Below are 57,671 nucleotides of genomic sequence, written 5' to 3'. Positions count from 1 at the left end.
CATGGGCTATACGGGCGAAGGGCTCCGTAACGGATCGGAAGTGACAGTCACTGCGGTTATTGATCAATGGGATTACAAAAACCAGTGGGTTGAGCTCGACCCGGTATCTCTGTCGGATCGGTGAGGTGGAGGACGATATGCCGTTTTGCACTGAATGCGGAGCGAAAGTAAAAGACGGGGCACACTTTTGTTGGAACTGCGGGAACCCGGTCGAAATGGAAGGTGCCGGCGTATCTGCGGACGCGTTGGGAGTTTCCGATGGGGAAGCAACGCTCGGCGAGGGCAGCGATCCTAACGGCATGCAAACATGCTCTTCGGAGGGCTATGATTTCCAGTCAAGCTGTCAGGAGTGTTCACATGAGACTGCTTCTGAGTTCTTTTCGGTAGATGACTTGGATAATCGGCTTAAGGATGTTGAGTCGACAGATATGAAGGTCGAGCTCATTCATCGTCTTGCCGTTCCCGATGATGCCGATGAGGCTTTAGAGAATGCTTTGGCAATCCTGCCTCGCGTCGAGGTCGAGGCATTCAAAAAGGGTTCCGATGATGAAAGGCGCGCCGAATTATCTACGGCATGGCTTGAGAAGGTCCATCAGCTGATCGAGCATGCTTGCCAGGCGATGGATGACGAAGAGCTGATTATTCGAGCGAAGCTGCTGTATCTAAGAAAAAAACGGGACGTTCTTCTCGTTATGACGCGGGAATGAGCCTCGTTGCCAGTATCTACGAATGTAGCGCTTTCAAAAGGTGGCGAATGACCGTACGTCGATTTCCCCTTCCGGTGTTGTAAGCAGTTCGGTGGTAAAGGATAGAAAGCAGGAGTATAGTATGAAAGATATTATTCACTGGATATTAAGGTATATCTTAAAATACTCCTACTATTCAATCCTGGTTGTATTCATAGCGGTGGTTCTTCTAATCGTGGGCCCTATATCGTGCAGGAAGCATGCTGAAAATGGAATGGTCATTTACAGCATGGTGCCTACCGGCGGCATGATTGCGCGGCAGATTGAAAACGGCTGAGGCGATTTATGAGAGACGATATGCATATTTGTTCGGCCTGCGGAAGCGAGATAGATTGCCAGGCAAAGTTCTGCGTGAAGTGCGGGTCTCCTGTTGAGATCACCGGCGCCGGCAGTGATAGTCCTAGGGAAACGTATCAAGGCTCGGTTGTGAAATGTCCTGCATGCGGCGAAATGCTCGGTTCTTTCACAGCATATTGTCCGGCGTGCGGCTATGAATTGAGGGATTCTGAGCGATCGGCATCATTGAGTGACTTTACCAAGGCTCTTGTCGAAGTTGCGCATTCGGATTCCTCCTCTGCCGCCATTGCGATTAGCCAGCAGGTATTGATCAAGAACTTTGTTATTCCAAATAGCAAGGGCGATATATTCGACTTTATGATGCTTGCCCAATCGAATATCAATAGCGCGCTTGAGAACGCGAAAAGCATCGATGATATTCGAACAAATAGGCTCATTGACGCCTGGCTTGCCAAGGGTGAGCAGGCTTATCAAAAAGGACGGTTGCTTCTATCCGATAGTGATAATCAGAAGCTCGAGAGCCTTTATCATTCAATACGGGATGCGATTGACGATCGCGAGAAAAGGTTTCAGTCTGTAGCTGCCAGAAAAGCATTTCTCCGAACAATCGGTCTCTATGTCGCAATTGTTCTCCTTACAATTGCAGCGTATTCTGCTATCGAAGGCAAAAACTCGAGTATCTTGCAGATCATTGCCATTGTGATCTTGTTGGCTGCAATACCCGCATCCGTTAACCGGGGGCGAAGCATATATGGAATCGTATGCTCCGTGGCCCTCGTGCTTACGGCGTTTGCCTTGGGGAAAATGGTGGATTATGCACACGCAAATGCATCGTTTATCTACTTGGGTGCGGTTGTTGCGGCAATAGAGCTGCCCTGGTTTGCGTCTCAGGCAAAACGAGACGAAAAAGAGGCAGAGGAGCTGAGAGAAGAGAGGGACAAAATCGCCAAAGCGATGGCGGAGGGAAAAATCATCATGCCGATTTCCAGTGGTTGGCCAGATGAAAAGGACAGAATAACGGTGAAACATCGCTTCGAGGAAGCAGGGTTTACCAATGTGGAGCTCATCCCCCTCAATGACATCAACATCATAACGGCGCTATACGTTAGGGAAGGAATCGTGGAAGATGTTACGGTCGGAGGTAAAAGAGGGTTTGTCGAAGGAACTTTTTATTACCCGACTGTTCCCATTGCGGTTTACTACCATTCTCGATTCCAAAAGTAGCGCGCTTCGCTTTTCAATAGGGCTTCGCGTCGATATCGATGCGCCGTGAATGGGCAGACACCCATAACAAGGAGCAATAACATGAGCATCTTCAACAAGTCTACAGGCGGATTTATGGACCAAATCCGCTGCGATGAACCGGATTACCTGATCTGGAAATGGCGTCCTGCGGGCTCGCAGGCCAATGCGCTGGGTCGCGAGAATGCGATTCGCTGGGGCTCCTCCCTGCGCGTGCGCGATGGGTCGGTTGCGGTGTTCGTGTACCACCAAAAGGACGGTACGTGCGAGGACTTCATCGAGGGTCCGTACGACGAGATCCTGAAAACCGCGAACCTGCCCGTGCTCGCCAGCGTCGTCGGGCTTGCGTATGAGGGCGGCACGCCGTTCCAGGCGGAGGTTTACTTCATCAACCTCGCCCATGTCATCCAGGCGCGGTTCGGCGTGCCGTTCTTCGATGTTTACGACCCACGCTTCCTCGATTTCGGTGTGCCGGTAGCGGTTCGTGGCACGCTCACGTTCCGCATCAAGGATTACCGCCAGTTCATCAAGCTGCACCGTCTGGATGAATTCGACCTTGATCGGTTCAAGCTTCAGGTTCGCGATGCGATCTGCCGTTACATTAAGGCAGCGGTCGCGAATGCTCCTTCCGACCTCGGTATCCCTGTTGTGCAAATCGAGCGCGGCATCTCGCAGATCCATGACGCGGTGGCGCCGCAAGTCGTCGAGCGCATGAGTGATAACTTCGGTATCGAGGTATCGGGCATCGATATCTCGGCGCTCGAAATCGATAAGACGAGTGAGGGATACCGTCAGCTTATGTCCGTCACGCGTGATGTCGAGCAGCGGACCGTCCAGGCGCAAACCAATGTGAACATCAAGAACCTGCATGATCAGCAGCGAATCAATGCCGAGAACCTCGAGGAAACCCTGCGCATTCAGCGCGAAGAGGCGCAGCGCATGCAGCGCTTGGCCACGGAGAGCACGAACTTCTCCGCGTTCCAGGTGGAGAAGCAGGCTGAAGTTGGCATTGCAGGTGCTCAAGCGCTCGGCCAGATGGGCGCGAACGGTGCAACCGAGATGGGTGGTGCCGGTGGCGCTGGTGGATTCGATCCTGCCGCGATGATGGCCGGCATGGCCGTCGGAGGCGCTGTGGGTCAAAACGTCGCGGGCATGATGAACGGCATGATGGGAGGGCTTGGGCAGGCTGGTACTACATCTGCGCCGGGTGTCGTGCCTCCTCCGGTTCCGCAGGTTGGCTATCACGTTGCGGTGAACGGCGCCGCTACCGGTCCGTTTGCCATTCCGGTGCTGTCTCAGATGCTGTCGGCAGGCACGTTTGGTGCCGATAGTCTTGTATGGAAACCCGGCATGGCCGAATGGCGCCGCGCGGGAGACGTGGATGAGCTCGCTTCCGTTTTCGGTGGCAGCACGCCCGCCGACATGCCGCCTATCCCGCCGACTGCGTAAGGAGAGAGGTATGGACGAGAACAGCTTCTACTCTATCGACCGTCTGGTGGAGTTCGGTTTGAGCATGGCCGTGGCAACCCAGATGGCGAACTCGATGAATATCGGACTCCAGAGCACGGTGACGCCGGGCGCCGATAATGCCATGCTGCCCGGCGAGCAGCCGGTTTGGTATGCGGTTCTTGACGGTTCGGCGACCAGGCCGCTTTCCCTCGCCGGGCTCTCGCGCCTGATTGCTGCAAAGCGCGTGACCAAGGAGACCTACGTCTGGAAACCCGGTATGTCCGACTGGAAGCTCGCCGAGGATGTGCCGGAAGTGCTACGGCTCGTGGCGCTAACTCCGCCGCCCGTGCCGGAGGGGTAGCTCAAAGGAAGAAAAGCTCCGCCCGCGTCGATCGGATGATGCGGGCGGGGTTGCGCGTGGCCGAACGACCTTGATATGCGTTCTCCGCACGGTACTCCTATCTGCACCTGCGGTAGACTTAAGCGGATCGGAAGAATCATCCTTCTACGAGTTTGGAGCGTCGAATGAGCCGTCCCGATACTTCAACGCAAGCGATATCGGTCATCAAGGACGAATCGGGTCTGCTCTTTCTGGGCGAGCCGGGCGAGATCAAACAATGGCTCGATGAACGGGGCATCACATCTCGCGAGTTCACCACGAAGGCTCTGAAAGTCGGTGCCAATGCAGCGCAGGCGGCGGGAGAGCTTGCTCAGGGATCTGGGCGATGGGTCAAGCTGACGAAGGAATCAAGTCAGCTTCTCAAGCAATATGGGAAGGCAGGTGCTCTTCAGAAGGGTGTCGCACAAGGTGCGAACGGTCGAATCGTCAAGTGGCTGGAGTTCACGACTCCAAGCCAGCTCTTTTCTCCTGCCATGGCAACGGGGGTTGCGGGCGTTATGGCGCAGGCTGCGCTCGAGCAGGCGATTCAGGAAATCACCGACTATCTCGCCTCTATCGACAAGAAGGTCGACGAGCTGCTCCAGGACCAAAAGGATCGTTCCGTATCGGATCTTATCGGAGTCGCGCTGGAAATCGACGAGGCCGAAGCGATTTGGAAGAAAACGGGGGTACTCAACGAGACGGCATGGTCGAAGCTGTCCCCTTGCGCGAAGACGACGACACAGGCTTTGGGATATGCATTGCTGAAGCTCAAGGGTTTGTCGGATAAGCTTGTCGCTGCAAAGAGTGCCGAGGAGATCGACGATCTGCTCAAGCCGGCTGGCTCAGAGGTAGACGCCTGGCTGACGGTCATCGCGCGCGCCGTTCAGACGCGCGATAGATTCTCGGTACTCGAACTCGAGCGTGCATATGCTGAGCTTCCGGAGGTGTTGGAGCAGCATCGATTGGGCATCACGGAGGCTCGCAAGCTCAGGTTGCACAAGATCAAGGACGGGATCGTCGTTTTCCGGGAGAGCATCGACGATGCCGCCGCTCGGCTTCGTGAGCAGAAGCTGCTGCATCCGTTCGCGGTTGACAGTGCGCTTAGTTCGGCAACGACTGTCGCCAGCAGGCTCTCTCGGTTCGCGGAGTATCTCGATATCGAAATCGATGAGCATGAAATCGAGCGTGCCCGTAATTGGGGAGCTCTCGCCGGCGAAGCAGCGGCCGATGTAGCGAAGGATATCGCAAAAGGCGCGGGCGATTTGGGCGGAGCTGCCATGGACGGGGCGAACCAGTTGGGCGGTGTCGTTATGGACGGCGCCGGCAAGCTGGGGGATGCGATGGGCGAGGGCTTTGCGGCCGCTGCATCGGGTGCCGTTGCCGGTGGGCAGCAGATTGCCGAAGCCTTGGGAAGCGTCGACCTTGGCAAGATCGCCGAGGCGCTGCCTTGGAAAAGGAAGAAGTAGGCCTTCGGCGAGAGTGAGTTAATCGGCCTGTCGACAGATTCGGAGGGGTCACGGTGGGACGGAAGCCGAGCGATTTTACCGCTGCACAATCGAACTACTCGACCGCGCGGGAGGCAAATGACTACCGCGATGCAGCGCAAGCGGTGATCGACATCGTCGAAGCCGTTGCGAACATGGCGAACAAGGGGAAATTCGCCGCCGTGTTTGAGAAGGCAACAAAGTTCACGCCGCTCGCTCGTCAGATGGTCAACATGATTCCCAATGTCGCTCCGGTTGCCAATCGTGTCGCAGCGGTCGTTCGCGATAAGGCGCCCGATGCCGTCAACGAAGCCGGTGATAGCGTGGTGCGCGCTGCGAAAGGCGCGGGCGACATGGTTGTCCAACGAGGAAAAGCGGTTGGGGACGCCGTGCGCGGTGCCATCGATGAACGCGCTCAGCAAAAAGCCCGAACCGAGGCTCGGCGAGCGTTGCTCGATGGAGCGGGAAACAAGCTCTCTGTCGAGGACTTCATGAAAACATGGAGGATGCAAAGCGGGCTTTCCGTTCAGGACGGCGAGGGGATCTTCGCCTATTATGGCTGCTATGCCATAGTGACCTATCCTTCCGCTGTGAAGAAGGGGAACTACCACAAATTCAAAGGTATCTATGTCGGCAAGTCGGATGATATGTTCAAGAGCATCCATGACGATATCATCGGCAAGGGCAATGTCGATGTGTACGCCGATGTGAAGTACGGACAGCACGTGTATGTGTTCCTGTATCCATGTGCTGCCGGCAAGCTCGAGTCGCTCGAAGCTTCCCTCATCACGGCGCTCGATGCCGACAGTTCGTATAATGCGGAGAAGACGGGCTGGCTTGAAGGCAATGATTGATTTGACATATTGCTGTATCTGGAGGCGTTTTCGTGAAACTGAAAAAGCAATAAAGAAGAATCCGATCAGCGTCTTTACTATCTTGATTTTATGCCTGCTTCTGTCAGTATCAGCGTTTTTATTCTTAAGAACTTGCTGACAGAAGACCATACGGCGATTACTGACGACTCTATTCGCGAAGAAATAGTTCCGGTTGCCCGGCTTGCTGTATATGACTACAACTTTACTCAAGTGCTAGCGTTGACCGAGTCTGGGAATATCCTGAACTGGGAAAACCCTATTACCACTAAGCGCTATGTCGCGACGATAGATGGTTCTGTTCCCATTGAGGTTGATGCGGAGCTTATTTCAGTTGCTACAGATTATCTACCTACCGGTGCAGTTGCTGCCGTTGAGGTGCGCTTGCCTCACTGCAATATAGGGAAAGTGGCGTTGGCCCATGATACGCTATCGGGGCCGCGGCGAAATCAGCCGACGATCTAGCCGCCAGCAGGCACATTTCCTTCAGGACTCCTCAGCGCGATCGTAGCATGGAATGAAGGGCGAATAGCGTGCCGAAATGAAAGAGGAGCTGGAGTATCGTAGCGCTTCCTCGAGCTGTTTCGAGCTCGTTAGCCGAGCATGGCGCCGTTGCGTTCGCGATATACTGCGGCTCGTATGTCACAACGTCCAGCAGGAGGCCGCCATGCACACCCTGATTGTCTACTGCCATCCGTACGAGCAGAGTTTCTGCCACGCCATGCTCGAGGCGCTGTGCGACCGGTATGAGCACGAGGGCGTGCCGTACGAGGTCATCGACCTGCACGCCGACGGTTTTGATCCCGTGCTCTCGCGCGACGAGCTCGCGGTCTACAACGCCGGCACCGCGCTCGACCCACTCGTGACACGCTATCAGCAGATCGTTGCCGGCGCGAACCGTCTGGTGTTCATCTTCCCCATCTGGTGGAACGACATGCCCGCCATGCTCAAAGGCTGGCTCGATAAGGTCATGCTCGCCGGTTTCTCATGGGAGGCCACGGGCGCAGGTCTCAAGGGCACGCTCACCTACATCGAATCTGCCGAGATCTACACGGCGTCCTCGAACCCCACCGCGTTCATCCGCGAGCAGACCGGCGACGCCATCCAGCGCATGTTCATCGACGGCACGCTGTGGCAGCTCGGCATTGGCCATGGCACGTGGGAGAACTTCGGCGGCATGGACCTGTCCACGCCCGAGGAACGGGCAGCGTTTTTGGATAAGCTCGCCGGAAAGTAGCGCGGGGTGCGCGTCGAGCGACGCCGCTTGCGTCGGGTGCGCCGCATGACGCGTCCACTCGCCTTTTACAGCAGCTCAAAGTGGTTCTTGCGAAACGCGATCAGGCCGTCGCGCCGCATGCGCGAGAGCTCCGCCGACAGGGCGCTGCGGTCGACGCCCAGGTAGTTGGCGAGTTCCTGGCGCGAAAAAGGGATCGCAAAGCTGCTGGATCGGTGCTCGATCGCCTGCTCAGACAGGTAGGACATGACGCGCCCGCGGATCGTCTTTGCAGCCGTGTGCATGATGCGGCGCGAGAGGGCGAGGTTCTTGAGCGCCGAGATCCGCACGAGGTTCTGGATGAGGCGATGGTGCTGTGCGCACGAGCGCCCGCAGACGGTGAGGAGCTTTTCCGCGTTGAGGAACAGCACGGTGGTGGGCTGCGCCGCCACGGCATCGACCAGCATTTTCTGCTGCGGGCTGACGGCGTATGCCTCGCCGAAGATCTGCCCCGGAGCCACGTGGACGAAGATGTCGCTGGCGCCCCAGTAGTACGTGGCGACGATATTGACGCTTCCCTCAAGGACAAGCCCCAGATAGCGCACCTCGTCTCCGGCGCGCAGGATGGCCTCCCCCTTGTCGTACGTCCGCGTGTGTGCTTCAAGGCAAGGGAGCATCGCCTCGATTTCGTCGGCGGTGATGCCGTCGAAGATCGCGTGATGTGTAAGGGATGCGCAATTCATCGGTTTCTCCAATCCGTTGTCACAACAACATACCCACGGACCCCTCGGCGATATACCTAGGCGACGTGCGGTCGCAAAAGCTACGCGACCGCCTGCCAAGAGCAAGGAGGGCTCAATGAAGACAAGGGAAACCCCGATGTTCTGCTTTCAGTGCGAGCAGACCGCCGGTTGTAGCGCCTGTGTCGGTCGCGCGGGCGTGTGCGGTAAGACGGCGGACGTCGCTCGCCTGCAAGACGAGCTGACCGGCGCGCTTATCGGCTTGGCGCGCGCTGCGGACGGTGCGCGGGAGCGTCCGGGCAGGGCTCGGCTCGTGCTGGAGAGCCTGTTCGCGACGGTGACGAACGTCAACTTTGACGCGGAGGTGCTGCGCGAGCTGATCGACTGCGTCCACGCCGAGCGCGACGCGGCGGCTGCGGGCGACGTAGGGGCTGCGGGCGCCGACTACGACATGGCCGGGATCTGGACGGCCGACGAGGATATCCGTTCACTGAAGTCGCTCGTCCTGTTCGGCATCCGCGGCATGGCAGCCTATGCCTATCATGCCTGGGTGCTTGGCTACGAGAAGGACGAGCTTGACCGTTTCTTTCTGCGTGCCCTTCGCGCGCTTGGCGAGGATCTGAACGCCGACGAGCTGCTGTCGCTCGCACTCGAGGTGGGCGAGAAGAACCTCGTGTGCATGGAGATGCTCGACCTTGCCAATACGGGCGCCTATGGCACGCCGGTGCCCACCACGGTGCCGCTGCTAGTCGAAAAGGGTCCGTTCATCGTCGTGTCGGGACACGACCTGTTCGTCCTCCACGAGCTGCTCGAGCAGACGGCGGGTACGGGTGTGAACGTGTACACGCACGGCGAGATGCTGCCGGCGCACGGGTATCCCGAGCTCAAGAAGTACCCGCATCTCAAGGGCAACTTTGGCACCGCTTGGCAAAACCAGCAGAAGGAGTTCGTCGATATCCCGGCGCCTGTGCTCTTCACCACCAACTGCCTGATGCCGCCGCGCGCGAGCTATGCCGACCGCGTGTTCACCACCGAGGTCGTTGCCTATCCCGGCTTGGTGCATATCGGCGAGGAGCGCGACTATGCTCCCGTCATCCGCCGCGCGCTCGAGCTGGGAGGATATGCGGAAGATCGGCAGTTCACCGGTATCAACGGCGGAACCACGGTGACGACCGGCTTTGCCCACGGCACCGTGCTGGCGGTGGCCGATCACGTGGTGGATGCCGTCAAGTCGGGCAAGATCGGGCACTTCTACCTGATCGGCGGGTGCGACGGCGCGCGCCCGGGGCGTAACTACTACACGGAGCTGGTGGAGCGGACGCCGGCCGACAGCGTGGTGCTCACGCTGGCGTGTGGAAAGTACCGCTTCAACGATCTGGACCTGGGGACCGTTGCCGGCTTGCCCCGCCTGATGGATATGGGGCAGTGCAACGATGCGTACAGTGCGATCCGCGTCGCCATAGTGCTTGCAGAGGCGCTCGAATGCGAGGTGAACGAGCTTCCGCTCTCCATCATCCTGTCCTGGTACGAGCAGAAGGCCGTCTGCATCCTGCTGACGCTGCTGTACCTGGGGATTCGCGACATCAAGCTCGGTCCCACGCTGCCCGCATTCGTGTCGCCCGGCGTTCTTGACTACCTGGTCAAGCAATTCGGCATTGCGCCGATCTCCACGCCTGAAGAAGATTTGCGGCGGTAGCGGCGCGTCTCGGCTGTGCATTGCGCATCCGGCTCGCTGCGGGGTGAGGCGGTCCATCCGCTTCACCCTACAGCGCGAAGAGACGGGCGGTCTGAGTCCGCGCCCGTTTCGCTCCGTGGTTCGCTCTTGGCATAAGATATACAAGGCAACCTATGAGAGGGGATGCATATGCAGCGCAAGGAGATTCAAACCGCCGACGTGCCCGAAGAGGCGCAGGTGATATACGAAGCCGACGACACCCCCGGTCCGATGGACACGATCATGCGTTTCCGCTTCTTTATCATCGGCCTGCTGGTCGTGCTCGGCCTTGTGTCGGCGTTTCCCCTGCGCGCGATGTTCTCCTCTCCGGATACCTACGCCACATCCATCGCAACGCTTGATGACAAGAAGAACAACGTGCTCGGCATGGTCGCTGCGTCGACCGGCGCCTCGGCAGCCATCACCGCTATCCCTGACGATGTCGGAACGCCTATCGCCGACAAGCTCATGGACCTGAGCACGAACCTCATGCTCGTCCTCGCCGTCATCTATCTCGAGAAATACTTGCTGACCGTCTTCGGCTTCGCAGCCTTTGGCATTTTGATCCCCGCTGCTCTGGCGTGCTTCGTCATCTCGCTCGTGCTGTATTGCCGCTCGACCTTGAGCGGGTCATTTGCCCTGGTGGCGCGCAAGCTTCTGGTGCTGTCGCTCGTGCTGTGGGTGACGGTTCCGGCGGGCGTTGCGGTGACCAACATGATCGATCAGACCTACGAGATCTCCTATGCGACAGAGAGCGTGGAGGGGGTCGAGGCCGAGGCGGAAGCTGAGGAAGGCACCGAAGAGGGCGGCAGCCCGATCGACTTCATCATCAGCATTCCCGAGAAAATCGCCGACGCTGCGACGGGTGTTGCCGACGAGATGCTCTCACAGGTGAATCGCCTGATCGAAGGCGTTGCCGTGATGATCGTCACGTCGTGCATCATCCCGATACTGGTGCTTCTGTTCTTCCTCTGGATGGCGAATCTGCTGCTGGGCATCAACGTCGATGCGCCGCGTCGCATGATCTCGTCGCGTGCCCAGCGTCTGAAGGTGAGCCGCGCCGATATCCAGGCGATGCGCCAGAGTTTGCCCAAGCGTGCGCCGCGCGACGAATAACCGGGGTGATTAACCCCGGCAAGGAGCGATCGCGCCGCCATGTGCCTTCCGTCGGGCGCATGGCGGCGAATCCCCGCTGGCATGGCATGAACTATCCGTTGAGACATGCGGTGCGCATGGCGCCCTAAGCACTCCTATTGTTATCGTTATCAGCGGTTATGTTTCGGGTCGGAGGCTTTGCCCGCAGGGCCCCATGCGATAAGGAGCAACCATGCTGCAAGATAACGCCATCTGGATGGGCGTGGGTGCCGAGCCCGATTGCAACCACGTGAACCTGCTGCTCAACCAGGCCAACCGCCACGGTCTGATCGCCGGCGCGTCCGGTACGGGCAAGACCGTCACGCTCAAGGTCATGGCCGAGGGCTTTTCCAAGGCGGGCGTCCCGGTCTTCATGGCTGACGTCAAGGGCGACATCACCGGTATGTGCGCACCGGGCGAGGACGCCGAGGACATGCAGAAGCGCATCAAGAAGTTCGGCCTCGAGGGCTTCACCTATGAGGGCTGCCCCACGCGCGTGTGAGACATGACGGGCGGCTAGGGCATTCCGGTGCGCATCACCGTCTCGGACATGGGCCCCACGATGCTCGCGCGCCTGCTCGGGCTCAGTGAGGTACAGGAGGGTGTGCTCGATATCGTCTTCCGCATCGCCGATGACAAGCAGCTGCTGCTGATCGACCTCATGGATCTGCGCTCGATGCTCAATTACGTGGCCGAGCACGCGAAGGAGTACGAGACCACCTACGGCAAGGTCTCGAGCCAGTCCGTGGGGGCCATCCTGCGCAAGCTCATCTCGATCGAGGACGAGGGGGCGAGATCTTCTTCGGTGAGCCCGACATCGACCTCGACGACTGGTTCGCGTGCGCGCCGAACGGCCAGGGCTACGTGAACATCCTGAACGCCGCCAAGCTCATCCAGAGCCCGCAGATCTACGCGATGTTCCTGCTGTGGATGCTCTCCGAGCTGTTCGACACCCTGCCGGAGGAGGGCGACCTCGACAAGCCCAAGTTCGTGTTCTTCTTCGACGAGGCGCACCTGCTGTTCAACGACATGCCGAGTGAGCTGCTCGATAAGATCGTGCAGGTGCTCAAGCTCATCCGTTCCAAGGGCGTGGGCGTGTACTTCATCACGCAGTCGCCGAGCGACATCCCTGATGAAGTGTTGGCGCAGCTCTCCAACCGCATCCAGCACGGCCTGCGCGCCTACACGCCGGCCGAGCAGAAGGCCGTGCGCGCCGCCGCTGAGTCCTTCCGCGAGAACCCTGCGTTCAAGAGCGAAGATGTGATCCTGGAGCTCGGCACCGGCGAGGCGCTCGTTTCGTTCTTGAACGAGGACGGCCAGCCCGAGATCGTCGAGCGCGCCAAGATTCTGCCGCCGCAGTGCCTGATGGCCGCAGCGCCCGAGACCGATCTTAAGGCTGCGTTCGACGGTCAGGCCGACCTCATGAAGAAGTACGGCGAGGCCGTGGATCGCGAGAGCGCCTTCGAGCAGCTCGAGGAGGTCGCCGAGGAGGAGGCCGAAGCCGACAAGCTCGCTGCCGAACGCGAGGCGCTCGAAAAGGAAAAGGCCGAGTTCGAGGCCAAGAAGGCCAAAGAGGCCGAGAGGGCTGCCGCCAAGGCGGAGCGAGAGGCCCAGAAGGCAGCCGAGCGTGCGGCTCGCGCTCGCGAGAAGCGGCAGGAGCAGATGATGAAGGGAATCGGCAAGCTGGCCAATTCCATCCTGGGCACCTTCGGCCGCGAGGCGACTCGCCAGATCACCCGCAATCTGTTTGGCGGTCGCCGCCACTAGGCATGTCGAAAAACCCCTGGGGTTATTTTACATGTGTCGAAAAACCCCTGGGGTTATTTTGCGAGAGATGCCGTCAGTCGAGGAGTTTCGCGATGGCGCGCACGACCGCGTCGGCTGCCTTCGCGACGAGCGGGACATCCTCCACCTGTATGATGACCTTGCCCTTGATGCCCAGTTCGGTGATCTCGGAGAAGAAGATGCTCGGTTCGCCGATGACGGGGGAGACGGATCCCGCGGCATCGCACGAGATGCCGATGATCCGGTCGGACAATGCGTCGAGGGAAGTACTGATATCGGTGCCGTCGTCGCGGTAGCGCGGTATGGCGAACGGCACCACGACGCGGTTCGCGGGCAGCAGGTGCACGAGCGCCGTCTTGGAGATCACCGAGTTGGGGATGATGACCGTCTGCCCGAGCGGATCGCGGATGGTCGTGTGGCGCCAGGAGATGTCCTGCACCACGCCGATCTGGCTGTCCACTTGGATGTTGTCGCCGGGCTTGATGATGCCCATGAACGCCATCTGCAGGCCGCCGATAAGGTTGGACAGCGTGTCCTGGAAGCCGAGCGAGACGGCGATACCGCCGACGCCGAGCGCGGTGATGATGGCGTTGGAGTTCTGGTTGTAGACGGTGTCGAGGATGATGCTCGCACCGACCGCCCAGATCGTCGCGCGGACGATGTTCACGATGATGCTCGACGAGGGGAGGGGATTGCGGTCCTTGTTGAGCAGGTGACGTAGAGCGCGCGTCGTCACGCGCGACACCGCGATGGTCGCGGCACCGAGCACGATGGTCCAAAAGATCTGCTGGACGATCTGCATCTTGAGTATCGCGAGTATCGATTCGGGCATGTCCTGTATCCGTTTCGTGCGGTCGTGTCGTTGCGTCTATCATACCCGTCGCGCACGGCCATGGCGAAATGGGACGCACGGCTATATCGAAATGGGGAATATACTTGGTCGTATGTCGTTGGCGCGGCCTGCGGGCGGCGCATGAGGAGGGGAGCGATATGGATCAGGAGCGCTATCTGGGGGCATCGACGCCCAAGCTCGGCTTCGGCTTCATGCGCCTGCCGAAGTTCGAGGACGGTTCGTTTGACATCGAGCAGGTCAAGGCCATGGTCGATCGATTCATGGACGCGGGGATGACGTATTTCGACACCGCGTACGTCTACGACAACGGCGGTTCGGAGCGCGCGCTCAAGGAGGCGCTCGTCGACCGCTACCCCCGCGACCGCTTCACCATCGCCACGAAGGTCAACGCGCGCGTCGCCGAGTCCGCCGCCGATGCACGGCAGCAGCTCACCACGAGTCTGGAGCGCACGGGCGCCGGATACTTCGACTACTACCTGCTCCATGCGGTGCAGGAGAGCAACATCGGCAAGTACGACGAGTTCGGCCTGTGGGATTTCGTGCGCGAGCAAAAGGAGGCCGGCACGATCCGCCACTGGGGCTTTTCGTTCCACGGCACCCCGGCGCTACTCGATGAGCTGCTCACCAAGCATCCGGATGCGGAGTTCGTCCAGCTGCAGATCAATTATGCCGACTGGGAGCACCCCGAGGTCGCGTCGCGCACCGTCTACGAGATCGCCCGCAAACACGGCAAGCCCGTGGTGATCATGGAGCCGGTCAAGGGCGGCATGCTTGCCAATCCGATCCCGCGGGTGCAGGAGCTCCTGCGTGCGGCGAAGCCCGAGGCGTCCTTCGCCTCGTGGGCGATCCGCTACGCCGCCTCACTCGATGGGGTCATCACGGTGCTCTCCGGCATGTCCAACCTCGAGCAGATCGATGACAACCTTTCGTTCATGCGCGCCTTCGAGCCGTTGAGCGCCGAGGAGCAGCAGGTGATCCGCGCCGCGCAGGATGCGTTCGCCGACATGGAGTCCATCCCTTGCACGGCGTGCCGCTACTGCACGGACGGCTGCCCGATGCATATCCCCATCCCGTGCATCTTCGCCGCGCGGAACAAGCAGACCGTCTGGGGTCTCGACGAGCACGCGAAGAAGGACTACGAGGCCGCCGTCGGCGCCGAGGGCGCGGGCGGAGCGGACGCTTGCATCGCGTGCGGTCAGTGCGAGGCGGCGTGCCCGCAGCACATCCACATCATCGATGCGCTGCGCACCTGCGCCGCAGCCTTCGCGTGATATCGCGCTAGGCGCCCCCCGACGTCAAATAACCCCAGGGGTTTTTCTACATAGAGGAGCCGATCTGGCTCCTCTATGTAGAAAAACCCCTGGGGTTATTTGACGTCGGGGGGCGCCCGGGCGCATGTTCTAGCTGAGCAGCATGCGGTCGTTGGCGAGCTCGCCGCCCGAGACCTCCTCGAACTTCTGTAGCAGGTCGGCCACGGTGAGCGCGCGCTTTTCCTCGCCCGCCACGTCGTAGATGATACGACCCTCGTGCATCATGATCAGGCGGTTGCCCAAGCGGATGGCGTCGTTCATGTTGTGGGTGACCATGAGGGTGGTCAGATGGTGCTCGCCGACGATCTGCTCGGTGAGCTCGAGGACCTTGGCGGCCGTCTTGGGATCGAGGGCGGCGGTGTGCTCGTCGAGCAGCAGCAGCTTGGGCTCGGTGAGCGTGGCCATGAGCAGCGTCAGCGCCTGGCGCTGGCCGCCGGACAGCAGGCCCACCTTGCTGGTTAGGCGCTTCTCGAGCCCCAGCCCCAGCTCGCGCAAACGCTCGGCGTACTCGTCCTTCTCGGCCTTCGTGACGCCCCAGGCAAGCGTGCGGGCCTTGCCGCGACGCTTGGCCATGGCGAGGTTCTCCACGATCTGCATGTCGGCGGCCGTACCCATCATGGGATCTTGGAACACGCGGCCCAGGTACTTGGCGCGCGCGGGCTCGGAGAGCAGCGAGATGTCCTTGCCGTCGAGCTCGATCACGCCGGAGTCGATGGGGTACACGCCCGCGACCATGTTCATGAGCGTGGACTTGCCGGCGCCGTTGCCGCCGATGACGGTCACGAAGTCGCCGGGAGCCAGATGCAGGTTCACGTTGACGAGGGCACGCTTCTCGTTGATGGTGCCGGCGTTGAAGGTCTTGCAGACATCGGTGACCTTAAGCATGGTCTATCGACCCCCTTCCGGGCGCGATGCGCGGGTGTAGGAACGCTTGAGCTGGTACTTTTCCCACACGACGGGGATGCACAGGGCAAGAGCCACGATGATCGCCGACAGCAGCTTCATGTCGTTGGCGTCCATGCCTAGCTGGAGCACGATGGCGCGGATGAGGAAGTAGACCACCGAGCCCACGACGGCGGAGGCGAGACGGCCACCGAAGGCATGCAGCTTGGCGCCGGGCAGGATGCGCCACAGCACCTCGCCGATGACGATGGCGGCAAGGCCGATGACGATGGCGCCGGTGCCCATGCCGATATCGGCGTACTTTTGGCTCTCGCAGATGAGGCCGCCCGACAGGCCGACGAGGCCGTTGGACAGGATGAGGGCGATCATCTTGGTGATCTTGGTGTTGACGCCGAGGGCGCGCACCATGGCCTCGTTGTTGCCGGTGGCGCGGCAGGCCGAGCCGATCTCGGTGCCGAAGAACCAGTACAGGGCGACGATGATCAGCACCGCTACGATGAGGCCGACGATGATGGCGCCGCCGTTGGCGGACAGGCCGGTCGCGTCGGTGACCTGGGAGAAGATGGTGTCGTTCTTGAGCAGCGGGGTGTTGGACTTACCCATGATACGCAGGTTGATGGACCAAAGGCCGATCTGCGTGAGGATGCCGGCGAGGATCGCGGGAATCTCGAACACGGTGTGCAAAAAGCCCGTCACGGCGCCGGCGACCATGCCGGCGATCATGGCGAGAAGAATCGCCATCAGCGGATCCATCCCGCCCACGACGAGCACCGCGCACACGCTGCCGCCGAGCGCGAAGCTGCCGTCGACCGTCAGATCGGCGATGTCGAGCAGTTTATACGTGATGAACACGCCGAGGACCATGATGCCCCAGAGGATACCCTGAGATACGGCGCCAAGCAGAGCGAGCCCCATAACGCTTCCTCCCCTATGTGAGCCAAATGAACCCCGGCGAGCACGCCCGTCGGGGTTCATCGCATAAACGATGCAGATACATCGCGGAAGTGTACCACTTTATGCAGAGATGGGTTGGGGCACGTGGCCCGTGTAACCCTCCTGAAACGACGGGGGGAGGCGGCAGGGTGGTCGTGCCGGCCGGTGGGGCGTTTGCCGACGGTTGGGGGTTCGCGCTGATAGCGGGGTTGAGTGTTGGCAGCAGGAACCCGCGCTGGTAGCAGGAACTCTGTACTGACAGTGAAAACTCTCAATTGACACGAACAGGGCATTTCGGCCGATTTCTGTCAGTAGTGAGTTTTGGCTGTCAGTACAGAGTTCGAGTTGTCAGTACAGAGTCCCTGCTGTCAGTAGAGAGCCTCCGCTGTCAGTACAGAGTCCCGGCTGTCAGCACAGAGCCCCTGCCGACAAGTTTGTACCTGGCACCATCTTGTCGGGCGACAAGATGGTGCCAGGTACAAACTTGTCGCTTTGAAAAAGCGGCCGGGACGCGATGGTCCCGGCCGCCTCATCGGTTGCGTGTGCTGGCGTGCGCCTTACGCGCTCACGTCGGTGCCGCCCTCCTCGGCGAGCATCGAGACGTCCACGCCGACCTCGTCGGCGGTCGCCTGGTTGTAGACGAGGTCGCACTCGTCGGCGGTCATCGTGCCGATCGCCATCTCGGCGGGATCGGCACCTTCGGTCAGGATCTCGATGGCCATCTCGCCCGCGCGGTAGCCGAGCTCCTCGTAGTTGATCGAGACGCTCGCCAGGCCGCCGTTCTCCACCATGCCGACCTCACCGCAGATGGTGGGCACGCCAGCCTCGTTGGCCACCATGGCGACGGTGGTCATACCGGCGGCGATGGTGTTGTCCGTCGGGGTGTAGATCGCGTCGACCGAGCCGACCATGGACTCGACGACCTGCTGGATCTCGTTGGAGGAGGACACGGTGTAACGCTCGTGCGCGATGCCCAGCGCGTCGAGTTCCTCCTCGGCCATGGCGATCTGGATGTCGGAGTTGGACTCGGCGGTGCAGTAGAGCAGACCGACGGTCTTGGCGTCGGGGAGCAGCTGCTGCAGCAGGTCCATCTGATCGGCGACCGGGTTCATGTCCGAGGTGCCGGTGAGGTTGCCACCGGGTGCGTCGTTGTCCTCGACGAGGCCGGAGGCGGCGAAGTCGGTGATGGCGGTGCCCACGATGGGGATGTCGCTCGTGGCGCCCGCGACGGCCTGCGCCGCCGGGGTCGCGATCGCCAAGATCAGGTCGCAGCCGTCGTTGACCAGGGTCTGCGCGATGGTCTGGCAGGCGGACTGGTCGTTCTGCGCGTTCTGCTGCTCGATCTCGTAGGAGATGCCCGAATCGTCGAGCGCCTTGACGAAGCCGGCGTTGGCTGCGTCGAGTGCGGTGTGCTCGGTCAGCTGCAGCACGCCGATCTTGTAGGTGGTGCCGTCACCGGAAGGCGCGGCCGAACCGTTGCCGGCGGAGTCGCCGCCGCAGCCGGACAGGCCGAGCGCGCCGGTGAGCGCGATGGCGCCCATGCCGGCGAAGCCCTTGGCGAACGAGCGGCGGGAAAACGTGGTGGGATTCATGGTGGTTCCTCCTCGGTCCATGCGGTCGAGCATGGGTTGGTCGCGCCGGTCCGTGTGTCGGCGCGTGGGGTACTAGACGGTCTCGGCGTCCTCGAGGCCGGAGATATCGATACCGACCTCGTCGGCGGTCGCCTGGTTGACGATGAGCTGGCAGTCCTCGGCCGCAAGGTACGCGATGGGCATCTCGGCGGGGTCGGCGCCCTCGGTCAGGATCTCGACGGCCATCTCGCCTGCCTTGTAGCCCAGGTCGTAGTAGTTGATGGAATAGGAGGCCAGACCGCCGTCCTCGACCATGGTGTCGCAGCCCACGATGACGGGCAGGTCGTTCTCGTTGGCGACCATGGACACGGTCGCCATGCCGGCGGCGATGGTGTTGTCGGTCGGGGTGTAGATCGCGTCGACCTTGCCGACCATGGACTCGATCACCTGCTGGATCTCGTTGGAGCTCGAGACAGTGTAGCGCTCGTGGGCGATGCCCGCCGCGTCAAGCGCCTCCTCGGCCATGGAGATCTGGACCTCGGAGTTGGACTCGGCGGTGCAGTAGAGCAGGCCGACCGTCTTGGCGTCGGGCACGAGTTGCTCGAGCAGCTCGATCTGGTCGGAGACGGGCGTGAGGTCGGAGCTGCCGGTCACGTTGCCGCCGGGCTCCTCGTTAGAGGCGACGAGACCCGACTCGGCGAAGTCGGTGATGGCGGTGCCGATGATGGGGATGTCGCTCGTCGCGCTCGAGACGGCCTGGGCCGCCGGCGTGCCGATGGCGAGGATGAGGTCGTCGCCATCGTTCACGAGCTTGCTCGCGATGGTCTGGCAGGCGGACTGGTCGTTCTGCGCGTTTTGCTGGTCGATCTCGTAGGAGATGCCGGCGTCGTCGAGCGCCGCCACGAAGCCCTCGTTGGAGGCGTCGAGTGCGGCGTGCTCGGTCAGCTGCAGGACGCCGATCTTATACGTGGTGCCGTCGGCGGACTCGGTCGTCGAGCCGGCCTCGGAAGCGTCGCCACCTCCGCACGCGGCGAGCGCCAGCGCAAGCGTCCCCGTGACGACGGCGGAAGCGATGGTTGTGAGCCGTTTCATGGGCGCAACCTCCCTTTCCTTCGGACCTGTTCCGAATGTGATGCAGCAGAGCGCCCCGTCATGCGCGGCGCTCCATCCCAATAGAGTACAGATAGCTTTTCATGATAAAAGTGCATGCACCGTCGGCCCTGACCTCCGCGCGCGTGATACCAATTGTTAATCTTCGTGCCGGCGGTCGGTCGAAACGACGCGCTTGCCGATGCACGATGTAATTCCATCTTTCGGGTTTGCGATGTCGGGGATGTGATTTCACCCCAGGGGTTTTTCTACATGGGGCAGGACGAGTCCTGCCCCATGTAGAAAAACCCCTGGGGTGAAATCACATCCCCGACAAAGGAAACGACCCGCTGCAGTGCGGTGCGCTGCAGCGGGTCGCTCAGGTTGAGAAGACCCTAGAACTCGGCGTTGCCGACGGTCCGCGGATGCGGGATGACGTCGCGGATGTTGCCCACGCCGGTGAGGTACATCACGAGTCGCTCGAAGCCCAGGCCGAAGCCGGCGTGCTTGCAGGTGCCGTAACGGCGCAGGTCGAGGTAGTACTTGTACTGGCTGGCGTCCATGCCGAGCTCGGTGATACGGCGCTCGAGGACGTCCAGACGCTCCTCGCGCTGGGAGCCACCGATGATCTCGCCGATGCCGGGCACCAGACAGTCCGCGGCGGCGACGGTCTTGCCGTCGTCGTTCATGCGCATGTAGAACGCCTTGATCTCGGCGGGGTAGTCGGTCACGAACGTCGGGCACTTGAAGTGCTCCTCGGTGAGGAAGCGCTCGTGCTCGGTCTGCAGATCGATGCCCCAGCTCACGGGATACTCAAACGCGTGGCCGGCGGCGACTGCGGCTTCGAGGATCTCGATGGCCTCGGTGTAGGTCACGCGCGCGAAGTCGGAGGTCGCCACGTGCGTCAGGCGGGCGATGAGACCCTTGTCCACGAACTTGTTGAGCATGTTGAGCTCATCGGGGCATGTTGCCATGACGTCGTTGATGACGTACTTGAGCATATCCTCGGCGAGGTCCATGTCGTCGGCGAGGTCGGCGAAGGCGATCTCGGGCTCGATCATCCAAAACTCGGCGGCATGGCGCGTGGTGTTGGAGTTCTCGGCGCGGAAGGTGGGGCCGAAGGTGTACACGTCGCCGAAGGCCATGGCAAAGTTCTCGGCGTTGAGCTGGCCGGACACGGTGAGCGAGGCGGCCTTGCCGAAGAAGTCCCGGCTCCAGTCGGTCTCGCCGGCGTCGGTTGTGGGCGTGTGCGCGGGGTCGAAGGTCGTCACATGGAACATCTCGCCGGCGCCCTCGCAGTCGGAGGTGGTGATGATCGGGGTGTTCACGTAGACGAAGCCGCGGTCCTGGAAGAAGCGGTGGATGGCCGCCGCCGCCGCGGAGCGGATGCGGAACACGGCGCGGAACAGGTTCGTGCGCGGGCGCAGATGCTGCTGCGTGCGCAGGAACTCGACGGTGGCGCGCTTCTTCTGCAGCGGGTAGTCGGGCGCGGAGGGACCGGCGACCTCGATGGTCTCGGCGGTGAGCTCGAAGGGCTGCGGCGCGTCGGGCGTGAGCTTGACGATGCCGGTCGCGATGACGGCGGCCGACACGTTTTGATGGGAGATCTCGTCGTAGTTGGCGAGATCGTCGCGGTTCATGACGATCTGCAGGTCGCGGAAGCAGCTGCCGTCGTTGACGGTGACGAAGCCGAAGTTCTTCATGTCGCGGACGGACTTGACCCATCCGGCGACCGTGACGCGGCTGCCGCCGAGCGCCTCGGCGTCGGCGTAGAGCTGGGCGATCTTGGTGCGATCCATAAAGACCTCTGTTCTTAGATATGAGCGGATAGACTGGCCGCCCACCATCATACCAGCCCGCGATGTTTCGGGGCTGCATGGGTTCGTTGGGGACGTGTCCCTTCCAACCCATTGTGGGTTGGAAGGGACACGTCCCCAACGAACCCATGTCGCGGCATGAAGTTAGAACGTGACGGTCTTGGGCTCGGCGGTGAACGAGCAGAAGGTCGCGGTCACGTTTTCGAGGGCGAAGACCTCGCAGTTGCCGTCATCGGCGGCGTACATGCTCTGGAGTTCGGGGTACTCGCCTAAAACCGCCTGACGCGCCTCGAGGCGATCGTCGAGCACGGCGTCGGCGGTGAGACGCAGCCAACCGCCCTCGGCATCGACCGCGCTGATGGCGATGCGCGGATGCGCAAGCATCTGGTCGGACACCGGCTTGACCTTGCCGGTCTGGATGTACAGCTTGTCCTCGAACTTCGCGATCGTGCCGAAGGGCCGCACCTGCGGGTTTCCGTCGGCGTCGACTGTCGCCAAGAAGTACGTCGGGTTCTTCTTCAGATACTCCAGGACCTCATCCATTGCTCTTCCTTTCTCGCGTTGGCCGGATACCGTCTATGTACCCATCCTGCGAACATGGGACGAGGCAACCTGTCCGTTCCGTCCCATGGGGTCGGAATGGTATACCCTAGACGGACGGCACACCCGACGAACGCGAGGAATCGATGATCATAGAACAGCACGCCCTGTGGGGCGAGGAACCGACCGCGGAGTATCCGGCAACCTATACCGCCTACCTGGCAGAACCTGTGCCGGCCCGCGCCGACGAGCCGCGTCCGGCCGTCGTCATCTGCGGTGGGGGAAGTTTTACCGCCATCAGCGCGCATGAGCAGGAGCCCGTGGCGTTCGAGTTTTTGAATCGCGGCTTCCAAGCGTTCGTGCTCGACTACGTGACGAGTTCCACCGGCAACGTGTCCTTTCCGAATCCCGAGGCCGACCTCGCCAAGATGGTCGCCACCGTGCGCGCGAACGCCAAGGCGTGGCATGTCGATCCCGACAAGGTGACGGTCGTCGGCTTTTCCGCCGGCGGCTTTGTTTGCGCCTCGCTCGCAGCGCAATGGAAAAGCGGCCCGTTCGCCGCGATCACAGGTGAGCGACCCGACCGGCTCCGTCCCGATGCGGCGATCCTGGCGTATCCCGTGCTCGACATGCGCGTCATCCGCGACGAGCAGACGCGCGACCCGCGCATCGACCTTCGCGTGCCCAAGACCGGCGGCAAGACCGGCCGCGACCTGCTCAACGACTACATCGCCATGGTCATCGGCGGCGAGGCGACCGACGAGCGCATGGCGGAGGTCTGTCCGACCACGCACGTCTCGCGTGACATGCCGCCGACGTTCGTATGGGGGACGGCAGACGATAAGACCTGCCCCATCTGCCAGGTGTACGATCTGGCGCAGGCGATGGCACGCGAGGGCGTCGTCCACGAGCTGCACGTGTTCGACCAAGGAGGGCACGGTCTGTCCGTGGCGAACATCAACACGCGCTGCGATAATGAGGACCGCGCCCACGCCGTTCGCGCGTGGGTCGAGCTCGCGTTCGACTTCCTGGAGCGCCAGGGCTTGGCGTAGTGCGCTCGGTAAGATGCCGAATGGATTGGTGACGATATGATGATCGACATCACGGGGGACATGATGATGGGGGTCTTGGCGCTCGTCTGCCTGGTAGCGCTCATCGTGGCGTTTCGAATGGGCGCGCGCGTGTTCTATCGGGCGGCGGTGCCGTTTACCCTTGCGCTGTTTCTGTCCCTTGCGGGCCTGACGTGTTGGGGCGAGAACGGTTTTTCGATCCCCGCGTACTCGCTCATGCTCATCTTCCCGTTGCTCGCCGTCGAGCTGCTCGCGCTCAACGGCGTCATGGTGCTCATCCGCGATGGACGCGTGAGTGCCGCCTCCGGCGCGCCGATCGCGGGCGCGTTCGCGATCGCGGTGCTGTACACGTTGGTCCCGCAGGCGATGGAGGCCGCGGACAACGCCGTCGTCGACGCGGTGGTCAACCTGTTCGCATTCGAGGCCCTGTGGCTCTCGTTCGCGCTCGTCGCGTTGAGCCTGTGTTCCTTCGCGTACCGCATCGCCGGGCGCGAGATGGTGCCCGACCGCAAGCAACCCTACCGGTTCATCCTCGTGCATGGGGCGGCGCTTTCGGGCACGCGTCCCTCGCCGCTGCTCATGGGGCGCCTCGATAGCGCGTACACGATGTGGGAGCGTCAGGGCAGGCGCGGCACGATCGTCGTGTCGGGCGGTCAAGGCGCCGACGAGGTCGTGTCCGAGGCGAGCGTCATGTGCGATTACCTGCGAGATCGCGGCGTACCTAAGAAGTCGCTCGCCATCGAGGACGCCTCGCGCACCACGCGGGAGAACCTGGAGCTGTCGCGTTCCGTCATGGACCGGCTCGCCGGCGGCCAGCCGTATCGCGTGCTGTTGGTGACGAGCGATTTCCATGCGCTGCGCTGCGTGAACCTTGCGCGCACGATGGGTATCGACGCCGACGTCATGGGGTCCGCCACGCAGCGCGACACGTGGCTGCGCTCCATCATCCGCGAGTTCGGCGCGATGGTCGTCCGCTTCCCGTGGACGTTCGCGTTCGTGGCTGTTTGCTGGGCGTTGCTGCTCATCCTGTAGCGCAATAGGTTGGTTGGGGACGTGTTCGTTCCAACCCATGCGGACGTGCGATGCTGGCCCCGCGCGCCGCGACGCTAGTATTGGATGGTTTGCCGAACGAGAGGATGGGCGAAACATGTCGTTCGATGTCGCGAAAGCATATCTGGATAGCATCGGTTTGGGCGATCGCGTGATCGCGACCGAGGCGCCGAGTTCGACGGTCGAGGAGGCCGCGGAGGCGCTCGGATGCAAGCCGGAGCATATCGCCAAGACGATGGCGTTCCTGGTGGACGAGGTGCCGGTGCTCGTGCTATGCGCCGGTGACGCGCGCGTGAACAACAGCATGTTCAAGCAGGTGTTCCATACCAAGGCCAAGATGATTCCCGGCGACGTGGTCGAGGGACTCGTGGGCCATGCGCCGGGCGGCGTGTGCCCCTTCGGTGCCAAGCCGGGCGCTCGCGTGTTTTTGGATGAGTCGCTGCGCCGTTTCGAGGTGGTGTACCCCGCGTGCGGCAACGACCACAGCGGCGTGCGCCTGACGATTCCCGAGCTCGAGCAGGCGACGCGCGCCGAGGGCTGGGTCGACGTCTGCCGCGGCTGGCGCGAGGAAGCGTAAGTCCCGGCGCGGATGTAATTTCACCCCAGGGGTTTTGTTGCACCGGGCCGCCCAATGGGCGGCCCGGTGCAACAAAACCCCTGGGGTGAAATTACATCCGCGCCATGCCGCGGCGGCATAGATGCATGCATGCTTTCAATTGGATTGGCCGCCTGGGCCGTAGCACCATATACTCAGGGCCGGATTCGGTCCCGAGTAAACATGCGAACGGCAGGGAGGACGCCATGAACGCAGCAGATCAGGAGGCCATCGAGCGTGCGACCAAGCGCTTCGGCGAGTTGATCGCCGGAGAGCTCGAGCGCATCGAGCGCGTGCGCCAGGACGGCGCGCCCAAGGATTACACGAAGCTCGACCACATCACCATCGGCATCCTGCCCGGTGACGGCATCGGCCCCACCATCGTGGCCCAGGCGGTCCGCGTGCTCGAGTGCCTGCTCGCCGACCAGATCGAGTCTGGTCGCGTCGAGCTTCGTCACATCGAGGGCCTGACCATCGAGCGCCGCGCCGCGCTCGGCGAGTCGCTGCCGCAGGATGTCCTGGACGCCGCCCTCGAGTGCGACGTGCTGCTCAAGGGCCCCCTCACCACGCCGCGCCCCGGCGATCCGTACCCCAACCTCGTGAGCGCCAACAGCCTGCTGCGTCGCGGCCTCGACCTGTTCGTGGGCATGCGTCCCATCCGCATGGCCGACAAGGGCATCGACTGGACGTTCTTCCGCGAGAACCTCGAGGGCGAGTACATCTGGGGTGACAAGGGTATCCAGGTCACCGACGACCTCGCCGTCGACTTCAAGGTCTGCACGCTGCCCGGTACCGAGCGCCTCGCCCGCATGGCGCTCAACTACGCCCGCGCCAACGGCAAGACGACCGTCACGGTGATCACCAAGGCCAACATCGTCAAGCACGCCGACGGCAACTTCCAGCAGATCATCTGCGACGTCGCCGAGCGCGAGTACCCCGACATCACCGTCCAGACCCGTCTGGTCGACGCGACGGCCGCCAAGCTCATGGATCCCGATTTCAACAAGGATTTCCAGGTCATCGTGCTGCCCAACCTCTACGGCGACATCGTGACCGACATCGCCGCCGAGCACCAGGGCGGTCTGGGCTCCGCCGCGTCGGCGAACCTCGGCAGCCAGCACGCACTGTTCGAGGCCATCCACGGCACGGCGCCCACGCTGGCCGAGCAGGGTCTGTCGCCGTGGGCGAACCCCTGCAGCGTCATCCGCGCCGCCGGCCTGCTCGTGGGCCACATCGGCTTCCCCGAGCGCCGCGCGAAGCTCGAGCAGGCGCTCGACATCTGCTGCGACACCGAGCGTCGTGTCGTCATGGGCTTCGGCGACGGCCCGACCTCGACCGATTTCACCGATTACCTGATCGAGACCATCCAGAAGCTCGGATAACGAGAAAACAGCCCTCCAGGTGTGCCCTCGCGCAGGCGGGGGCACATCCCGTTTGCGAGCACGTATGAGGAGCGCGTTATGAGGAAATTCAAGACCGTATACATGCGCGGCGGCACCAGCAAGGGCTGCATGTTCCTGCGCGAGGACCTGCCGGCGGACCGCGCCGAATGGGACGAGATCTTCCTGCAGGTGATGGGCAACCCCGATCCCAAGCAGATCGACGGCATGGGCGGCACCGTTTCGTCCAACAACAAGATCGTCATCGTCTGGAAGAGCGACGAGCCGGGTATCGACGTCGAGTACGAGGTCGGGCAGGTGATCGTGGGCAAGGCCCAGGTCGACTTCAAGTCCAACTGCGGCAACATGACCTCCGCGGTCGGTCCCTTCGCCGTGGAGGAGGGCCTGGTCGAGGTCGTGGAGCCCATCACGACGGTGCACATGCTCAACCGCAATACCGACAAGTACATCGACGTGACCGTGCCCATCGATCCCGATACGCATACATTCGCCCAGGACGGCGACTGCGCGATCGCGGGCGTCGACGGCACCGCCGCCGAGCTGCTCGTCAAGTTCCTCGACCCGGCGGGTGCCAAGACCGGCGTCCTGCTTCCGACGGGCCAGGTCCGCGAGACGCTCGAGGTTCCCGGTCACGGGACGATCGAGGCGACGATTCTCGACGTGTCCAATCCCTTGGTCGTCGTGCGCGCATCCGATATCGGCCTTTCGGGCACCGAGCTGCCGGCCGACGTCGATGCCGACGCACGGGCAGCCGAGCTGCTCGAGGCGATCCGCGGGGCGGCTGCCGTCGAGATGGGCTTCGCAACCGATCTTGCCGACGCGACCGCGAACAGCCCGGCGGTTCCCAAAGTCGGGTTCGTGACCGCGCCGGTGAGCTATACCGACATCGCCGGCAAGGAGGTCTCGGCGTCCGATATGGATGTGTGCGCCCGCGTCATCTCGGTGTTCAAGTGCCATAAGGCATGTCCGCTCACGGCGGCGAGCGCGATTTCGGTCGCTGCGATGCTCGAGGGTTCCATCGCGCACGAGGTATGCGGGGGAGTGCTCGCCAAGCCCGGTACGGTGCGTATCGGCCATCCGAGCGGCGTGATGACCATGGTGCCCGATCTGGTCGAGGGCTCCGACGGATCGTACGAGCTGCCCAGCGTCGCTGTTCAGCGCACCGCGCGCCGTATCATGGACGGTACGGTATACGTGCGCAAATAGGAGCGCGTCACGTTTACGGCTTACGTTGCGGGCGCGCCCGAGGCAGCTTGTTCCTCGGGTGCGCCCGCGTCGCATGAAATGAGGCCCCACATAGTCGCATATCGAAGGTACGTGAAATCGGGTCTGCCGTTTTTCACGTTGGACGGGCCATACCGGCCCATCGAGTGCGCGCAGACGTTCGTTTGCGCCGGCGGTTACAAAAATGGGCACTTTCTAGTTGGAAAAACAGGCTTTGACAGATATATGCAAAAATCGGTCTAGAATATACGGCCGTTTTGTCAGTAATACCGTCCTTCAGAGAGCGAACGTGTCGCCAATCGCGGGCGCGGCATGGTTTGGTGGGGCATATCGGGTCGCATCGGCGCTTCCGGGCGCTCCATTCAACTAGAAAGTGTTCATTTTTGTAACGCGCGCGAGAAACGAACGATGTAGGCCCCTCTTTTGACCACGCGACCCGTGCATAAAACTTCGCCCATGCGTGAAGCGAGGTTGGCCGCCTATTCCATGGTGTTGGCGATGACGTCCTCGAAGAACTGGATCAGCTCGATGTCGGCGCGCGACAGTGTGGTGTTCCCAAACGTGGCGATGCACAGGGCCCATGCCGCGTTATGGCGCTCATCCAGCGACAGGAAGCTCACGTCGGTACCCTCGAGGTCCGCGAGCTGCGTGTAGCTCTGCGGGCCGATGGTGTAGCCCATCCCGCGGGCGGCGAGGCTCTGCGCGGTCGTGTAGTCGCGAACCTCCAAGATGATGTTCGGCCGGACGTTCGCCCGCATGAACGACGTGTCGATCACCTGGCGGATGCGCTGTCCGTACGGCACGGTGATCAGCGGCTCGTCGGCAAGTTCGCGGATGTCGATGACGGGGTGGGGGTACGAATCGCGCGGGGTCGCCTTGGCGACCAGCGGGCTGTCGCTCGGCACGGTGACCACGAAAGGATCCTTCCAGAACACGTCGTAGTCGATGTGCCGGCTGCCCTCGCCCATAAGGCGGTGCATGACGGCGAAGTTGATCTCGCACGCCGTGAGCGCGCGGTCGAGCTGTTTGGAGTTGCCCTCGACGATGCTCAGTTTGATATTCGGATAGCGCTTGTGGAACTCGGGCAGCACGTGGGGCAGCAGGATCTTGCCGAGCAAGCGCGTGGTGCCGAACGTGACGCTACCGGCCGCCAGCTGCTCCATGTCGGAGAGTTCGGTTTGCAGGTCCTCGTACAGCTTGAGGACGCGGTTCGCCATCGTCAGGTACTTTTTGCCCGCCTGCGTGAGCCGAAGACCGGACGGCGTGCGGTCGAACAGCTTGGTACCGAGCCCATCCTCGATGCGCTGGAGCGATTGCGAGAGCGACGGCTGGGCGATATAGAGCTTGCGCGCGGCAGCCGAGACGCTGCCTTCTTCCGCGATGGTTTTGACGTAGGTGAGCTCTCGGTCGTTCACGCGGTCCCCCTTGTTCACCATGCCGTGCCGTCGGTCATACCGGCCAAATAGGTAGAAACATTCAAATGGCTATACCCGATACGGAAAGTCGGAATCTGCCGATTTTGCCCGTTACAAGCAACAGTAGCCAATAAACGACCGTTCGGCGGGAGAACTTTGCTGGTATCAAAAAGTAGTAACCAGCTAACATGTATGATGAGCTGCTACTATAGGTTAACCACTATGGACTCCATCGAAACATAGTATTTGATGTGGACAGTCTGTGTAGGGATACTGGCACCATCGAACGTCCACACATTCGACGTAGGGGAGTGCACATGGATGCTGTGAAGCTGTACGAAGGAGGCGTCTACCTCGTTGACGGCGAGACCGTCGTCCCGGCAAACGAGGTCGATGCCATCAAGGGCATGACCGGCGAGGAGGTGAACGCCGATTCCGCGCGCAAGGGCACGATCGCCTATCGCATCATGCAGGATCACAACACCTCCGGCGATGAGGCCAACCTCAAGATCAAGTTCGATGCGTTGACGAGCCACGACATCACCTATGTCGGCATCGTCCAGACCGCCAAGGCCTCCGGCCTGACCAAATTCCCGATCCCGTACGTGCTCACCTGCTGCCATAACTCGCTGTGCGCGGTGGGCGGCACCATCAACGAGGACGATCACCTCTTCGGCCTGTCCGCTGCCAAGCACTACGGCGGCATCTACGTTCCGCCCCACATCGCCGTCATCCACCAGTACATGCGCGAGATGATGGCCGGCGGCGGCAAGATGATCCTCGGCTCCGACTCCCACACCCGCTACGGCGCCCTGGGCACCATGGCCATCGGCGAGGGTGGCGGCGAGCTCGTCAAGCAGCTCCTCGGTCAGACCTACGATGTCGCCACGCCCGAGGTCATCGCCATCTACCTCGAGGGCGAGCCCGCGCCCTTCGTCGGCCCGCAGGATATCGCGCTCGCGATCATCGGCGCCGTCTACGAGTGCGGTTACGTCAAGAACAAGGTCATGGAGTTCGTCGGCCCCGGCGTCGCGAGCATGACCACCGACTACCGCAACGGCGTCGACGTCATGACGACCGAGACCACCTGCCTGTCCTCCATCTGGCGCACCGATGCCGACACGCAGAAGTACCTGGCCGACCACGGTCGCGGTGACGAGTTCCGTCAGCTCGACCCCGAGAAGGTCGCCTACTACGACGGCTGCGTGCGCGTCGACCTCTCCAAGATCCGTCCGATGATCGCCCTGCCGTTCCACCCGAGCAACGTCTTCACCATCGACGAGCTCAACGGCAACCTGGACGAGATCCTGGCCTCCGTCGAGGCCCACGCCGACGAGATCGCCGGTCGCGCCGGTTCGCTCGACCTGCGCGGCAAGGTTGACGCCGCCGGTCTGCACGTGCAGCAGGGCACCATCGCCGGCTGCGCGGGCGGCAACTACACCAACGTCATCGAGGCCGCCAACGCCCTGCGCGGCAAGAGCTGCGGCGACGGCGCGTTCAATCTCTCCGTGTACCCCTCCTCCCAGCCGGTCTTCGCCGACCTGGTCAAGAAGGGCGCGATCTTCGATCTCATGCAGGCCGGAGCCATCATCCGCACGGCGTTCTGCGGCCCCTGCTTCGGCGCGGGCGACACGCCGGCCAACAACACGCTGTCCATCCGCCACACCACCCGCAACTTCCCCAACCGCGAGGGCTCCAAGCCCGGCCAGGGGCAGATGGCTGCCGTGGCGCTCATGGACGCCCGCTCCATCGCCGCGACCGCTGCCAACGGCGGCGTGCTGACCTCCGCCGAGACGCTCGACTGCTGGGGCAACGTGCCCGAGCACGAGTTCGACGCCTCGTCCTACGATCACCGCGTCTTCCAGGGCTTCTCCGAGGCCAAGGAAGAGGAGCCGCTGTGCTACGGCCCCAACATCAAGGACTGGCCCGAGATGGAGGCGCTCGGTGAGAACGCCCTGCTCCAGGTCTGCTCCAAGATCCTCGACCCGGTGACCACCACCGACGAGCTCATCCCGTCCGGCGAGACCTCGTCCTACCGCTCCAACCCGCTGGGTCTTGCCGAGTTCGCCCTGTCCCGCCGCGATCCGGCCTACGTCGGCCGCGCCAAGGACACCGCCGTGCTCGAGGCCGAGCGCAAGGAGGGCAACGTGCCCGCCGCCATCGCCGACGTCTACGAGGCGGCCCGCACCGTGGTGCCCGAGGTCGATGCCTCCAACACCGAGATCGGCTCCATGGTCTACGCCATCAAGCCCGGCGACGGCTCTGCCCGCGAGCAGGCGGCGAGCTGCCAGCGCGTGCTCGGCGGCCTGGCCAACATCTGCGAGCAGTATGCCACCAAGCGCTACCGCTCCAACGTCATCAACTGGGGCATGCTGCCCTTCCAGTCCGATGACGAGCCCGCCTTCGAGCCGGGCGACTGGATCTTCGTGCCCGGTGTGCGCGAGGCCATCGCCACCGGCAAGAGCGAGTTTGTCGGTCACATCATCCGCGACGGCAAGGTGGCGGGCACCATGGCCCTCTACACCGCCCCGCTCACGGACGACGAGCGCCAGATCATCCTCGATGGTTGCCTGATCAACTACAACCGTCACAACTAAGGTGACGCGCGAGCGCGCGGGTCAGCCTATCAGCTGCCATGCTGGCCTGCGCGCTTGGCTTCATATATGCAATGGAACATGGACTGATTTCCCCGGTGGGAATCGTCCGCAACGGTAAAGGAGGGAATTCATGACTCTTGCTGCAGCTGTCGGCCTTATCATGATTCTCATCTTCATTATCGGTGTCATGAAGCGCTGGCTCAGCCCGTATGTCGGCCTTGCCGTCGTGCCCCTGGCCGCCGGTATCATCTTCTGCCTCATCACCGGTCAGAACGTCCTCGACGTCTTCGAGTGGGTCTACAGCGGTGTGTTCTACGCCGTTGAGGATGGCGAGGTTTCCGCAGGTACCGTGCGCTCCGCTATGATGGTCCTGTTCGCCTGCACCTACTTCACCCTCATGATGCAGGTCGGTCTGTTCGATCCGCTGGTCATTGCCATGATCAAGCTGGTCAAGGGCGACCCCATGAAGATCATGGTCGCCTCCACGTTGGTCGCTGCCGGCGTCTCCCTTGACGGCGACGGCACCTCCACGGTCCTGATCACCACGGCCGCCTTCGTGTCGCTGTACAAGCAGTTCGGCATCCGCACGCCCTACCTGGCGCTGCTCATCTGCCTGCCCACGTCGGTCTTCAACATGTCCCCGTGGGGCGGCCCGCTTGCCCGCGTCCTTTCCGCGTTGAACCTCGACGTGACCGAGCTCTTCCCGCTGCTCATCCCGGGCATGGCTGTTGCGCTCGTGTACTGCGTCTTCGTCGCGTGGTTCCTCGGTAAGAAGGAGCGCGCTCGCCTCGGCTTCGACCCGGCTAAGACCGCTGAGATCAGCGATGCCGAGCTCGAGAAGATGTGCGACATCGTGCGCAACAACGATCCCGAGTACAAGCGTCCTAAGCTCGTGTGGTTCAACCTGATCCTCTCCGTGATCATCATGGTCCTGCTCATCGGTGGCTATGCCAACTCCGCGGTGCTGTTCGGCGGCGGCCTCGCCCTCGCCCTGCTCGTGAACTTCGGCTTCGACTTCCACCTGCAGAAGGATCGTCTGGCTGCTGCCCTCGAGGACGGCATGCCCGCCGCCGCCATGATCGTCGCCTCCGGCTTCCTCATGGGCATCCTCACCAACTCCGGTATGGGTGACGACATCGCCCTGTTCCTGGCGAGCCTGGTGCCTGCCGGCATGGAGAACCTGCTGCCGCTGTTCGTCGCCGTCCTCGGTATCCCGGGCATGATCTTCCTGTCCTCCGACGGTTACTACTTCGGCATCCTGCCGGTTCTCGCCGGCCTGGCTGCTCAGTACGGCATCTCCTCCACCGCCATGGGCGTTGGCGCCATGATCCCGCTGGCCACCTACTACGCGACCCCGCTCATCGCTTGGATCTGGATCCTGATCGAGCGCTGCGAGGTCGACTTCGGCGAGCACCAGAAGCAGATCATCGTCTGGGGCATCCCGATGTTCATCATCTACTGCGTCGTCGCGGTGCTCACCGGTGCCATTCCGCTGATCTAAGCAACGCGCCTCTCTTTCAGGCCCGGACGCCCGTAGGGCAGCGACGGGGTCCGGGCCCCTGCACACCTCGTGTGCTCAGAACAATCGCCTTTTCCCTTTTCCCTTTTCCAACCCGGTGCGCTCCGCTCAAGCGCACCGGGACTTTTTTGTTTTGGTCGGCCTGATGGCGAGCATGTGCCGCTACGACGAAGGGCGGCGTTTTCGTACCTATAGAATCTGTCTATGGGATACATTGCGAAGTTATATTTGAGCTATGGGCAAAAGTGTAGAACAATCGAATATGACAAGATGCCGTACGGCAAAGTCGGACGGGTAGCGGCAGCTCTACCTGTTTCGCCTCGCTGTCCGGCATCTTTTCATGTGGAAAACGTCGGACGTGCTTTCACGCCGTTCGTGCCCATGGGGTTGTTTCACGTACAGGCTTCTACATGAGACAAATCCATGGGGAAAAGAGCTATATGTGAATACGTCTGACGTGTTATCACGGATGCGTTCCGCGGGGTCGTGGTTACGCGAGGCAGCGGCGGATGAAGCGCTCGTAGATGTCGATCATGCGGTCGGTGTAGAACTCGGCGATGCCGTGGTCGGCGCCCTGCACTAGGTAGAGCTCGGTGTCCTTGCCGCATGTGCGGAGCTTTTCGAACAACTCGACGGACATCCGTGTATTGACCTTGCGGTCCTTGGTGCCGTGGGCGATGAGCACGGGCGGAATGTCGAGCTCGGGCGTGATGTAGGTCGCGACAGATCCCTTCTCGCGCAGCTCGGGATGCTCGAACAGGTCGATGTTTCCCATGAGCAGGCACTCGGGACTACCGGGTGTATGATGTTCGGGCGTGATGGGAAAAGAGTCGTCGGCGATCAGGCTCACGGCTCCGTATAGATCGATGACACCGCGGACCTCGGCAGATACGTTGGGATAGACGTTGCCGCCCGCATCCAAAAACGACGCGAACACCGCGGTATGCCCGCCAGAGGAGTTGCCCGCGAGGATCAGTTTATCGGGATCGATATCGAATTGCCCGGCGTTTGCACGAAGGAATCGGACGGCGTTCTGCGCGTCGATGATCTGCGCGGGGAACGCCGCGTCGGCGGCGGGGCGGTACTCGACTTCCGCGACGACGAAGCCGCGCGCGGCGATGCGTGCGAGTTGGGGAATCAAAGCGTACAACTTCTGCGGGCGCCATGCCGAGCCCTTGACGAACGCGACGCAGGGCAGAGGCCCCTCGATACCGTTGCGCGTGCGGGGTTTAAGCACTTGCAAGCGCAGCTCGACACCATCAGCGGAAGCGTACGGTACGTCGTGGAAATACTCGACCTCGACTTCGTCGCCTGTCGTCTCGATGAGCGTCGCGCCGTCGACCTCATCGCAAAACTCGGGAAACTCCTCGTAACTCCATGCTTTGACTTCCACGGTTACCTCCTCAAACATAGCTGATTCACGCCTGCATTATAGGGTAGCGGCAGGATGGCGATATCCATATCGTCATACGAGTTCGGCATAACGATATGGCGCCTTTCAATTGGATTGCGCCGCACCGGCCTTCCATAATGAGGGGGGGGGAACTACGAATCCTTTCCCATGTTGAGGGGGTCTTGACGATGGATGCTGTGAAGCTCTACGACGGCGGCGTGTACCTGATCGACGGTGGGCTGATCGTGCCCGAGGCGGATCCGGATGCCGTCGAGCGCATGACGGGCAGCAAGGCGGATCCTGTCGCTGCGCGTATGGGCACGATGGCCGCCCGCATCCTGCGCGCGCACGACACGTCGCGAGACGACGGCTCCCTGCGTCTTCGCTTCGACGCGCTTACCTCGCCGGACAACGCGTTCGTGAACATCATCCAGACCGCCCGCGCCTCGGGGCTCACGGAGTTCCCCGTGCCCTATACGCTCACCTGCTGTCACAACACGCTGTGCGCCGTGGGCGGCACCATCAACGAGGACGACCACCGCTTCGGGCTGTCCGCCGCCAAGCGCTACGGCGGCATCTTCGTGCCGCCGCACCTGGGCGTGCTGCACCAGGTGATGTGCGAGACGCAGGCGGGCTGCGGCAAGATGATCTTGGGCTCCGACTCTCACACGCGCTACGGCGCTCTGGGTACGCTCGCCATCGGCGAGGGCGGCGGCGAGCTCGTCAAACAGCTGCTCGGCAAGACCTACGATATCCCCGCACCCGAGGTCATCGCCGTGTACCTCGAGGGCAAGCCGGCGCCGTACGTGGGTCCGCAGGATATCGCTCTCGCGATCATCCGCACGGTCTTCGAGTGCGGCTATGTCAAGAACAAGGTGATGGAGTTCGTCGGTCCCGGTATCGCCAACATGACGTGCGATTACCGCAACGGCGTGGACGTCATGACGACCGAGACGGCGGCGCTGTCCTCCATCTGGGTGACCGATGACGGCACGTGGCGCTTCCTTGCCGCCCATGGGCGCGAGGACGAGTTCGCCGAGCTCAAGCCGGCGCCGGTGGCGTACTACGACGGTTGTGTGCGCGTCGACCTGTCGCAGGTGCGCCCCATGATCGCGCTGCCGTTCCACCCGAGCAGCGTCTACGCCATCGACGAGTTGTACGACGACCTGGATGGGATCCTGGCTTCCGTCGAGGCCCGCGCCGACGAGATCGCCGGGCGCGCGGGCTCGCTCGACCTGCGCGGCAAGGTGGACGCCGCCGGCTTGCACGTGCAACAGGGGAGCATCTCGGGCTGCGCGGGCGGTACGTACACGAACATCATGCAGGCGGCGCGCGCCCTGCGCGGTCACAGCTGCGGCGACGGCGAGTTCAGCCTCTCGGTGTACCCGGCGTCGATGCCGATCATGTCGGCGCTGGTCAAGCAGGGCGCCATCATGGATCTGATCCAGGCGGGCGCCGTCGTGCGCACGGCGATGTGCGGTCCGTGCTTCGGTGCGGGCGACACGCCGGCAAACAATGCGCTGTCCATCCGCCACAACACGCGCAACTTCCCCAACCGCGAGGGCTCCAAGGCGGGGCAGGGGCAGATGGCCGCGGCTGCCCTCATGGATGCCCGCTCCATCGCCGCGACGGCGGCCAACGGCGGCGTGTTGACGAGTGCCGCTGCGCTCGACTGCTGGGGCGACGTGCCCGAATACGAATACGATCCCGCGCCCTACGCGCATCGCGTGTACAACGGGTTCGGCAATCCGCTGCCCGACGAGCCGCTCGCCTACGGCCCCAACATCAAGGATTGGCCCGAGATGGAGCCGCTGGGTGAGCATGTGCTCGTGCAGGTATGCACCAAGATCCTGGACCCGGTGACCAACACCGACGAGTTCGTGCCCTCCGGCGAGGCGTCGTGCTATCGTTCCGACCCGTTCAAGCTCGCCGAGTTCACGCTTTCGGGCCGTGACCCCGAGTACGTGGAGCGCGCGAAGACGGCGCGCGGCTACGAGGAGAGGCGTCTTGCGGGACACCTCGATAAGGGATGCGCGGCGGCGTTCGCTGCGGCGAAGCGCATCACGCCCGATGCCAACGCGGTGGATATCGAGATCGGCGGCATGCTGTACGCGACCAAGCCGGGTGACGGTTCGGCCCGTGAGCAGGCGGCGAGCTGCCAGCGCGTGCTCGGCGGCCTGGTCAACGTGTGTCGCCAGTACGCGACCAAGCGCTACCGGACGAACCTCATCAACTGGGGTCTGCTGCCGTTCCGCACCGACGACGAGCTGTTGTTCGAGGTGGGGGACTGGCTGTACATCCCCGGCGTGCGCGCGGCGATCGAGGCCGGCGCGGGCGAGCTGGAGGCTCATGTGATTCGCGGCGGCGAGGTGTGCGGCACCATGACGCTGCTGCTCGATTCGATGACGAACGACGAGCGCCAGATCATCCTCGACGGCTGCCTGATCAACTACAACCGCAAAGGCTAACTGCCGGGACGGGCCTTCTGGCGGCAGGATGTGATTTCACCCCAGGGGTTTTGTTGCACCGGGTGAAATCACATCCCGTCCCCATCTGGGAAAATAGGGACAGTCCCCATTTTCCCGCGGTGTAACAAAAACCCCTGGGGTGAAAAATACATCCCGTCCCCAACTGACCCATACGTCGGCGCCTATGGCTTTTATCGGATGCTCGTATTGGAAAGGCGCCATCGCCCCTCGCATACTTGAGATGAGCGGCGTTCGCGCCGATCTTGCTAGACGGATGCGTGATCGTGAGGTGCATGATGGGCGATGAGCTGATGAAGCTGGCGGCGTTCGTGTCGCAGCTCGGTGTCGATGACGTCCCGGCCGAGGTACGCACGGCGGCTGTTCGTCGGGTGCTGGACTCCGTCGGATCGATTATCGGAGGCTCGCAGGAGGGTCAGGTCCGTGCCGTGCGTGAGCGTTGGCTCGAGGTGAACCCTGCCGGTTCGATTTCGCTTCTGGGTACCGATCGTGCGCTAGGGATCGGCCCCGCGGTGTTCCTCAACGCCCTTGCCGCCCATACACTCGAGATGGACGACGTGCATATCGGCAGCAAGACGCACATCGGCGCGGTGGTGGTGCCTGCCGCGTGGGGGACCGCTCAGCTGGTTGGTGCGTCAGGCGAGGACCTTGTGCTGGCGGTCATATGCGGCTACGAGGTGACGAGTCGCATCGGCATGGCCTTCGGGGTTTCGGCCCATCGCGCGCGAGGATGGCATGCCACCTCCACTGCCGGAACGTTCGGTGCCGCTGCCGCGGCTGCCAAACTGCTGGGGCTCGATGCGCAGACGACCGCCTACGCCCTGGGATTGGCGGGTGCCCAGAGTTTCGGTACCTGGGGCTTTCTGGGCGACGGTGCTTCCAACAAGGTGCTCAATCCCGCCCGCGCGGCGCAATCCGGCGTGGAGGCCGCGCTGCTCGCCCAAGCGGGCATGACCGGACCGGTGCACATCCTCACCGCGGAGGACGGCGGTATCCTGTCCATGATGAGCGACGCGCCCGAGGTGGAGCGTGCCACCGAGGGCCTTGGTGAGGTGTGGGAGATCTGCCGCGTCGACAGCAAGCCCTATCCCGCCTGTCGAAGCACCCATTGCGTGATCGACGGCGTGCTGGCGCTCCGGTCGGGCTGCGGGATATCGGCGCACGACGTTCGCTCGATCGACGTCGAGACCTATGAGGTCGGGTACCGGCAGTGCGCGGAAAAGGAAGGCTCGATCCATCCCGTCAACGCCGTGCAGGCCAAGTTCTCGACGCCGTTTACCGCAGCATGCGCGTTGCTGTACGGCAAGGTGACACTTGCCCAACTTGAGGCCGATGTGATTGGAGACCCCGAGCTCCGCTCGCTGATGGACAAGGTGCACGTTCGCGCGACCGAGGAGTTCACGAGCGCCTACCCCGACCATTGGGGATGCCGCGTCCGCATCACGCTGACCGATGGAACGGCGCGCGAGGTCACCGTGCCCGATGCGTCGGGTGGGGTGGCATCTCCGCTATCCGCCGAGCAGATCGAGCACAAGGCGATCGGGCTCATGGAGGGCGTGGTTGGCCTGCAGCGGGCTGAGGGCATCGTGGAGAAAGTACGGGAAATCGAGCGAGCACGGGCGATTCCGCAGCTCTAGTGCGCTGAGGGCCATTTGGGGACCCGGATGTGATTTCACCCCAGGGGTTTTGTTGCACCGGTCAGCCCTAGGGATGACCGGTGCAACAAAACCCCTGGGGTGAAATCACATCCCCAACTGACCCGTCATGCCGCGGTGGCATAGGTGCATGCGCGCTTTCAATTGGACGCACGGACGTCGAGGCCGCACTATAAGGTTGGGTAGCATCGGACTCCACGGAAAGGTATGCACCATGGGAGCATCGCTTACACGGAAGATCATCGAGTCGCATCTCGTCTCGGGCAGCATGGAGCCCGGCGAGGAGATCTTGCTGCGCGTCGACCAGACGCTCACGCACGACATCAACGCCGTCATGACCTACCTCGCTTTCGAGGCGCTCGGTCTCGACCGCGTGCGCACCGAGCTGTCGGTGTCCAACCTCGACCATAACCTCCTCTACATCGATAACAAGACGCCCGACGACCATATCTACCTGCAGTCGGCGGCCAAGCGCTTCGGCGTGTACGTGTCGCGCCCGGGCAACGGCATCTGCCACGCCATCCACACCGCGCGCTTCGCCGTGCCCGGCAAGGTGCTGTTTGGCGGCGACTCGCACACCCCGCACAGCGGTGCGGTGGGCATGCTATCGATCGGCGTGGGCGGCATGGATGTCGCCACCGCGATGGCCGGCCAGCCCATGCGCCTCGTCATGCCCAAGGTCGTGCAGGTGTACCTCACCGGCTCGCTCAAGCCCGGCGTGAACGCCAAGGACGTCATCCTGGAGATGCTGCGCCGCGTGGGCGTCAAGGGCGGTCTTGGCCGCGCGTTCGAGTACGTGGGCCCCGGCGCCGCGACCCTCGAGGTCCCCGAGCGCTGCAGCATCGCCAACATGGGCGCCGAGATGGGCGCCACCACCTCGATCTTCCCTGCCGACGAGCAGGTTCGCCGCTTCATGGCCGCCCAGGACCGCGAGGATCAGTACCTCGAGCTGCTGCCCGACGAGGACGCCGTCTACGACGAGCGCATCGAGCTCGATCTCTCCTCGCTCGAGCCGCTCATGGCCTGCCCCGCCCTGCCCGACAACGTGCACAAGCTCGACGAGGTCGAGAAGGTGCCCGTCCAGCAGGTGTTCATCGGCAGCTGCACCAACGCGAGCTACTCCGACATCGCCAAGGCGGCGCTCGTGCTGCGCGGTCACCATGTGAACGAGAACGTGAGCTGCACGTGCGCCATCCAGTCCAGGCAGGTCTACAAGCAGCTGCTGCACGACGGCTACATCGACATGCTGCTCGACGCCGGCGTGCGCCTGCTCGAGTTCGCCTGCGGCCCGTGCTGCGCCATCGGCCAGGTGCCGGCCACCGACGGCGTCGCCGTGCGCACCTCGAACCGTAACTTCCGCGGCCGTGCCGGCAGCCCGACCGCCAAGGTCTACCTTGCGAGCCCCGAGAGCGCGGCGGCCACGGCCATCGTGGGTACGTTCGCCAGCGCGCGCGACATCCTGGGCGACGAGGTCGAGCAGCTCGGCAAGATCTGCGAGCCCGATTCCTATCCCGTCGACGACAGCCTGCTCATCGAGCCGCTGCCCGCGGAGGAGGCCGAGCAGGTCGAGATCGTCCGCGGTCCCAACATCAAGTTCCTGCCGATCCCCGACGAGCCGACCCAGCACCTGTGCGTGCCCGTCTCGCTCAAGGGCGGCGACAACATCTCGACCGACGACATCACGCCCGCCTCGGCCGAGCTCTCCAGCATGCGCTCCAACATCCCGCTCATGTCCCAGTACTGCTACATGCGCTACGACCCCGAGTTCGCCGAGCGTGCACGCGAGATGGGTCAGTCCATCATCATCGCCGGCGAGAACTACGGTCAGGGCTCGAGCCGCGAGCACGCCGCCATCAACCCCATGTACCTGGGCGTGCGCTGTGTGATCGCCAAGAGCATGGCGCGCATCCACAAGGGCAACCTCATCAACCACGGCATCATCCCCATGCTGTTCGAGGACCCGGCTGCCTACGATTCCATCGAGCAGGGCGACGAGCTCGAGATCGAGGGCCTGCTCGATCAGATCCCGACGCGCCACGTGGTCGTCAAGAACAAGACGCGTCACTTCGAGTTCGCAGCGACGCTCGATCTGTCCGATGCCGAGATGGAGGTCGTGCTCGCCGGCGGCCAGCTGCGCCTGCTCAAGGCCAAGCTCGCCGAGGAGGACGCCGCGGCGAACGCGTAGGGCAGTGAGGTGTCCCGCAAGGGATGAAAGCCCTCGCCGTCGAACGTGACTTGCCCCTTTGAGGTTTCCGATCGCCATAGCCGCTCGCGATGCGCCGGGTTCAGCTGCCCGGATCCGGTGCATCGCGGGCGGCTATTGCATTTTGGTATAGGTATGCGGCGTCATATTGGCCGATAATGAAACGCAGGCAGGGTCGTATGGAGGAGGGGCGTCCGCGTGAGGGATTTCGATTGGGAGATCATCGATGAGCTGTATCGCAATCCCAACGTGTCGCGTGCTGCCGCCGCGCTCTATATGACGCAGCCGACCCTCACCAAGCGCCTGCAGCATATCGAGCGCGAGATGGGCGTCCGCATAGCCGAGCGCACGCCGAAAGGGCTCGTCTTCACCCCGGAAGGGGCGTATCTGGCGGGACGCGCCGCCGAGCACAAGGCGTTCGTCGAGCAGACCAAGCGCGGCTTGGCCGAGCTTGAGCAGGAGCGTCGTCGCACGATTCGGATCGGCTCGTCCTACACGTTCAACAAATACAGCCTGTGGGGCGTGCTGGGTGGCTACACCGAGGTCGGCGACCCCGAGGTGCACTTCGACGTGGTCAACGAGCAGAGCGACACGCTGTTCCGCAAGCTGCTCGACGGCGAGGTGGACGTCGTGTTCGTGCGCGGCGATTTCGAGGGGCCCATCAAGAGCATTCTCGTCGACTGCAACCAGGCGTATCTCGTGAGTCGCGATCCGCTGGATATCGATGAGCTGCCCGAGCTCGACCGTATCGACTTCCGCACCAACGAACAGTCCGCCGAGCTGCTGCAGGCTTGGTGGCGCGAGCGCTTCGGCACGGAGATGACGCCCGGGCGCAACGTGGGCTACATCGACTTCACCTGGGAGCTCGTGGCGCAGGGGAAGGGCTATGCGTTGAGCTTCGTGCCCGAGAACTTCAAGAACAGCCGTGATCTGCACCTGACGCCGCTGTTTTACCGCGACGGTTCGCCGCTCGTGCGCCGGACGTGGTGTATCTACCTCTGTGGCAAATCGCTGCCGCCGCATATGAGCGACTTTATCGAGTACGTGAAGGACCATGTGGCCATCGGGCCGGACGAGATCAATCGGCCGCGCTGCCTGCAGCCCTAGTGATGGGTCATGTGGGGACGTGTTCCTTCCCCAGCGTCGGGAGCGTAATTTCACCCCAGGGGTTTTGTTGCACCGGGCAGCACAATGTGCTGCCCGGTGCAACAAAACCCCTGGGGTGAAATTACGCTCCCGACCCCGGACGGCCCGCCGATTCGTGCTAGAGTACGAGCGATTGGTTGAGCGAGGAAAGCGATACAGAGCATGACGCTAGATGAGCTGGAAATCGGCAAGGATGCGATCATCGCGTCGGTTGAGTCCGACGACGCGGTGCTGCGCCAGCATATCTTCGATATGGGACTCACGCCGGGCACCGAGGTCACCATGATGAAGTACGCCCCCATGGGCGACCCGATGGAGATCCGCCTGCGCGGCTACGAGCTCACCCTGCGGCGCGACGACGCGTCGCGCATCGAGCTCGTCAACATCCACGACGCACATGAGCTGCTCTATCGCAGCGCGTCGCCGGCGGCCACGGCGCATCCCGCCTTCGGCGAGGAACCCGCCTGTCCGCGCCGCGAGGGGGCGGCCCTTCCCGAGAGCGCACCCATCACCTTTGCGCTCGCCGGCAACCAGAACTGCGGCAAGACGACGCTGTTCAACCAGCTGACCGGCTCGAACCAGCATGTGGGCAACTTCCCGGGCGTCACGGTCGACCGCAAGGACGGCCAGCTCAAGAACTATCCCAACGCCACGATCACCGACCTGCCGGGCATCTACTCGCTGTCGCCGTATACGAGCGAGGAGGTGGTGAGCCGCCAGTTCATCTTGGATGAGCGGCCCGACGCCATCATCGACATCGTCGACGCGACGAACATCGAGCGCAACCTGTACCTCACGTTGCAGCTCATGGAGCTCGACCGGCCGATGGTGCTCGCCTTGAACATGATGGACGAGGTTACGGCCAACGGCGGCACGGTGGACGTCAATGCGCTCGAGGCGGCGCTCGGCATCCCGGTCGTGCCGATCTCGGCCGCCAAGAACGAGGGCATCGGCGAGCTCACCGAGCATGCGATCCACGTGGCGCGCTATCGCGAGCATCCGGGGCGCATCGACTTCTGCGCCGCAGACGGCGCGGACGGCGGCGCGCTGCATCGCTGCATCCACGGCCTCATCCACCTCATCACCGATCACGCCGAGGCGGCGCACATCCCGGTGCGCTTCGCCGCGACCAAGCTGATCGAGGGCGACCGACTCGTCATCGACGCGCTCGCGCTCGATCAAAACGAGCTCGACGCCGTCGAGCACATCATCTCCCAGATGGAGGATGAGTCCGGCACCGACCGCATGGCGGCGCTCGCCGACATGCGCTTCTCCTTCATCGAGCAGGTGTGCGGCGCGTGCGTGGTCAAGCCGCGCGAGAGCCGCGAGCACCTGCGCTCCGTGGCGGCCGATCGCGTGCTCACCGGTAAGTACACCGCCATCCCGGTGTTCATCGGCATCATGGCGCTTGTGTTCTGGCTGACGTTCGACGTGATCGGCCAGCGCCTGTCCGACCTGCTCGAGATCGCCATCGGCGAGTTCACCGCCGTGGTGGACGCGGCGCTTGGCGACTTCGGTGTGAACCCCGTGGTGCACTCGCTCGTGATCGACGGCGTGTTCGCGGGCGTGGGCAGCGTGCTGTCGTTTTTGCCGATCATCGTCGTGCTGTTCTTGCTGCTGTCGATCCTCGAGGATTCCGGCTACATGGCGCGCGTCGCGTTCGTCATGGACAAGATCTTGCGCAAGCTGGGCCTTTCGGGTCGCAGCTTCGTGCCCATGCTGATCGGCTTCGGCTGCAGCGTGCCGGCCATCATGGCCACGCGCACGCTGCCCTCCGAGCACGACCGCAAGATGACGGCCATGCTCACGCCGTTCATGAGCTGCTCGGCAAAGCTCCCCGTGTACGCGCTGTTCTCGGCGGCGTTCTTCCCGCAGCATGCGCCGCTCGTCATGATCTCGCTGTACATCATGGGTATGGTCGTGGGTGTGCTCGTGGCGCTCGTGCTCAAGCGCACCGCCTTCCGCGGCGACCCGGTTCCGTTCGTGATGGAGCTGCCCAACTACCGCCTGCCGAGCGCCAAGACCACCCTGCTGCTGGCGTGGGACAAGGCCAAGGGCTTTGCGACGAAGGCGTTCACCATCATCTTCGTGGCGAGCGTCATCATCTGGTTCTTGCAGACGTTCGATATCCGATTCAACGTGGTGTCCGACCAGGCCGACAGCATGCTCGCCGCACTCGGCACGCTGATCGCCCCTGTGTTCGCGCCGCTCGGCTTTGGCAACTGGACCTCCGCCGCGGCCCTCGTGGCGGGCTTCGGGGCCAAGGAGAACGTGGTCGCCACCTTGACTGTGCTCATGGGCGGTTCGACCTCCGGGCTCGCGCAGCTGTTCACCCCGCTGACCGCCTACGTGTTCCTGACGTTCACGCTGCTCTACACGCCCTGCGTGGCCGCGATCTCGGCCGTGCGCAACGAGCTGGGGCGCCGCTACGCGCTCATCGTCGTGGTCATGCAGTGCGGCGTCGCCTGGATCGTGGCGTTCGCGGTGCACGCGATCGGCATGATGCTCGGGATGGCGTAAGGCGGATGGGAATAGCGGTTTACGGTTCGGTTTTAGGGCGACCTTCCGAGTAGCCGGATTTTGGGCGCTCCTCTGACCAGCGGGTTCGCTGGAGTGAAGGGTGCGGCTACTCAAGGGACCCGGCTAAAATCGAACCGTAAACGCGTTTTTTGATTTGCCTGGCTCGTGTACGCGCGAAACCTGCCCCATAGAAGGGCGAAACGGGTCCAAGGATACCGAAAACTACTCGGAAACCTCCACTTGGCAGCTGCGCATGGTGGTCAGCGCTGCCTCGTGCGCGGCGGGGGTGACGCCGGCGCAGAGATGCGCCTGCGTGCGCACGGGGATCTCGGGGAAATGCGCCTTGATGAGCAGGGCGTTGCTCACCACGCAGATATCGGTGCACAGGCCGATGACCTCGATGGAGTCGATGGGCTCCTCGTCGTTGCGCTGGGCGAGCCACCACACGAGTTCGACCGAGCCGAACGTGGGCTTATCGAACACGGGTGCCTGACGGTCGGCGCGCACGGCTTCGAGTGCGGGAACGAGCTGCCAGCCCGGGGTGTCGCGGATGCAGTGCTCGACCGGCAGGTTGCGGCCTTCCTGGGTTTTGAGGTAGTCCGCCTCGTGGGTGTCGCGCGTGAACACGACGGTGCCCTCGAAAGCGCGGGCGTACGCGGCGACGTCATCGACGATTGCCTGCGCCTCCGGTGTGCCCAGCGCACCGTCGACGAAATCCTTCTGCATATCGATGGCGACGAGATAGTTGTTGGCCATAGGGTGCCTCCTGTCGGTGCGGAGATGCGGATTTCGCATTGATGATACCCCGCGGCGAAATTCTGGGGAAGTTCAATTTAATCTATGCTAGACTTCGTTACATTGAACTTTGAACTTTCTGCACCCGTCAAAAGTTCAAACTCGATACGAAATTGAACTTCTGGAGATGAGATGGCCCATCAGATATTCGCCGAACGACTCAAAGCCGCCATGGCCGATCATCGCCTCAAGCAGGCCGATATGGTCAAGGCGGCTTCCGAACTCGGCGGTAAATTGGGAAAAAGCCAGATCAGCCAATATGTGAGCGGCAAGACCATGCCGCGTGCCGACGTCGTGGCCCTGCTGTCGCAGATTCTCGGTGTCGATGCCGCATGGCTCACGGGCGAGTCGGATCTGCCCCATGCCGCCGCGCACGAGGTCGCCGATGGCTCGGACCTGCTTGCCGGCATGCGAGCTAGCGCGCGGCATGAGGCCGCTTCCCCCCGTTCGACCGCAGCGCAACAGCCGGCGCACGACCGGCATGACATCAAAAGGAGCACATACATGCGCGAATTCAAGAAATCCTCCAAGCTCGACAACGTCCTGTACGACGTCCGCGGTCCCATCACCGATGAGGCGGCCCGCATGGAAGCCGACGGCCAGCGCATCCTCAAGCTGAACATCGGCAACACGGCGCCGTTCGGGTTCCGCGCTCCGGAGGAAGTCATCCAGGACATGCGCCATCAGCTGACCGAGTGCGAGGGCTATTCCGAGGCTCGCGGCCTGTTCAGCGCCCGCAAGGCCATCATGCAGTACGCGCAGCTCAAGAACATCCCCAACGTGAGCATGGACGGCATCTACACCGGCAACGGCGTGTCCGAGCTCATCCAGCTGTGCATGAACGCGCTGCTCGACAACGGCGACGAGATCCTCATCCCCATGCCCGACTACCCGCTGTGGAGCGCCTGCGCTGCGCTCGCCGGCGGCACGCCGGTGCACTACGTCTGCGACGAGCAGGCCGAGTGGAACCCCGACCTCGCCGACATCGAGTCCAAGATCACGAGCCGCACCAAGGCGATCGTCATCATCAACCCCAACAACCCGACCGGTGCGCTGTATCCGCGCGAGCTGCTCGAGCAGATCGTCGAGATCGCCCGTAAGCACCAGCTCATGATCTTCTCCGACGAGATCTACGACCGCCTGGTCATGGACGGCCTGGAGCACGTCTCGACCGCCTCGCTGGCACCCGACGTTCCGTGCGTCACCTTCTCGGGTCTGTCCAAGTCGCACATGGCCTGCGGTTTCCGTATCGGCTGGATGATCTTGTCGGGCAACAAGAACTGCATGAAGGACTTCATCTACGGTGTCAACATGCTGTCCAACATGCGCTTGTGCTCCAACGTGCCCGGTCAGTCCATCGTCCAGACCGCGCTGGGTGGCTACCAGAGCGTCAAGAGCTACGTGGAGCCCGGCGGCCGCGTCTACGAGCAGCGCAACTTCATCTACGAGGCGCTCAACGAGATCGACGGCGTCACCGCGGTGAAGCCCAAGGCGGCGTTCTACATCTTCCCCAAGCTCGACGTCAAGAAGTTCAACATCACGAGCGACGAGCAGTTCGCGCTCGACCTGCTGCACGAGAAGCGCATCCTCATCACGCGCGGCGGCGGCTTCGCCTGGCCGGAGCCCGACCACTTCCGCATTGTGTTCCTGCCGCGCATGGGCGTGCTGCGCGACGCCGTGCGCGAGCTGGCGGACTTCCTGTCCACGTACCGTCAGGCGTAAGGCGGAAGGGTCCGTTGCGACATATGCCGTGAGAGCCGGCCTCGGGGCGTTCGCCACGGGGCCGGCTTTTGCGTGGGGCGGACTGACCCAATGGGCGTCATCCCGCCTTTGGCCGATGCGTGTCTCTTGAAGACGGCCCGTCCCGGCCGGGCGCGCTCGCTCGGCGCTGCTTTTGTGTTCATACGGTTTCTCGCAGCGTATGGGTGCCGGTACCTCTACACTTGCAAGCTGGCCGGAAGGCCTGTGTGAGTCGCGGCAGGAAGGATTGCCGCCTGTAGAGCGCCGAGGGCGCAGGAGGAATGCATGTCTGAGTACAGCGAGAACAACGAGAACATGATCGAGAACGAGAACGTGGAAGCGGCCGTCGAGAACGCGGCCGAGGCTGTCGTCGAGACCGAGGCCGTGTCCGAGCTGGTCGCCGACGACGAGACCGTCGAGGACGCTTCCGAGGCCGAGGTTGCCCCGGAGCAGGACGCCGAGCCCAAGACCGACGTGGCGAACCTCGACGACGAGCTGTTCGATAAGGTGAATCGCGCCGCCCGCCTGCTGCGCGGTCGTCGCGACATGATGCGCGAGGAGGCCGAGGAGGACGCCGCCCGCCTGCGCGATCTGCAGCGCGCGCTCAAGCTCCTCGAGCTCAAGCCCCGCATGGAGCAGAAGGAGATGGCCGAGCTCATGGGCATGCGCCTGCGCGAGCTCAACGCCCTCATGATCGAGGCCGAGAAGCACGACATCGTCGCCCGCATCGAGCCGGAAGAGGAGGACATGCGCAAGATCGTCGTGTTCGCCTCCGAGGATGCCGCCGAGCTGGCCGAGGCGATGGGCAACAAGCGCAAGAAGCTCATCCCGACCCTGTCCGCGGAGTCCGCGAACGAGATCCTCTCCCTGCTCGACCAGATCATCGATCCGATGGTCGCCATGGGTCTCGACGCCGACCGCGGTCCGCGCGGCGGTCGTGACGACCGTGGCCCACGCGGCGGCTTCGGTGGCCCCCGTGGCGGTCGTGACGACCGTGGTGGTCGCGGCGGCTTTGGTGGCCCGCGTGGTGACCGCGGCGGTCGCGGCGGCTTCGGTGGCCCCCGCGGCGGTCGTGACGACCGTGGCCCGCGTGGCGGCTTCGGCGGTCCCCGCGGTGACCGTGGCCCGCGCGGCGACTTCGGCCCCCGTGGCGGTCGCGGCCGTGACGACCGTGGTGGTCGCGGCGGCTTCAGCGGCAACCACCGTGGTGGTCGCTTCTAAGCATTCCGTCTGCGCGTCATAGCGATATGCGAAACCCGATCGGCTCCGCACCGGTCGGGTTTTTGCGTGGGCGGGAAAATAGGGACAGTCCCCATTTTCCCGCGATGTAATAAAACCCTGGGGTTATTTTACGTTCTTCCCATGCGCAAACAGAACGGCCCGGAACCGCATGCAGTTCCGGGTCGTGGGTGGGAAAATAGGGACTGTCCCTATTTTCCCGCGCTATGCGGTCGCTGCGGTGCTGTCGATACGGCCGGAGTCCTCGGGCGTGATGGTCATGCTCTCAAAGCGGTGCGCCATGTAGGCGTCGTCGAAGTGCTCGGCATAGAACGCCTCGACCGGGGTCGTGCCCGCCACGCCGGACAGACGCTCGAACCAGCAGTCGAGCGCCTGCAGCGTCATGACGCCGTTGACGAGCATGAGCACGGTGCACAGGGCGGTAAAGGAGTAGCGCAGCTTCCACGGGATGATGTTGATGAGCTTGAGCAGCCACGGCAGGCAGAGCTTGATCCACACGAAGCCGAGCGCGCCCCACATGCACATAAACAAAGTGCTCGTGCGCCCTCCGAACAGCGTGGCCACGGGATCGGGGAACAGCCCGAAGATCGTGGAGCCCGAGTAATCCCACGCCACGGCGCCAAAGCCGGTCTGCATGAACCAGCTCACGGCCGCCTCGAACAGGCCGCCGATAATGGCGGACACCACGAAGATGATGACGGGGCTGGCCTTGTAGAAGCGGTTGAGCGCCACGGTCATGAGCACGGCACCGAAGCCGTAAATGGGGGAGAACGGGCCGAACAGCATGCCGGCGCGATCCTGATATACGCCCGGCTCGACGACGACCATGTGGTAGATGGTCTCGATGATCAGACCGAGCACGCAGCAGACCACGAACACCCAGAACAGATTGAAGAAGTTGAGCTCGATGTAGCCCTTGCCTTCGAGGTCGCGTCCGAGCATGCCCATGCGCGCCGCCTGGCGATCGGTCAGATCGCGTGCGGTGCGCTCGAGATGGCGCTCGTGGCGCAGCGTCGGGTCGACGGTCACCGACAGGGTGAGCAGGATGACGAGCTGGATGGCGTCGGGGATGAGGTTCGTGCCGATGCCCTCGAGCATGATGCGCAGAAGGATCTGCACGAGCGTGGTCGCGATGAGCGCATAGGACCAACGCGCGGCATTGCGGCGGCGATCCTTGAGCAGCGAATGGCCGAAGATGATCAGCGCGATGCCGTTACCGAGCGTGACGACGATCGAGATCGCGAGCAGCACGACAGGCAGGGTCGGGTCGGTGCCGACAGCGATAAGCTCGGGATTCGTCTGCAGCGCCCACATGACCATCGCGCCGAAGATGAAGATCATCGGGACGGTGACGATGCCGTCGGCCATGCAGAGGAAGCCGTAGATCTTCAGAATGAGCGGGATTTCCTTCGTGGAATTCGCGGTGGCGCCCTGGGCGGCCCCCTTGCCGCCAGACGGGGTGATATCGGTCATGAGCGATCCTTTATCCGCAGGTTAAGCATGCAAACTATAAAAGTGTACCGTATCGGGGGATGACGTTCGCGAACCATACGGATAACCCACGCCGATCGTCAACCATTTCGTTGACGATCTTCTGTTCTCTTTGACGAGGAAACGGCCTCCCGATACGATTACGCGGTTTTGCGAAAGGCGCTTATCTTCTGTCATGCCTTTCACCGGGCCCAAGAGGTCCGAAAACACGGGAAAGGGAGAGAAACATATGTCGTCGAATCGTCGAATCGTTCAGGGCACCGGTCTGTTCTATCTGGTGTTCGGCATCATCGCGCTGATAACGGCTGCCGTCATGTTCTTCGGGGCACCGCTTGCCGAGTCCAGCATGGAAGACGGTACCGAGATCGCCATGATGTTCGGCATCATCCTCGCCATCATCGGCCTGTTCATGGTCGTCGCCGGCATCATCGGCCTGCGCGCCGCCAAGCACGACAACCTGCTCAAGCCCTTCATCTACATTTCCGCCTTCATCGTCGTGTTGAACCTCAGCGAGATCGGCCTCACGTTCACGAGCGGCGAGGGTGGTTCGATTTACATGAACCTCATCTACGCTGTATTCTCCTTCGTGGCGATCGTCGCCGCCTCGCGCGTTCTGAACGGCGACAAGTAGTCTGATATCGATGGCCGAAAGCCGCGCGGTTGTCCGAATCCGTAACGGCGCCTGCCCGCATTGATGTGCGGGCAGGCGCCGTTCTTCATGAGGAAGCGGCCTTATCATCAATACCTGGTTGACGAATGTCGTCTCGCCATCATCCCGAATCTTGCAAGAGACGTATTCTTAAGGGAAAATACCGGATTTCTGGCGATACGCCGAGATCCGCTGTTCCTCAGCCGTAAGCGCACGTGTCATGTTGGGATTGAGGCATGAACATCCGCCAGCTTCAGTATTTCTACCTCGCTGCCTGTTACGGCAGCTTTTCCGAGGCCGCTCGCGCCGAGGACGTTTCGGTCCAAGCGGTATCCAAGGCCATCATCGAGCTTGAGGAAGAGCTGGGGCGATCCTTGTTTTTCCGTGAGGGAAGAAGTATTTCCCTCACGGGATTTGGCAAAGCGATGGTCGGTCCTGCTCGTGAGGCGGTTGCGAGCTTCGATGCAGTGGGCAGGGCGGCGGAATCGTATGGCATGGCTGATGGCGACGCGTCGCAGCAGATCCTCCGTATCGTGCTCGTATCGCCCCCCTTTGCAAAATACGAGCTGGTGTGCAGCGCGCTTTCGCAGCTGATTTCCCACATGATCGGCACGAAGACCCATATTGCAATCGGCAGGGGAGCCGATGCGCTGGCCGATCTGCGTGCCGGCAACATCGACGCACTCATTACGATCGGTGCTTTTTCGAATCCCCGTTGTGTCACCCGCGCGCTCGGCAACGTATCGGTCGGTGCCTTCATGGGCAAGAAGCATCCTCTTCGCCGCAATCGCCTTGTGAGCTTTGATGACCTGGAGCCCTATCCGGTCCTGTTCAATAAAGACATCGATTCATTTAACGATACGATTCTGTCCGCGTGTCAACGCAACGGCCTCAGCTCGGATGTGGTGGAGATCGAAACCGACGCCGAGGTTGCCGATTTCCTCGAGTATCGGAACGGCTACGTGCTGGGAGTTTATCTCAAGGCGCTCGATATCAAACCGCTCGCCGCCATGCACAAGATCGATCCCGCAGATGCTCCTCCGATTCCCATATGCGTGGTGACGCTCAGGGGTAAGCAAGGCGAGAAGTACGAACGTCTCGATCGCTTTGTTTCCAGGGAGTTTTCCCTGCTTAAAAGGATGTTCAACGAGTAAGGGCGTCCCTGATCGACAAATCGGCCGCATACCATCGGCACAGTATCGCTGCACCACGGACGATTCGACACGAAAAGGACCTTGGAACCAATGCGGTTCCAGGGTCCTTTCAGCATACGGTGCCGGACGGCGTCGCCCTAGCGACGATCGGTATCGTTGAAGTCGTCGAAGTCCTCGTTCTCGTCCACGTATGCCTTGAAGGCTTCCTTTTGCTCCGCATTGAACTTGTCGGCAGCGGCCTTCTCGGCGGCGGTGGCCTTCTTGAACTTGATCGGTTGGTTGACCACGACCTGCGGGAACGGGATGGAGATGTCGTACTTGTCGAATAGCAGTTTCATCTCGCGATTCAGATCGCTGGTGAGCACGACGCGGTCCTTCTCGGCGCACTCGGCCACGATCTTGATGTTGACCGAGTTGTCGGCGAGTATCGTGACGCCCTTGTAGAACGGGCCGTCGACGATGGCCGGGAGGCGGTCCTTGATGTTGGGCAGCTCCTTGGCCAGGATGTTCTCCACGCGCTCCAGGCTCTCGCCGTACTCGATGCCGACCTCGACGGCGGCGAACGAATGCTCCTTGGTCATGTTGACCACGTTGGAGATGTTGGAGTTGCGCAGCACGAGGATGTTGCCCGAGCCGTCGTTGATCTTGGTCGTGCGAACGCCGATCTCCATGACGGTGCCGCGCTGGCCGCCGACCTGGATGATGTCGCCGACGCGGAACTCGCCCTCGAAGATGATGAACAGACCGGCGATGATGTCGGACACGATACCCTGGGCACCGAGCGAGACGGCGAAGGTCAGAAGACCGGCAGAGGCGAGCAGCGGGGCGGTATCGACGCCGAGCAGGCCCAGGCACCAGTACAGGATGCCGATCATGGCGGCGTACTTGACGATGCTCACGCCGAGACGACACATGGTCACGCCGCGGGCATCGAGCACGCTCGAGATCATCTGCAGGATCTTTTGGATGATGGCCGAGATGGTCAGCGCCTCGCAAGCGAACATGAGGCTCGCCGTGATGGCGAAGATGTTGAGGCCGCGCTCCCACGACCCGCCGAGGATGTAGGAGAACAGGGAGTCCTCGCCGAAGACGACATCCTTGAAGATGATCGCCAGGAACACGATGATGACCGCGGCGCTGCCGAACCAGCGCAGCACCTTGCCGACCTTCTGCTCGGGCGTCATCTCGTCCCAGTTGAAGGAGCGGTTCAGCCAGCGGCTGGCAGCGGACTCGGAGCGCACCGTGCGGTCGCCGACGTTCACGTTGACGATGCGGCTGCTGTCACGGTTCCCCTCGGGTTCGTTCCCTTCGGCGGTCTGCTTCTCCGCGGACATGGTGGTGTCGAAGGTGAGCAGGCAGAACACGATCGCCAGGCACACGAGGGCGACGACGCCGGTGGTGATGGTCAGCGGGACGCGCTCGTTCATGAGCGCGCCCTCGGTGCCGGCGACGAACACGTAGTAGTCGCTCGTCTCGGTAGCGGAGGCGTAGTACTGCTTGCCGTTGATGGTGATGTAGTCGCTGAAGCCGTCCTTGAGCTCGTCTTCGGCCATGCCGCAATCGGTGGCCTTCTTGCCGACCATGTTGTCGTCCGGATAGTAGGCGAAGGTGCCGTCGGACTTGTTGATCGCGAACGCGAAGCCGTCGACACCGGCCTGCACGCCGTCCAGGACGTTGTCGATCTGGACGCTCTCGAGCAGGTTCTCGAGGCGCGTCGGGCGGATGTCCAGCTGCACGAAGCCGGTGAGTTCGCCTTCCTTGTCGTGCGTGGTCACGCCGATATACTGGCGCAGCTCCTCGGAGACCTCGTCGGGCTGCAGCTCCTGGACGAGGTACTCCACGCCCTGCAGCAGCTTGCGAAACTCATAGGACTGCTCTTCGGGATCCTCGGACAGCGTGAAGTTGGTGAAGCTGGAGTTGGTGGCGGTCATGACGCCCCGGTCATCCAACGTGAAGACGTATTGGATTTGGAGGGCGTCGGCGAGCTCCTGGAGCTTCTCGCGGGTGGCGAGCTCGGGGTTGTTGTCGATGATGTAGGCGGCGACCTTGGCCTTGGACAGGTAGCGCTCGCCGTACTGCTCGGTCAGCTCGTCGGCGCGCTGCTGGCTGCGCTTGATGGTCGAGGCGATCTGGTCGACGCGTCCGTTGTTGGTGAGCGACTGCGAGGACAGCGCGAACAGGGTCTGCATGTAGAACGAGACCACGAGCACGCAGATGAAACCGACGATCGAGAGTACGGCGGCCTTGCCGGCGACGGAGCGGTTGAAGCGGAAGGCGCCGTGGTCGACATAGCGCGCCTCGTATTCCTCGTCGTTCTCGTGACGGGCTTCGTCGCGCAGCACGAAGACGCCGTAGAGGGCGACGGCGGCGATGACGTTGAAGAACACGAACAGGATGACGCCGACCGTGACGCTGCCGGAGGCGGCGGTGTCGGACTCCGGAACGGCGGAGATATAGTAGGTATCACCCTGGAGCATGACGCGGCAGAACAGCTCCTCGCCGTCGGTCTTCATGGTCCCGGTGTTGCCGTCCTCGAGGTCGGGGATATTGAAGCCGGCGTCGATCGCGTCGGCGCCGATCAGGTCCTCGTCAGGGTGATAGGAGATGACCAAATCCTTGGCAGAGACGGCGAACACGTAGCCATGCTGGCCGATCGAGATGTTGCGCAGCACGCTCGCGGTAGAGCCGGTCGCCTCGACGAGCTCGCGCAGCTCGGCGGGGTTCTGCTCGACGATCACCATGGTGTCGTCATCGATGCGGGCGGCGTAGTAGCGCATGAGCCAGTCCTGGTCGGGCAGCTCGATCTCGACGGCGGCGGAGGGCTCGTGCGTGCGGAAGGTGTCGCGCAGCGCATTGAAGCGCGCGTAGGTGAAGTCGGCCTTCGTCTCGCCGGACTGTGCGAGGACCTTGCCGTCGCGGTCGGTGACGAACAGGTTGTCGACGCCGAGCAGCTCGCGCAGCTCGACCATCTTGGCGTCGGTCTCGGCATAGCCGGTGTCGTTTTGCGCCATATAGGCGACCTGCGCGGCCTTGGACTGGTAGATGGCGTCGAACTGCTCGGTGTTCTGCACGGTCTCCTCGTCTGCCCCGGCGAGCAGGCGTTCGAGCTCGACGGTCTCCTGTTTCATCTCCTCGTCGTAATTACCGTGGCTGAGCGAGCTTTGCATGTTGGTGAGCAGGGCGCCCATGACGATGATGCTGGCTGCGACGACGATCAGCAGTGCGGTGATTTTCGCTTTCAGGTGTTTTGAAATGCTGGCGTCCCCTAGTTCCACTTGTCGATGAGCGTGTCGATGGTGCCGTCGTCGAGCATGCCCTAGATGGCGTCGGCGACCTTGGGCGAAAGATCGGAGCCCTTCTGCGTGGCGACGCCGAAGGACTGCTCCTCGACCACGAAGTCATCGAGGATGTGGCGCTCGTCGTTCATGTAGGTCTGCGCGATGGCGCCGTCGAGCACCATGGCGTCGACCTCACCTTCCTCGAGCGCGTCGGAAAGCTCCTGGTAGGAGGGGTACTTGGACCAGACGCCAGGATCGAACTGCACGTCGCTGTTGTCCTCGTTGGCCGAGCGGACCTCGCCGTCGGAGAAGCCGATCTCGTAGAGTTTGATGCTCAGCAGCGGGGCGGCGTTGGCGCCGCTCATGGTGCCGAACGTGCAGCCCTTGAGGTCCTCGATCGTCTCGAACAGCGACGAGTTCTGGACGACGGCGATGACCTTGTCATCGTAGTAGGCGGGGCAGAAGTCGAAGTTCTCGAGGCGGGTCTCGGCGATGGAGTAGCACGCGATGAGCGCATCGACCTTGCCTTCGAGCAGGAGCTCCTTGCGGTTGTCGGGCAGAACGGTCGTGAACTCGACATTCTTGTAGCCCAAGCGGCTTGCGAGCTCGTTAGCGATGTCGATCTAGAGGCCGTAGTACTTGCCGGTCTTCTCGTTGAGATAGCCGAACCCGACGATGTCGGCGCGAACGCCCACGCGGAGCGTGTCGGAACTCGCCGTCGAGGACGCGGTGCCGGTGCTGCCGGCGCTGCCGGCCGAGCCGCCGGCGTCGGTGCAGCCGGCAAGACCGACGAGCGCTGCGATTCCAGCGACTGTGACAGCACCGAACTGCCTCCGTGAGATTGCTTGCATCTTCCCTCCAGTGTGCAGACGATTTCTTATCTTACAAACCGAATAATCATCTCCTCTGAGGATTGAAAATGCAGTCCTTTCCTGCGCTTTCAAGTAACGGTTGAACAGTTGTCGCATCAGCTGACAATACGGCCAAATCGCTTAACAGCCGACCGTGATTTGCTCCAGCCGGGTGGTGTGCGCCGGGCTTTCCGTTCGTGTTTCGTGTTGGGCCAAAACAAAAGGCGGCCCGGATCGCTCCGGGCCGCCCTGGCGGCACGTGATGTTGCGTGTGTTCGCGGCAGCGCTGCGGCTTAGCCGAAGTAGCGCTTCAGCAGGCCGGCGAACGCCTTGCCGTGACGGGCCTCGTCGCGGGCCATCTCGTGCACGGTGTCGTGGATGGCATCGAGGTTAGCGGCCTTGGCGCGCTTGGCAAGATCGGTCTTGCCGGCGGTGGCGCCGTTCTCGGCCTCGACGCGCATCTCGAGGTTCTTCTTGGTGGAGTCGGTCACGACCTCGCCCAGCAGCTCGGCGAACTTGGCGGCGTGCTCGGCCTCCTCGTAGGCGGCCTTCTCCCAGTACAGGCCGATCTCGGGATAGCCCTCGCGATGGGCGACGCGGGCCATGGCGAGGTACATGCCGACCTCGGAGCACTCGCCCTCGAAGTTGGCGCGCAGGTCGGCGACGATGTCCTCGGGAACCTCAGGAAGCTTGCCGACACCCACGACGTGCTCGGCGGCCCAGGTCATATCGCTGTCCATCTTGGTGAAACGGTCGCCGGAGACGCCGCACTGGGGGCACTTGAAACCCTCGGGCAGCTGATCGCCGTCGAATTCCTCAACGTAACCGCAAACGGGGCAAACGAACTTCATGATCTTCCCTTTCGATCACAGGCGAATGCGTGCGCGCCGGCCCTTCGGACCCTCTTCGGCGGGCACGCCGTACGAGTAGGATTATGACCAAATGTCAGCGGTTTAGACCAATATTGAGAATGATTCCTAAAAGTTCTCAGGACCTTCACAGTATGTTTGGTGAGGAAAACTTTCTACTCCGACGAACGCGTGCTGCTTGGTGTGAAGGGGTGGCAGCAGGTGGGGTTTCCTGCGTTTGCCGACCTGATGCCGGCGGTGGGCGGAGTGGCGCCTACCGCATCCAACAAGAGCTGCAGGAGCCGCATCCGTTGCAGATCAGGCGGCTGCCGCACTGCTCGCATTGCTCGTGGTAGACCGGTTGATAGAGGTCTTGCTCAGGGACCTCGAGGCCCAGCCGGTCGGTCATATGCCACGAGATTGCGCGGTCCTGGTAGCCCATGCCCGACTTCCATGCCTGCTGGCTTTGCAGTTTCTTGCCGCGCAGGCGGTACGTGCGTCCATCTTTGATGAAGACGCTGCCGGTCTCGATGAAGGCGAAGGTGACGTTTGCCGCCACGCATTCGTCGCGCAGCGAGTGTACCCAGGCAAAATCGCATGGCCGTGCGCCGCCGTAGTTCTCGCCACCGCAGATAACCTGCTCGATGCCGTGGGGCCCCAGACAGCCGGGTGAAGCGTGCTCTACGGACACGGGCCCGATGAACGGCGCGCACATGATGCCGCGGTGTTTGGCGGGCGTGGCGAGCAGAATGGGGATGCGCTCGTCGGCGCGGCGCTGGTTCTCGCAGGTGACGTTGAGCATGACGTTGTCCCAGCCGTCACCCCAGTCGGCAGGAAGGCGGGTGGCAAAACGCTCGGGTCGTTTGGTGAGGATAAAGAACCGCACGTCGGGACGTTCGCGGATGATGTCCCAGGCGGCGGTGCGCCACGGGTCGGCCTCGGGCACGAGGAAATCGGACGTCATGCAGACGCGGATGAGCTCACCCGGGCGCACCCGATACGATCCGTCACGCGTACGCTGGATGGGATAATCGAAGTTCTTGGTGCGCACGATGCGCGAGCCGTCGATGCCGCGTCGCTCGTCGTTGTAATACATGTAGCAGTTATCGCAGCCCTCGCTCACGCGCGTGCAACCGTGCCATGGGTTCCATATGAGTATTTGCCTCTTTTGATACCACCCATTATTTCGGCATGATACCGGCGGTATCGCGAACCGATACCGCCGGCGTCTCGAATGGGTACCGGAGACCCGCTTTCTACTCGGATCCGGCCCCCAGCT

General features: G+C 62.6%; 46 protein-coding genes and 1 pseudogene (1 of these 47 running past the window's edge). 30 read left to right on the top strand and 17 right to left on the bottom strand.

The window, feature by feature from the left end; translation table 11 throughout:
• The 10 genes from I6E04_RS03895 to I6E04_RS03850 all read left to right on the top strand — a co-directional run.
• Window positions 1–124: the final stretch of a DUF4839 domain-containing protein gene (locus tag I6E04_RS03895; protein WP_235421859.1), read on the top strand. It extends 1,769 nt beyond the left edge of the window; 124 of the gene's 1,893 nt are visible here — the last part of the coding sequence; its start codon lies off the left edge, out of view; it ends in the stop codon at window positions 122–124.
• Between the two features lie 13 nt (window positions 125–137).
• Window positions 138–707, top strand: coding sequence for a zinc-ribbon domain-containing protein (locus I6E04_RS03890; protein WP_235421858.1), 570 nt, complete (start codon window positions 138–140; stop codon window positions 705–707).
• 121 nt (window positions 708–828) lie between these two features.
• Entirely contained in the window at window positions 829–1,023 is a 195-nt protein-coding gene (locus tag I6E04_RS03885; protein WP_235421857.1) for a hypothetical protein, read from the top strand.
• A gap of 8 nt (window positions 1,024–1,031) precedes the next feature.
• Window positions 1,032–2,267, top strand: a complete 1,236-nt coding sequence (locus tag I6E04_RS03880; RefSeq protein ID WP_235421856.1) for a zinc ribbon domain-containing protein — start codon at window positions 1,032–1,034, stop codon at window positions 2,265–2,267.
• 81 nt (window positions 2,268–2,348) lie between these two features.
• On the top strand, window positions 2,349–3,734 hold the full coding sequence (locus tag I6E04_RS03875; RefSeq protein WP_235421855.1) for an SPFH domain-containing protein: 1,386 nt from the start codon (window positions 2,349–2,351) through the stop codon (window positions 3,732–3,734).
• A gap of 10 nt (window positions 3,735–3,744) precedes the next feature.
• Window positions 3,745–4,095, top strand: a complete 351-nt coding sequence (locus tag I6E04_RS03870; protein ID WP_235421854.1) for a DUF4339 domain-containing protein — start codon at window positions 3,745–3,747, stop codon at window positions 4,093–4,095.
• Between the two features lie 164 nt (window positions 4,096–4,259).
• The gene (locus tag I6E04_RS03865; RefSeq protein WP_235421853.1) at window positions 4,260–5,582 is read left to right on the top strand and encodes a hypothetical protein; all 1,323 of its coding nucleotides are present in this window, start codon (window positions 4,260–4,262) and stop codon (window positions 5,580–5,582) included.
• A gap of 53 nt (window positions 5,583–5,635) precedes the next feature.
• Entirely contained in the window at window positions 5,636–6,454 is an 819-nt protein-coding gene (locus I6E04_RS03860) for a hypothetical protein (RefSeq protein ID WP_235421852.1), read from the top strand.
• 90 nt (window positions 6,455–6,544) lie between these two features.
• A complete protein-coding gene (locus I6E04_RS03855; RefSeq protein WP_235421851.1) occupies window positions 6,545–6,937 on the top strand; it encodes a hypothetical protein in 393 nt (130 codons plus the stop codon).
• Between the two features lie 202 nt (window positions 6,938–7,139).
• Window positions 7,140–7,709: an NAD(P)H-dependent oxidoreductase gene (locus I6E04_RS03850; protein WP_235421850.1), complete on the top strand. Its 570-nt coding sequence runs from the start codon at window positions 7,140–7,142 to the stop codon at window positions 7,707–7,709.
• Between the two features lie 65 nt (window positions 7,710–7,774).
• Here the strand turns inward: I6E04_RS03850 and I6E04_RS03845 are convergent, their stop codons facing one another.
• Window positions 7,775–8,428 carry a Crp/Fnr family transcriptional regulator gene (locus tag I6E04_RS03845; RefSeq protein WP_235421849.1) on the bottom strand — a complete coding sequence of 218 codons (654 nt, stop codon included), beginning with the start codon at window positions 8,426–8,428 and terminating at the stop codon, window positions 7,775–7,777.
• 115 nt (window positions 8,429–8,543) lie between these two features.
• Here I6E04_RS03845 and hcp point away from each other — a divergent pair, with 115 nt between their 5' ends.
• The 3 genes and pseudogenes from hcp to I6E04_RS09935 all read left to right on the top strand — a co-directional run bounded on the left by hcp (window position 8,544) and on the right by I6E04_RS09935 (window position 13,040).
• Window positions 8,544–10,121 carry a hydroxylamine reductase gene (hcp, locus tag I6E04_RS03840; protein ID WP_235421848.1) on the top strand — a complete coding sequence of 526 codons (1,578 nt, stop codon included), beginning with the start codon at window positions 8,544–8,546 and terminating at the stop codon, window positions 10,119–10,121.
• A 168-nt stretch (window positions 10,122–10,289) separates the two neighbouring features.
• A complete protein-coding gene (locus tag I6E04_RS03835) occupies window positions 10,290–11,255 on the top strand; it encodes a hypothetical protein (RefSeq protein WP_235421847.1) in 966 nt (321 codons plus the stop codon).
• 211 nt (window positions 11,256–11,466) lie between these two features.
• Window positions 11,467–13,040: pseudogene (locus tag I6E04_RS09935) on the top strand (helicase HerA-like domain-containing protein).
• A 73-nt stretch (window positions 13,041–13,113) separates the two neighbouring features.
• On the opposite strand, the gene I6E04_RS03820 reads toward I6E04_RS09935, so the two are convergent.
• A complete protein-coding gene (locus tag I6E04_RS03820; RefSeq protein WP_235421846.1) occupies window positions 13,114–13,890 on the bottom strand; it encodes a mechanosensitive ion channel family protein in 777 nt (258 codons plus the stop codon).
• A 158-nt stretch (window positions 13,891–14,048) separates the two neighbouring features.
• Between I6E04_RS03820 and I6E04_RS03815 the strand changes: the two genes are divergently transcribed.
• Entirely contained in the window at window positions 14,049–15,182 is a 1,134-nt protein-coding gene (locus I6E04_RS03815; protein ID WP_235421845.1) for an aldo/keto reductase, read from the top strand.
• A 129-nt stretch (window positions 15,183–15,311) separates the two neighbouring features.
• On the opposite strand, the gene I6E04_RS03810 is transcribed toward I6E04_RS03815, so the two are convergent.
• From I6E04_RS03810 to I6E04_RS03785, 6 genes are all read right to left on the bottom strand, one after another.
• Complete coding sequence (locus I6E04_RS03810) at window positions 15,312–16,106, bottom strand: ABC transporter ATP-binding protein (protein ID WP_235421844.1); 795 nt, start codon at window positions 16,104–16,106, stop codon at window positions 15,312–15,314.
• 3 nt (window positions 16,107–16,109) lie between these two features.
• On the bottom strand, window positions 16,110–17,039 hold the full coding sequence (locus tag I6E04_RS03805) for an ABC transporter permease (protein WP_235421843.1): 930 nt from the start codon (window positions 17,037–17,039) through the stop codon (window positions 16,110–16,112).
• Window positions 17,040–17,614: 575 nt separating this feature from the next.
• Window positions 17,615–18,649 carry an ABC transporter substrate-binding protein gene (locus I6E04_RS03800; protein WP_235421842.1) on the bottom strand — a complete coding sequence of 345 codons (1,035 nt, stop codon included), beginning with the start codon at window positions 18,647–18,649 and terminating at the stop codon, window positions 17,615–17,617.
• Between the two features lie 72 nt (window positions 18,650–18,721).
• Complete coding sequence (locus I6E04_RS03795) at window positions 18,722–19,720, bottom strand: ABC transporter substrate-binding protein (RefSeq protein WP_235421841.1); 999 nt, start codon at window positions 19,718–19,720, stop codon at window positions 18,722–18,724.
• Between the two features lie 392 nt (window positions 19,721–20,112).
• Entirely contained in the window at window positions 20,113–21,516 is a 1,404-nt protein-coding gene (gene asnS, locus I6E04_RS03790) for an asparagine--tRNA ligase (RefSeq protein ID WP_235421840.1), read from the bottom strand.
• A 162-nt stretch (window positions 21,517–21,678) separates the two neighbouring features.
• Window positions 21,679–22,077, bottom strand: coding sequence for a pyridoxamine 5'-phosphate oxidase family protein (locus I6E04_RS03785; protein WP_235421839.1), 399 nt, complete (start codon window positions 22,075–22,077; stop codon window positions 21,679–21,681).
• A 143-nt stretch (window positions 22,078–22,220) separates the two neighbouring features.
• Here I6E04_RS03785 and I6E04_RS03780 point away from each other — a divergent pair, with 143 nt between their 5' ends.
• From I6E04_RS03780 to I6E04_RS03760, 5 genes are all read left to right on the top strand, one after another.
• Window positions 22,221–23,126 (top strand): alpha/beta hydrolase, encoded by a 906-nt coding sequence (locus I6E04_RS03780; protein ID WP_235421838.1) that lies wholly within the window; start codon window positions 22,221–22,223, stop codon window positions 23,124–23,126.
• A gap of 36 nt (window positions 23,127–23,162) precedes the next feature.
• On the top strand, window positions 23,163–24,176 hold the full coding sequence (locus I6E04_RS03775) for an ElyC/SanA/YdcF family protein (protein ID WP_235421837.1): 1,014 nt from the start codon (window positions 23,163–23,165) through the stop codon (window positions 24,174–24,176).
• A 115-nt stretch (window positions 24,177–24,291) separates the two neighbouring features.
• The gene (locus I6E04_RS03770) at window positions 24,292–24,771 is read left to right on the top strand and encodes a YbaK/EbsC family protein (protein ID WP_235421836.1); all 480 of its coding nucleotides are present in this window, start codon (window positions 24,292–24,294) and stop codon (window positions 24,769–24,771) included.
• Between the two features lie 224 nt (window positions 24,772–24,995).
• On the top strand, window positions 24,996–26,171 hold the full coding sequence (locus tag I6E04_RS03765; RefSeq protein WP_235421835.1) for an isocitrate/isopropylmalate family dehydrogenase: 1,176 nt from the start codon (window positions 24,996–24,998) through the stop codon (window positions 26,169–26,171).
• A 78-nt stretch (window positions 26,172–26,249) separates the two neighbouring features.
• Window positions 26,250–27,395: a PrpF domain-containing protein gene (locus tag I6E04_RS03760; protein WP_235421834.1), complete on the top strand. Its 1,146-nt coding sequence runs from the start codon at window positions 26,250–26,252 to the stop codon at window positions 27,393–27,395.
• A 497-nt stretch (window positions 27,396–27,892) separates the two neighbouring features.
• On the opposite strand, the gene I6E04_RS03755 is transcribed toward I6E04_RS03760, so the two are convergent.
• The gene (locus I6E04_RS03755; RefSeq protein WP_235421833.1) at window positions 27,893–28,828 is read right to left on the bottom strand and encodes a LysR family transcriptional regulator; all 936 of its coding nucleotides are present in this window, start codon (window positions 28,826–28,828) and stop codon (window positions 27,893–27,895) included.
• A 317-nt stretch (window positions 28,829–29,145) separates the two neighbouring features.
• On the opposite strand from I6E04_RS03755, the gene I6E04_RS03750 reads away from it, so the two are divergent.
• Window positions 29,146–31,425 carry a hydratase gene (locus tag I6E04_RS03750; RefSeq protein WP_235421832.1) on the top strand — a complete coding sequence of 760 codons (2,280 nt, stop codon included), beginning with the start codon at window positions 29,146–29,148 and terminating at the stop codon, window positions 31,423–31,425.
• Window positions 31,426–31,555: 130 nt separating this feature from the next.
• Window positions 31,556–32,926, top strand: a complete 1,371-nt coding sequence (locus tag I6E04_RS03745; protein ID WP_235421831.1) for a citrate:proton symporter — start codon at window positions 31,556–31,558, stop codon at window positions 32,924–32,926.
• 508 nt (window positions 32,927–33,434) lie between these two features.
• Here the strand turns inward: I6E04_RS03745 and I6E04_RS03740 are convergent.
• Window positions 33,435–34,337, bottom strand: coding sequence for an alpha/beta hydrolase fold domain-containing protein (locus I6E04_RS03740; protein ID WP_235421830.1), 903 nt, complete (start codon window positions 34,335–34,337; stop codon window positions 33,435–33,437).
• A gap of 188 nt (window positions 34,338–34,525) precedes the next feature.
• Here I6E04_RS03740 and I6E04_RS03735 point away from each other — a divergent pair, with 188 nt between their 5' ends.
• From I6E04_RS03735 to feoB, 5 genes are all read left to right on the top strand, one after another.
• Window positions 34,526–36,805 (top strand): hydratase, encoded by a 2,280-nt coding sequence (locus I6E04_RS03735; RefSeq protein ID WP_235421829.1) that lies wholly within the window; start codon window positions 34,526–34,528, stop codon window positions 36,803–36,805.
• A 296-nt stretch (window positions 36,806–37,101) separates the two neighbouring features.
• Complete coding sequence (locus I6E04_RS03730; protein ID WP_235421828.1) at window positions 37,102–38,460, top strand: MmgE/PrpD family protein; 1,359 nt, start codon at window positions 37,102–37,104, stop codon at window positions 38,458–38,460.
• A gap of 232 nt (window positions 38,461–38,692) precedes the next feature.
• Window positions 38,693–40,663: an aconitate hydratase gene (locus tag I6E04_RS03725; RefSeq protein ID WP_235421827.1), complete on the top strand. Its 1,971-nt coding sequence runs from the start codon at window positions 38,693–38,695 to the stop codon at window positions 40,661–40,663.
• 216 nt (window positions 40,664–40,879) lie between these two features.
• Entirely contained in the window at window positions 40,880–41,788 is a 909-nt protein-coding gene (locus I6E04_RS03720) for a LysR family transcriptional regulator (RefSeq protein ID WP_235421826.1), read from the top strand.
• A 201-nt stretch (window positions 41,789–41,989) separates the two neighbouring features.
• On the top strand, window positions 41,990–44,347 hold the full coding sequence (gene feoB, locus I6E04_RS03715) for a ferrous iron transport protein B (RefSeq protein ID WP_235421825.1): 2,358 nt from the start codon (window positions 41,990–41,992) through the stop codon (window positions 44,345–44,347).
• Window positions 44,348–44,569: 222 nt separating this feature from the next.
• On the opposite strand, the gene I6E04_RS03710 is transcribed toward feoB, so the two are convergent.
• Window positions 44,570–45,103 (bottom strand): cysteine hydrolase family protein, encoded by a 534-nt coding sequence (locus I6E04_RS03710; RefSeq protein WP_235421824.1) that lies wholly within the window; start codon window positions 45,101–45,103, stop codon window positions 44,570–44,572.
• A gap of 171 nt (window positions 45,104–45,274) precedes the next feature.
• On the opposite strand from I6E04_RS03710, the gene I6E04_RS03705 reads away from it, so the two are divergent.
• Together I6E04_RS03705 and I6E04_RS03700 are read left to right on the top strand one after the other, a co-directional pair.
• Window positions 45,275–46,864 (top strand): aminotransferase class I/II-fold pyridoxal phosphate-dependent enzyme, encoded by a 1,590-nt coding sequence (locus tag I6E04_RS03705; RefSeq protein WP_235421823.1) that lies wholly within the window; start codon window positions 45,275–45,277, stop codon window positions 46,862–46,864.
• Window positions 46,865–47,167: 303 nt separating this feature from the next.
• Window positions 47,168–48,103: a hypothetical protein gene (locus tag I6E04_RS03700; RefSeq protein WP_235421822.1), complete on the top strand. Its 936-nt coding sequence runs from the start codon at window positions 47,168–47,170 to the stop codon at window positions 48,101–48,103.
• A gap of 222 nt (window positions 48,104–48,325) precedes the next feature.
• Here I6E04_RS03700 and I6E04_RS03695 read toward each other — a convergent pair whose 3' ends face one another.
• Window positions 48,326–49,594 carry a putative ABC transporter permease gene (locus I6E04_RS03695; RefSeq protein WP_235421821.1) on the bottom strand — a complete coding sequence of 423 codons (1,269 nt, stop codon included), beginning with the start codon at window positions 49,592–49,594 and terminating at the stop codon, window positions 48,326–48,328.
• A 247-nt stretch (window positions 49,595–49,841) separates the two neighbouring features.
• On the opposite strand from I6E04_RS03695, the gene I6E04_RS03690 reads away from it, so the two are divergent.
• Window positions 49,842–50,243, top strand: coding sequence for a hypothetical protein (locus I6E04_RS03690; protein ID WP_235421820.1), 402 nt, complete (start codon window positions 49,842–49,844; stop codon window positions 50,241–50,243).
• Between the two features lie 254 nt (window positions 50,244–50,497).
• Window positions 50,498–51,415: a LysR family transcriptional regulator gene (locus tag I6E04_RS03685; protein ID WP_235421819.1), complete on the top strand. Its 918-nt coding sequence runs from the start codon at window positions 50,498–50,500 to the stop codon at window positions 51,413–51,415.
• A 137-nt stretch (window positions 51,416–51,552) separates the two neighbouring features.
• Here I6E04_RS03685 and I6E04_RS09850 read toward each other — a convergent pair whose 3' ends face one another.
• From I6E04_RS09850 to I6E04_RS03660, 5 genes are all read right to left on the bottom strand, one after another.
• Window positions 51,553–54,690: a mechanosensitive ion channel domain-containing protein gene (locus tag I6E04_RS09850; RefSeq protein ID WP_235421818.1), complete on the bottom strand. Its 3,138-nt coding sequence runs from the start codon at window positions 54,688–54,690 to the stop codon at window positions 51,553–51,555.
• Window positions 54,691–54,731: 41 nt separating this feature from the next.
• Window positions 54,732–55,310 carry a transporter substrate-binding domain-containing protein gene (locus tag I6E04_RS03675; RefSeq protein WP_328225422.1) on the bottom strand — a complete coding sequence of 193 codons (579 nt, stop codon included), beginning with the start codon at window positions 55,308–55,310 and terminating at the stop codon, window positions 54,732–54,734.
• Between the two features lie 6 nt (window positions 55,311–55,316).
• Complete coding sequence (locus tag I6E04_RS03670) at window positions 55,317–55,544, bottom strand: hypothetical protein (RefSeq protein WP_235421816.1); 228 nt, start codon at window positions 55,542–55,544, stop codon at window positions 55,317–55,319.
• Window positions 55,545–55,837: 293 nt separating this feature from the next.
• On the bottom strand, window positions 55,838–56,395 hold the full coding sequence (locus tag I6E04_RS03665) for a ferritin family protein (protein WP_239458225.1): 558 nt from the start codon (window positions 56,393–56,395) through the stop codon (window positions 55,838–55,840).
• Window positions 56,396–56,666: 271 nt separating this feature from the next.
• Window positions 56,667–57,545: a DUF5131 family protein gene (locus I6E04_RS03660; RefSeq protein WP_328225420.1), complete on the bottom strand. Its 879-nt coding sequence runs from the start codon at window positions 57,543–57,545 to the stop codon at window positions 56,667–56,669.
• Between the last annotated feature and the right edge of the window lie 126 nt (window positions 57,546–57,671).

Source organism: Collinsella tanakaei (genome assembly GCF_021531055.1).
GTDB classification, from domain to species: domain Bacteria; phylum Actinomycetota; class Coriobacteriia; order Coriobacteriales; family Coriobacteriaceae; genus Collinsella; species Collinsella tanakaei_B.
This window is presented reverse-complemented; position numbering and strand designations above follow the sequence as displayed.

Coding starts and splice junctions, on each gene's coding strand:
- I6E04_RS03890 (WP_235421858.1), top strand. CDS start 138: ATGCCGTTTTGCACTGAATGCGGAGCGAAAGTAAAAGACGGGGCACAC.
- I6E04_RS03885 (WP_235421857.1), top strand. CDS start 829: ATGAAAGATATTATTCACTGGATATTAAGGTATATCTTAAAATACTCC.
- I6E04_RS03880 (WP_235421856.1), top strand. CDS start 1,032: ATGAGAGACGATATGCATATTTGTTCGGCCTGCGGAAGCGAGATAGAT.
- I6E04_RS03875 (WP_235421855.1), top strand. CDS start 2,349: ATGAGCATCTTCAACAAGTCTACAGGCGGATTTATGGACCAAATCCGC.
- I6E04_RS03870 (WP_235421854.1), top strand. CDS start 3,745: ATGGACGAGAACAGCTTCTACTCTATCGACCGTCTGGTGGAGTTCGGT.
- I6E04_RS03865 (WP_235421853.1), top strand. CDS start 4,260: ATGAGCCGTCCCGATACTTCAACGCAAGCGATATCGGTCATCAAGGAC.
- I6E04_RS03855 (WP_235421851.1), top strand. CDS start 6,545: ATGCCTGCTTCTGTCAGTATCAGCGTTTTTATTCTTAAGAACTTGCTG.
- I6E04_RS03850 (WP_235421850.1), top strand. CDS start 7,140: ATGCACACCCTGATTGTCTACTGCCATCCGTACGAGCAGAGTTTCTGC.
- I6E04_RS03845 (WP_235421849.1), bottom strand. CDS start 8,428: ATGAATTGCGCATCCCTTACACATCACGCGATCTTCGACGGCATCACC.
- hcp (WP_235421848.1), top strand. CDS start 8,544: ATGAAGACAAGGGAAACCCCGATGTTCTGCTTTCAGTGCGAGCAGACC.
- I6E04_RS03835 (WP_235421847.1), top strand. CDS start 10,290: ATGCAGCGCAAGGAGATTCAAACCGCCGACGTGCCCGAAGAGGCGCAG.
- I6E04_RS03820 (WP_235421846.1), bottom strand. CDS start 13,890: ATGCCCGAATCGATACTCGCGATACTCAAGATGCAGATCGTCCAGCAG.
- I6E04_RS03815 (WP_235421845.1), top strand. CDS start 14,049: ATGGATCAGGAGCGCTATCTGGGGGCATCGACGCCCAAGCTCGGCTTC.
- I6E04_RS03810 (WP_235421844.1), bottom strand. CDS start 16,106: ATGCTTAAGGTCACCGATGTCTGCAAGACCTTCAACGCCGGCACCATC.
- I6E04_RS03805 (WP_235421843.1), bottom strand. CDS start 17,039: ATGGGGCTCGCTCTGCTTGGCGCCGTATCTCAGGGTATCCTCTGGGGC.
- I6E04_RS03800 (WP_235421842.1), bottom strand. CDS start 18,649: ATGAATCCCACCACGTTTTCCCGCCGCTCGTTCGCCAAGGGCTTCGCC.
- I6E04_RS03795 (WP_235421841.1), bottom strand. CDS start 19,720: ATGAAACGGCTCACAACCATCGCTTCCGCCGTCGTCACGGGGACGCTT.
- asnS (WP_235421840.1), bottom strand. CDS start 21,516: ATGGATCGCACCAAGATCGCCCAGCTCTACGCCGACGCCGAGGCGCTC.
- I6E04_RS03785 (WP_235421839.1), bottom strand. CDS start 22,077: ATGGATGAGGTCCTGGAGTATCTGAAGAAGAACCCGACGTACTTCTTG.
- I6E04_RS03780 (WP_235421838.1), top strand. CDS start 22,221: ATGATCATAGAACAGCACGCCCTGTGGGGCGAGGAACCGACCGCGGAG.
- I6E04_RS03775 (WP_235421837.1), top strand. CDS start 23,163: ATGATGATCGACATCACGGGGGACATGATGATGGGGGTCTTGGCGCTC.
- I6E04_RS03770 (WP_235421836.1), top strand. CDS start 24,292: ATGTCGTTCGATGTCGCGAAAGCATATCTGGATAGCATCGGTTTGGGC.
- I6E04_RS03765 (WP_235421835.1), top strand. CDS start 24,996: ATGAACGCAGCAGATCAGGAGGCCATCGAGCGTGCGACCAAGCGCTTC.
- I6E04_RS03760 (WP_235421834.1), top strand. CDS start 26,250: ATGAGGAAATTCAAGACCGTATACATGCGCGGCGGCACCAGCAAGGGC.
- I6E04_RS03750 (WP_235421832.1), top strand. CDS start 29,146: ATGGATGCTGTGAAGCTGTACGAAGGAGGCGTCTACCTCGTTGACGGC.
- I6E04_RS03745 (WP_235421831.1), top strand. CDS start 31,556: ATGACTCTTGCTGCAGCTGTCGGCCTTATCATGATTCTCATCTTCATT.
- I6E04_RS03735 (WP_235421829.1), top strand. CDS start 34,526: ATGGATGCTGTGAAGCTCTACGACGGCGGCGTGTACCTGATCGACGGT.
- I6E04_RS03730 (WP_235421828.1), top strand. CDS start 37,102: ATGGGCGATGAGCTGATGAAGCTGGCGGCGTTCGTGTCGCAGCTCGGT.
- I6E04_RS03725 (WP_235421827.1), top strand. CDS start 38,693: ATGGGAGCATCGCTTACACGGAAGATCATCGAGTCGCATCTCGTCTCG.
- feoB (WP_235421825.1), top strand. CDS start 41,990: ATGACGCTAGATGAGCTGGAAATCGGCAAGGATGCGATCATCGCGTCG.
- I6E04_RS03710 (WP_235421824.1), bottom strand. CDS start 45,103: ATGGCCAACAACTATCTCGTCGCCATCGATATGCAGAAGGATTTCGTC.
- I6E04_RS03705 (WP_235421823.1), top strand. CDS start 45,275: ATGGCCCATCAGATATTCGCCGAACGACTCAAAGCCGCCATGGCCGAT.
- I6E04_RS03700 (WP_235421822.1), top strand. CDS start 47,168: ATGTCTGAGTACAGCGAGAACAACGAGAACATGATCGAGAACGAGAAC.
- I6E04_RS03695 (WP_235421821.1), bottom strand. CDS start 49,594: ATGACCGATATCACCCCGTCTGGCGGCAAGGGGGCCGCCCAGGGCGCC.
- I6E04_RS03690 (WP_235421820.1), top strand. CDS start 49,842: ATGTCGTCGAATCGTCGAATCGTTCAGGGCACCGGTCTGTTCTATCTG.
- I6E04_RS03685 (WP_235421819.1), top strand. CDS start 50,498: ATGAACATCCGCCAGCTTCAGTATTTCTACCTCGCTGCCTGTTACGGC.
- I6E04_RS03670 (WP_235421816.1), bottom strand. CDS start 55,544: ATGCAAGCAATCTCACGGAGGCAGTTCGGTGCTGTCACAGTCGCTGGA.
- I6E04_RS03665 (WP_239458225.1), bottom strand. CDS start 56,395: ATGAAGTTCGTTTGCCCCGTTTGCGGTTACGTTGAGGAATTCGACGGC.